A 55,350-nucleotide genomic window follows, 5' to 3' on the forward strand; every position below is an offset into this window, starting at 1 on the left:
CTTGAGCTTGAGCGAATCGATGATGTAGTCGTAGCGGGCGTCGTTGTACTCGCGTACGGCCCGGTACAGCTGGCGTTCGGCGTTGAGTACATCGGCGGTGTTGCGCGAGCCGATAGCCCGGCCCACCTGGTTGGCCTTGAGCGATGCCTGGCTGGAGCGAATGCTCTGCTGGCGTGCCTGCACCTGCTCCACGTCGGCATTGACCGCGCGGTGCAGGTTGCGGGTTTGCAGTACCACTTCGCGGCGGCGGTCTTCGCGCTCGTCCTCGCTCTGGGCCAGGCGCTCGCGCGTTTCGCGGACCTGCGAGCTGGTCAGCCCGCCGGCATAGAGCGGGATGTTCAATTCAAGGCCCAGGGTGCCTTGGGCGATGTCGTCGCGGTAACCATTGCGCCCGAAATCGGTGGGGTTGCTGTAGCCGAAGCGATCGTTGTCGCCCTTGCGGTAGGACGCCACGGCATCGAGGGTCGGGGCGTGCCCGGCCTTGCGCTGGCGGTTGGCCTGTTCGGCGGCATCGACCGCGTGGCCGCTGGCCAGCAACGCGAGATTGCCTTGCACCGCCTGGTTGACCCAGGTGCTGGCGTTGTTGGGCATCGGCGGCTGGACCGGTAATTGATGGGCAATGCCGGCGATTTGCGCGTAGTCCTGGCGCGTGAGGCGCTGGAGCGCCTCGAAGGCGTCCTCGACTTTGCGTTGCGCCAGCTTGCGGTTGGCGCTGGCGTTGTCGAAGGCGGCCTGCGCATCGAGTACATCGGTGATGCTCGAGGCGCCATTGTGCAATCGCCCTTGGGCCTGCTCCTGCTGGCGTGCGAGCGCTTTCTCCTCGGCCTTCGAGGCGGCCAGCGCGTCGAGTGCACGCAGGGTGTCGAAATAGGCTTCGGCGGTTTGCAGGATCAGCGCCTGTTCCTTCGACGCCAGCTCCAGGCCTGCCTGGGCCGTGCCGGCCTCGGCGGCCTTGAGTGCGTACCAGCGATCCAGGCGCAGCAAGGGCTGGTTGAGGTTGGCCTGGTAGACCATGCCACTGCGGGTGCGGGTCAGGGCGGGCTCGTCACGCTGCAGGCGGGTGCTTTCGAAGGTGGCCCCGGCATTGAGGCTGGGCAGCAAGCCTGCCCGGGCTTGCGGCACCCGCTCACTCAGCGCCTGGTACTCGTGGCGGGCGGCGCTCAGGCGGGCGTCCTGCTCGACCGCATGGCGGTAGACATCCAGCAGTTCGGCGCGGTGGGGGTCGGCATGCAGTGCAGAGGAGCAGAACAGGCAGGTCAGTAGGGTGGCGCGGGCAAAGGCGGTACTGCGGGGCATGACGATCCGTGTCTGGCATTTGTAAAAGGGGGCGCATCCTATACTGGCAAAGTGCTTTAAATAAATCGGAACAGCGACATGTTGTTTGTCTGAAAGCTCGTGGTAGAGCGGTTGAAAGCGGATTTTCCGGTCACCGCCCTGGTCAAGCGAGAGCGCCCTCGCTAGGTTCAACCCGGCTAATCAACACCATTATTTGTACTCATGCCTCTTGGCACCTGATGTAATTTTGCTATTATCGAAAGCCCGCCAAAATGTTCTGGAACGCCCGTTCTAGAGCCTCCGGAATTAAGTTTCAGTTAAGATTTCTCCGCTAGCGTAGGAATCCAGTCCACAGCGACTGTGATCATTTGCCTGTGCGCGTCATCTAAATCCCCGCATAGCCAGAATCTTTCCCCGGTAAACTGGAACTTACCTTCAAACCGTCAAGAGGATGAATCATGCCCATCAAGGACCCATCCAAGGTTGTCCCGGCCGCACCCGCCGAAAGCGCCGATGCCGCCCTGAAGCATATCGTCGACGGCTTCCTGCGGTTCCACACCGAAGTCTTCCCCGAGCAGCAGGAGCTGTTCAAGAAGCTGGCCACCGCGCAAAAGCCGCGGGCCATGTTCATCACCTGCGCCGACTCGCGCATCGTCCCCGAGCTGATCACCCAGAGCTCGCCGGGCGACCTGTTCGTCACCCGTAACGTCGGCAACGTCGTGCCGCCGTATGGCCAGATGAATGGTGGTGTCTCCAGCGCCATCGAATACGCGGTGCTGGCGCTGGGCGTGCATCACATCATCGTCTGCGGCCACTCCGACTGCGGCGCGATGCGCGCGGTGCTCAACCCGCACTCGCTGGACAAGATGCCGACCGTTTCCGCCTGGCTGCGCCATGCCGAAGTGGCGCGCACGGTGATCGAGGACAACTGCTCCTGCGGTAGCGAGCATGAAAGCATGCAGCTGCTGACCAAAGAGAACGTCATCGCCCAGCTGCACCACCTGCGCACTCACCCTTCGGTCGCCTCGCGCCTGGCGGCCGGCCAGTTGCACATCCATGGCTGGATCTACGACATCGAAACCAGCCAGATCGAAGCCTACGATGCCGCCAGCGACCGCTTCCTGCCGCTGACCGCAGGCCAGCCGATCCCCTCCGCTACTCCGAGAGGCCGCTACTAAGCGCCCCGAACACGCTGAAACGACCTTGATAGCCGGCTGCACCCGATGGGTGCGGCGCGGTCTTCGCCTGCCTTGAATTTCCCTGGACGCCTTGCCGGCAAAACCGCTGGCGGCCCGCGCCTGCGCGCGATTCAGGGATCCCCGTGCCTACGGCCAGAGGAATGGCCGTGAACTTGAGAAAGGAGCGTCATGGTGAACAAGACACAGATCAAAGCGGCATTGCCGCGTGAGTTACTGGCCTCGGTGGTGGTGTTCCTGGTGGCCCTGCCATTGTGCATGGGCATTGCCATCGCCTCCGGTATGCCCCCGGCCAAAGGCCTGATCACCGGCATCATCGGCGGCGTCGTGGTGGGCTTCCTGGCGGGTTCGCCATTGCAGGTGAGCGGCCCGGCGGCGGGCCTGGCGGTGCTGGTATTCGAGTTGGTGCGTCAGCATGGCATGGCCATGCTCGGGCCGATCCTGTTGCTGGCGGGGTTGCTGCAGTTGCTGGCCGGGCGCCTGCGGCTGGGCTGCTGGTTCCGGGTGACGGCGCCGGCGGTGGTGTACGGCATGCTCGCCGGTATCGGCGTGCTGATCGTGCTGTCCCAGGTGCATGTGATGTTCGACACGGCGCCGCAGCCGTCGGGTGTGGATAACCTGCTGGGCTTCCCGGCGACGCTGGCTTCGGCCCTGCCTCTGGAAAGCGCGGGCAATGGCTGGCAGGCCGGCGCACTGGGCTTGGGCACCATCGCCATCATGTGGGGCTGGGAGCGCTTTCGCCCGCAACGTCTGCGCTTCATCCCCGGTGCGCTGCTCGGGGTCGCGGCGATGACTGTCGTCAGCTTGTGGCTGGCACTGCCGGTCAATCGTGTGCAGGTGCCTGCCGACCTGTCCCAAGCCATCGACTGGCTGCGCCCGGACGATTTGCTCAAGCTGGCCGACCCGACGTTGTTGGTAGCGGCCTTTGCCCTGGCGTTCATCGCCAGTGCCGAAACGTTGCTGTCGGCTGCCGCAGTGGATCGCATGCACAGCGGCCAGCGGTCGGACTTCGACCGTGAACTGTCGGCGCAGGGTGTCGGTAACATGCTCTGCGGCGTGCTCGGCGCGCTGCCGATGACCGGGGTGATCGTGCGCAGCTCGGCCAACGTGCAGGCCGGCGCGCAGACCCGGGCTTCGGCGATTCTGCATGGCCTGTGGTTGCTGGCCTTCGTGGTCGCGTTGAGCAGCGTGCTGCAGCAGATCCCGGTAGCGAGCCTGGCGGGTGTGCTGGTGTACACCGGCGTGAAGCTGGTGGATTTCAAGGCGTTCCGTAGCCTGGGCCGTTATGGGCGGATGCCGATGTTCACCTATGCCGCCACGGCACTGGCGATCGTGTTCACTGACTTGTTGACCGGTGTGCTGCTGGGATTCGCCCTCACCTTGCTGAAGCTGGCGTTCAAGGCGGCGCGGTTGAAGATCAACCTGGTGGCGCTGGAAGCGCCGGGGCATATGGAGCTGCGCATGAGTGGGGCGGCGACCTTCCTCAAGGTGCCGGCGCTGACCCAGGTGCTGGAGACCGTGCCGGAAGGGACGACGCTGCATGTGCCGTTGGGCAACCTGAGTTATATCGACCACTCCTGCCTGGAACTGCTGGAGGACTGGGGGCGCAGTGGCGCGGCCAAGGGGGCGCGGTTGGTGCTGGAGGAGCGGCGGCTGAAGCGACGGGTCGAGGGTAGGTTACGGACTACGGCAGGCGTTGAGGCGTGAGTGAGACAGTTCACCGGCAAGCCGGCTCCTACCTGGAGCCGGCTTGCCGGTGAATGGCTGCAAACAGTCAGCTCAAGCCGACTGCCCCAGTTCGACCCCGAGCTGGCGCGACAGGCACGGCCAGCGTTTCCAGGCTGCGCCGGTTTCCGGGCTCGACAGCCTGTCGCGGTAGGTTTCCACCGATTCGGCGGCAAAACTCTCGTCATCGAGCATTTCATCCACCGAATGGTGCACCACCTCGTCCAGCTGGTTGGCGAAGGTCTCGCCAATCAACTGGTGGGCGATCAGGTTGGCCACCGTGGTGTCCACCGGAATCAGCGGCTGCTGGAAGTGGCGGATGTACAGGTCGTTGACCTCCTCGACCAGGCGGTGCGCCAGGTAGGCCTCGTCCAGCAGGCAGTCGAGACCGACATGGCCGGCCATCACGCTGGGCGGCTGCAGGAAGTAGGCTTCGGCGATTTTCAGCACCGGTTTGATCTGCGACTCGATGCCGGCCTCAAGCGCCACGTTATGCGCGGCCTCGAGCAGTTCCGGAACCTCGTTGATGTAGGCGCTGACGAAACGTGCCAGCGTACCCTGGGCATCCTGCTGGGGTAATTGGATCGAGGGATGCAGGTGTGGCAGTTGCAGTTCGAGGCGGGCTTTCAGTTGGCCTGTGCGGCTCTCATGTTGATGGGCGGTTTCGATCTGCTCGCGTACAGCAGCGATGTTCATGACAACTCCAGGGACAAGGCGTTACAAACGGAAGACACTAAGTTAGCTTGCTTACGAGAATGCCTAAGACGCATTTGTTATATCTCTGAGACACGTGTAGGAAATTGGCTATATCAATGTGCCATCATTGTGTCCCGCCCCAGTATTCATGCGGCTTTCAGCGCAAACGTTTGGATGGGTGAAGATCATTTAAAACCCTTCATTGCGCACCATTGGTCGGTGTCTATACTCCGCTTGAAACGTGATTCGTTGATGAGGCCCGACTGCCGTTTGCAGGGGGCTCGGTCGTCGAAGCCAGGCAGTCTTGGCCACCGTTCCCCCCTATGTCGTAAGGTCGTCCGCGCCTCCGGGACTACAAGAACGATAAGGGGAACCCGCAATGATGCGACATCCACATGTCTGGATGGGCCTGTTGCTGTGGTCGGTGTTTGGTCAGGCACAGGCGGCATGGACCGTGAACATGGCTCCCGGGGCGACGGACGTCTCCAACGCCGTGTTCGACCTGCACATGACCATCTTCTGGATCTGCGTGATCATTGGCATCGTGGTGTTCGGCGCGATGTTCTGGTCGATGGTCATCCACCGCCGCTCCACCGGCCAGCAGCCCGCGCATTTCCATGAGCACACCTGGGTGGAAATCCTCTGGACCGTCGTCCCCTTCCTTATCCTCGTGGCCATGGCCATCCCGGCCACCAAGACCCTGATCGACATCTACGACGCCAGTGAGTCGGACATCGACATCCAGGTCACTGGCTACCAGTGGAAGTGGCACTACAAGTACCTGGGCCAGGACGTGGAGTTCTTCAGTAACCTGGCCACCCCCGCCGACCAGATCCACAACAAGGCGCCCAAGGACGAGCACTACCTGCTTGAAGTCGACCAGCCGCTAGTGCTGCCGGTAGGGGCCAAGGTGCGCTTTCTGGTCACTGCCGCCGATGTCATCCATTCGTGGTGGGTGCCCGCCTTCGCGGTCAAGCGCGACGCCATTCCCGGCTTCGTCAACGAGGCCTGGACCCGCATCGAGAAGCCCGGCATCTACCGTGGCCAGTGCACCGAACTGTGTGGCAAGGACCATGGCTTCATGCCGGTGGTGGTGGAGGTGAAGTCCAAGGCCGACTACGAGACCTGGCTGGGCGAGCGCAAGGCCGAGGCGGCCAAGCTCAAGGAGCTGACCAGCAAGGACTGGACCCTGCAGGAGCTGGTCGAACGCGGCGACAAGGTCTACCACACCACCTGCGTGGCCTGCCACCAGGCCGAGGGCCAGGGCCTGCCGCCGATGTTCCCGGCACTCAAGGGCTCGAAGATCGCCACCGGGCCGAAGGAAGGCCACCTGAGCATCGTCTTCCACGGCAAACCCGGCACTGCCATGGCCGCGTTCGGCAAGCAGCTGTCGGAAGTCGACATCGCCGCCGTGGTCACCTACGAGCGCAACGCCTGGGGCAACAACAAGGGCGACATGGTCACGCCGAAGGACGTGCTGGCGCTCAAGCAGGCAGAAAGCAAATGAACCGGTGCCCTAGGGTTGCAGGAGACAGGACATGAGTGCAGTGATCGACGACCACGCCCACGGTCATGAACACGCCCACGGCCCGGCCAAGGGCCTGATGCGCTGGGTGCTGACCACCAACCACAAGGACATCGGCACGATGTACCTGTGGTTCGCCTTCACCATGTTCCTGCTCGGCGGTTCGTTCGCCATGGTGATCCGCGCCGAGCTGTTCCAGCCCGGGCTGCAGATTGTCGAGCCGGCGTTCTTCAACCAGATGACCACCATGCACGGGCTGATCATGGTGTTCGGCGCGGTGATGCCGGCCTTCGTCGGGCTGGCCAACTGGATGATCCCGCTGATGATTGGTGCCCCGGACATGGCCCTGCCGCGCATGAACAACTTCAGTTTCTGGCTGCTGCCGGCGGCGTTCCTGCTGCTGGTCTCGACCCTGTTCAGCCCTGGCGGCGGGCCCAACTTTGGTTGGACCTTCTACGCCCCGCTGTCGACCACCTACGCCCCGGCCAGCGTAACGTTCTTCATCTTCGCCATCCACTTGATGGGCATCAGCTCGATCATGGGCGCGATCAACGTGATCGCCACCATCCTCAACCTGCGCGCCCCAGGCATGACCCTGATGAAGATGCCGCTGTTCGTCTGGACCTGGCTGATCACTGCGTTCCTGCTGATCGCGGTGATGCCGGTGCTGGCCGGCGTGGTGACCATGATGCTGATGGACATCCACTTCGGCACCAGCTTCTTCAGTGCCGCCGGCGGCGGTGACCCGGTGCTGTTCCAGCACGTGTTCTGGTTCTTCGGCCACCCCGAGGTGTACATCATGATCCTGCCCGCCTTCGGCGCGGTCAGTTCGATCATCCCGGCATTCTCGCGCAAGCCGCTGTTCGGCTACACCTCGATGGTCTACGCCACCGGGGCGATCGCCTTCCTGTCGTTCATCGTCTGGGCACACCACATGTTCGTGGTGGGCATACCGGTGGTCGGCGAGCTGTTCTTCATGTACGCCACCATGCTGATCGCCGTGCCCACCGGGGTGAAGGTGTTCAACTGGGTCAGCACCATGTGGGAGGGCTCGCTGACCTTCGAGGCGCCGATGCTGTTCGCCATCGCCTTCGTCATCCTGTTCACCATCGGCGGGTTCTCCGGGCTGATGCTGGCCATCGCCCCGGCGGACTTCCAGTACCACGACACCTACTTCGTCGTGGCGCACTTCCACTACGTGCTGGTGCCCGGGGCGATCTTCGGCATCTTCGCCTCGGCGTACTACTGGCTGCCGAAGTGGACCGGCCACATGTACGACGAAACCCTGGCCAAGCTGCATTTCTGGCTATCGTTCGTGGGCATGAACATGGCCTTCTTCCCCATGCACTTCGTCGGGCTGGCCGGCATGCCGCGGCGGATCCCCGACTACAACCTGCAGTTCGCCGACTTCAACATGGTGTCGTCGATCGGTGCGTTCATCTTTGGTGCCACCCAGGTGTTCTTCCTGTTCATCGTCATCAAGTGCATCCGCGGGGGTACGCCGGCCCCGGCCAAGCCCTGGGATGGCGCCGATGGTTTGGAGTGGACGGTGCCGTCGCCGGCGCCCTACCACACTTTCCAGACCCCGCCGGACGTGAAGTAGGAGCCCTGCGATGGACGGCCTGTCGCTCAAACGCCTGGTCACCCGCCTGCTGATGCTGACGGTGGTGATGTTCGCCTTCGGCTTCGCCCTGGTGCCGATCTATGACGTGATGTGCAAGGCCTTCGGCATCAATGGCAAGACTGGCGGGCAGTACGAGGGCAGCCAGGTCAGCGACCCGTCGCGTTCGGTACGGGTGCAGTTCATGTCGACCAATGCCGGCGACATGAGCTGGGAGTTCCACTCCACCGCCGACCAGCTCGAGGTCAACCCGGGAGCGGTGAACCAGATGATCTTCATCGCCCGCAACCCCACCGACAAGCCCATGAGCGCCCAGGCCATCCCCAGCATCACCCCGGCCGAGGCCGCGGCGTACTTCCACAAGACCGAGTGCTTCTGCTTCACCCAGCAGGTGCTGCAGCCGGGGGAGCGCATCGAGATGCCGGTGCGTTTCATCGTCGACCGCGACCTGCCGGAGTCGGTGAAACACCTGACCCTGGCCTACACCCTGTTCGACATCACCGCTCGCCACCCTCCGGTCGCCCATGTCGCGACCGAGGCCGCCCGTTGAGGGAAGGAGATCAACCATGGCAAGCCACGAGCATTACTACGTCCCGGCGCAGAGCAAGTGGCCGATCATCGCCACGATCGGCATGTTCATCACCGTGTTCGGCCTGGGCACCTGGTTCAACGACCTCAAGGCCGGCCACCCGGAATCCCACGGGCCGCTGATCTTCTTCGTCGGCGGGTTGTTCCTGGCGTACATGTTGTTCGGCTGGTTCGGCGCGGTGGTCAAGGAGAGCCATGCGGGGCTTTACAGCGCGCAGATGGACCGCTCGTTCCGCTGGGGCATGAGCTGGTTCATCTTCTCGGAGGTGATGTTCTTCCTGGCGTTCTTCGGGGCGCTGTTCTATGTGCGGGTGCTGGCAGGGCCCTGGCTGGGGGGCGAGGGGCACAAGGGCGTGGCGCACATGCTCTGGCCCAACTTCGAGTTTGTCTGGCCACTGCTGCACACGCCCGATCCGAAACTGTTCCCGCCACCGAAGGAAGTCATCGACCCGTGGCACCTGCCGTTGATCAACACCATCCTGCTGGTGAGCTCCAGCGTGACCGTGACCATCGCCCACCATGCCTTGCGCAAGGGGCATCGCGGCCCGCTGAAACTCTGGCTGGGGCTGACGATCCTGCTAGGGCTGTCATTCCTGGCGTTGCAGGCCTACGAGTACCACGAGGCCTACACCAAGCTGGGGTTGACGCTGGGGTCTGGGATCTATGGCGCGACGTTCTTCATGCTCACGGGCTTTCACGGTGCGCATGTGACGTTGGGGACGGTGATCCTGTTCGTGATGTTCTGCCGGGTGTTGCGGGGGCATTTCAACCCGGAGAAGCACTTCGGCTTCGAGGCGGCGAGCTGGTACTGGCACTTCGTCGATGTGGTGTGGGTGGGGTTGTTCATCTTTGTGTATGTGCTGTAGGGGCAGCGTCAGCCGCGACGCAGGCACCCGCTTTGTGGGTGATCGCGGCTGACGCCGCTCCTACAGGGGGTGGAGGTGATTTCAGAAGGGGGCGTGCGATACCAGCTGGCCGCTGATGAAGCCCCAGGCCACCAGCCCGATGGTCAGGGCCGCCAGGGTGACACGCACGGTCAGGGCCTTGAGCAGGCGGGTCGAGTGGTCATCGTCCTTGACCAGGAATACCAGGCCACTGAACAGGCTGGCGACCGTGGCCAGCAGCATCAGGACAATCGCGGCCTTGAGCATGGCGCTACTCCGGGGGGATGCGGTGATGAGGACAAGTATAGCGGTTGCCCAGACGAGGCCCCGATGAGGCCGTTTCGTCCGGGCTGGGTCCCGACCTTGGTGGTGCTCGCGCTGCTGCCGGGGCTGATCGCGCTCGGCTGCTGGCAGCTACGCCGCGCCGACGAAAAGCGCGCCCTGCTCGATACCTACACTGAACGCCAGATCGAGGCGCCGGTGGCCGCCGCGCAGTTGCGCCAGTTGCCGGACCCAGCCTTCTACCCCGTGCACCTCTACGGCCGTTTCGACGCCGCGCACAGCCTGCTGCTGGATAACCAGCTGCGCGATGGCAAACCTGGCGTCGAGCTGCTGCAGCCCTTCCACGACCAGGCCAGCGGGCAGTGGCTGCTGGTCAATCGTGGCTGGCTGGCCTGGCCGGATCGTCGCGTGCCGGTGCGTTTCGACACCCCTGACCAGCCGCTGGCGCTGGAGGCCTCGGTGTATGTCGCGCCCGGCAAGACGTTCCAGCTCCACCCCGATTCGACCGAGGGCCGGTGGCCGCATCTGCTCACCGCCATCGACCCGGCTGCGCTCTGGCAACAATTGGGCCGTGAAGGATTTTCCCACGAACTGCGACTGCAACCGGGCCCCGCCAGCTACCGGCTGGACTGGCCGGTAGTCGCCATGGGGCCTGAAAAGCACCTGGGCTATGCCGTGCAGTGGTTCGCCCTGGCTGCGGCATTGCTGCTGCTCTACCTCTATTTCGGCTGGCATCACAACGACAAGGAGAACCGCCATGGCCGCCGCCACCCGTCCATTGCACGCACCTGAGGGCCGCAAGGCCCGCGGGCGCTTGCAGTTGCTGCTGATCCTGTTCGTCGTGCTCGGGCCGATGATCCTTGCCACCAGCATGTACAAGTTGCAGTTCTGGGTGCCGGATGGGCGCAGCTATCACGGTGTGATGATCGGCAACGGCCTGGGTCGGGCCGACATTGGCATCGATGCCCAGGATGAACGGTGGCAACTGCTGGTCAGCGCCCCCGAGGCCTGCGCCGAAGACTGTCGGCAGTTGGTGTACCTGGCCCGGCAGATCCAGATCGGGTTGGGCCGCGACGCTAGCCGCGCCAGCCATGCCCTGGCCTCGGCCCAGGCGTTGGATGGCGATTACCAGGGCGTGCTCGAGCGTGAGTACCCGCAGTTGCAGCGCTATCCGCTGGATACCGCGCGCTACCGGCAAAAAGTCAGTGAGCCTGGCCCGCAGCTGTGGATCGTCGACCCCCACGGCAACCTGGTGCTGCGCTATGACGCCAAGGTCAACGGCAAGCGGGTGCTGGACGACCTGCGCCACCTGCTCAAGCTGTCTAACATCGGCTAGGAGGCCGCCATGGCCAGACCCGGATTCCGCCTCGCTGTGTTCGCCACCCTGCTGGCGCTGCTGGTCGTGCTGCTAGGGGCCTACACCCGGCTGACCCACGCCGGCCTCGGCTGCCCGGACTGGCCGGGTTGCTACGGCTTCATCAGCGTGCCCAAGACCGATGCGCAGCTGGCCCATGCCGAGCTGCATTTCCCCGAGCACCCGGTCGAGGAAGCCAAGGGCTGGGCGGAGATGGTCCATCGCTATTTCGCCGGTACACTGGCGCTGGTGATCGCCCTGCTCGCCTTCCAGGCCGTGCGTCGGCATGCCCGCGATGGCCAACCCTATCGTTTGCCGCTGCTGTTGCTGGGGGTCGTGCTGGCCCAGGCGGCGTTCGGTATGTGGACGGTGACCTTGAAGCTCTGGCCCCAGGTGGTCACGGCACACTTGCTCGGGGGCTTCACCACGGTCAGCCTGCTTTTCCTGCTATCCCTGCGTCTATCCCGGGCCTTTGCGCCACTGCCGAAACTGCCCCTGAGCCTGCGCCGTATCGCCGCGTTGGCACTGCTGGTGGTGATCGGCCAGATCGCCCTGGGCGGCTGGGTCAGTTCCAACTATGCGGCGGTGGCCTGCATCGACCTGCCCACCTGCCATGGCCAATGGTGGCCGGCGGCGGACTTCAGCAACGGTTTCCACCTCACCCAGCACGTTGGCCCCAACTACCTGGGCGGGCAACTGGACAGCGATGCGCGTACGGCGATCCATATCAGCCATCGCCTCGGTGCCTTGCTGGTGTCGCTGGTGCTGCTGATGCTCAGCTGGAAGCTGCATCGCAACGGCCTGGCCGGCCTGGCGTGCCTGGTACTGCTGGCGCTGGCGCTGCAAGTCGGGCTGGGCGTGAGCAACGTGCTGCTACACCTGCCGCTGGCCGTGGCTGTGGCCCACAACGCTGGCGGTATCCTGCTGCTGCTGAGCATGGTGTTGGTGAACTACCGCATCCGCGTGGCCGACAAGGTACGTGTCGGCCTAGGCTGGCGCCTCACCCCGGTGAGCAACGTCGGGCTCCCCCATCACATGAGGAATGATTCGTGGCGACGCTTCTGAGCACGGAACGCCAACGCGCTGGCTGGCGCGACTACATGGAGTTGACCAAGCCCAAGGTGGTGGTGCTGATGCTGATCACCTCGCTGGTGGGCATGTTTCTCGCCACTCGCGCTGGCGTCGCCTGGAACGTGCTGCTGTTCGGCAATCTGGGGATCGGCCTGTGCGCGGGGGGCGCGGCGGTGGTCAACCACGTGGTGGACCGGCGCATCGACGCGCTGATGGCCCGCACCCACAAACGCCCGTTGGCCCAGGGCCGGGTCGCGCCGCTGCCGGCCCTGGCCTTCGCCTTGCTGTTGGCGGTGATGGGCTTGGTTTTGCTGCTGGCATTCACCAATACCCTGACCGCCTGGCTGACCCTGGCGTCGCTGTTGGGTTATGCGGTGCTCTACACCGGCTTTCTCAAGCGCGCGACGCCGCAGAACATCGTGATCGGCGGCCTGGCCGGTGCGGCCCCGCCGTTGCTGGGCTGGGTGGCGGTGAGCGGGCATGTGGGCGCCGAGCCGCTGTTGCTGGTGCTGATCATCTTCGCCTGGACCCCACCGCACTTCTGGGCCTTGGCCATCCACCGCAAGGCCGAGTACGAAAAAGCCGATATTCCCATGCTGCCGGTGACCCATGGCGAGCGCTACACTGCGCTGCATATCCTGCTCTATACCCTGATTCTGCTGGCTGTCAGCCTGTTGCCCTATGCCATCCACATGAGCGGCCCGCTCTACCTGGCCTGTGCCCTGGCCCTGGGCCTGCGCTTCCTGCACTGGGCCTGGGTGTTGTACCGTGGCACCCGGCCGCACGCGGCGATCAAGACGTTCAAGTACTCTATCGGCTACCTGTTCGCCCTGTTCATCGCGCTGCTCGTTGACCACTACCTGCTGTTGAACCTATGACCCGAACCCAGAAAACCGTCTTCATCCTCGTTGCCGTGGTCGCGCTGATCATGGGCCTGACCGTCAACAAGGTGCTCAGTGACCGCGGTCAGCTGAACCCTACCGAACTGATCGACGCCGGCATCATCCTGCTGCCCCAGAGCCGCACGGTGCCGGACGTGAAGATGACCGACCAGAACGGTCAGCCCATCGCGCTGGACCAGCTCAAGGGCAAATGGTCGCTGTTGTTCTTTGGTTACACCTACTGCCCGGACATTTGTCCGACCACCCTCGCCCAGCTGCGCCAGGTGAAGAGCGAGCTGCCCAAGGAGGCCGTCGAGCGCCTGCAGGTTGTGTTGGTCAGCGTGGACCCTAACCGTGACACGCCGAACCAGCTCAAGCAGTACCTGGGCTATTTCGACAAGGATTTCGTCGGGGTGGCGGGGTCGATCGAGGATACCCAGAAACTGGCCAATGCCTTGAGCATCCCGTTCATTCCGGCCGATACCAGCAAGCCGGGCTACACCGTGGACCACAGCGGCAACCTGGCGGTGGTCGGGCCGGATGGGCGCCAGCGCGGGTTCATTCGCGCGCCGTTCAATAACCAGAAGCTGGTGGCGCAGTTGCCGGGGCTGGTCAAGCGCGATTGAGCCGGCACTGAAAGCATCGCGGATAAACCCGCCCCTACAGGTTCAGCGCTGGCCCTGTAGGGGCGGGTTTATCCGCGAAGCGTGTAACGTTATCTGCCTGTTGGCTTAGAACGCCGGAATCACCGCGCCTTTGTACTTCTCGGTGATGAACTGCTTCACCTCAGGCGAGTGCAGGGCCGCGGCCAGCTTCTTCATGGCATCCGCGTCCTTGTTGTCCGGACGGGCCACCAGGATGTTCACGTAAGGCGAGTCGCTGCCTTCGATGACCAGCGCATCCTTCTCCGGGTTCAGCTTGGCCTCAAGCGCATAGTTGGTGTTGATCAGCGCCAAGTCCACTTGAGTCAGCACACGCGGAATGGTCGCCGCTTCCAGCTCGCGGAACTTCAGCTTCTTGTCGTTGCCGGTGATGTCTTTCACGGTCGACAGGATGTTCTTGTTGTCCTTGAGCTTGATCACCCCGGCCTTGTCCAGCAGCAGCAGGGCGCGGCCGCCGTTGGTGGCGTCGTTGGGGATGACCACGGTGGCGCCGGAAGGCAGCTCGTCGAGTTTCTTGAGCTTGGTGGAGTAGGCGCCCAGGGGCTCCAGGTGCACGCCGGTGACGCTGACCAGCTGGGTGCCCTTGGCCTTGTTGAACTCATCCAGGTACGGCTGGTGCTGGAAGAAGTTGGCGTCCAGGCGCTTTTCCGCGACCTGCACGTTCGGCTGGATGTAGTCGGTGAACTCCTTGACCTTCAGCTCCACGCCCTCTTTGGCCAGCTGTGGCTGGACGAACTTGAGGATCTCGGCGTGCGGCACCGGGGTGGCGGCGACGGTCAGGGTCTCGGCGTGGGCCGAGAAGGCCGCGACAGCGGCGACAACAGCAAGCAGCTTCTTCATTGATCACTCCTTGTGAGGGCCGCGACGGCCCCCGAACGGGTCGGCCAGGCCGACCCCATTGGGGTTACTTACGGGAAAAGTGCACGACCAGCTTGTCGCCGACGCTCTGCAGCACCTGCACCAGCACCAGCAGCAATACCACGGTGACCACCATCACGTCGGTCTGGAAACGCTGGTAACCGAAGCGGATGGCCAGGTCGCCGAGGCCGCCCGCGCCCACCACGCCGGCCATGGCGGTGTAGGAAACCAAGGTGATGGCGGTGACGGTGATCGCTGCAAAGATGCCCGGCCGGGCCTCCGGCAGCAAGGCGTTGGTGATGATCTGGCGGGTGGTGGCGCCCATCGACTGGGTGGCTTCGATGATGCCGCGGTCCACTTCACGCAGGGCGGTCTCCACCAGGCGGGCGAAGAACGGTGTGGCACCCACCACCAGCGGCGGGATGGCGCCAGCGACGCCCAGCGAGGTGCCGGTGATCAGCACGGTGATCGGGATCATCACGATCAGCAGGATGATGAACGGCAGCGAGCGCAGGATGTTCACCACCAGCGAAAGCAGCGCGTACACGCCCTTTTGCTCGAACATCTGCCGCGGTCCGCAGAGGAACAGCAGCACGCCCAGCGGCAGGCCCAGCAGCACGGTGAAGAACAGCGAGCCGAACAGCATGATCATGGTGTCGACGGTGGCCAGCCAGATTTCGGCCCAGTCGACGTTGGCGAAGAAATTCAGGGCGTCCATCAACGCAGTACCTCCATATGTACGTCAGCTGCCTTGAAGCGGGCGAACGCCGCTTCCATGTCTCCGCCGATCAGGGCGAGGGTGAGCTGGCCATAGGGGACATCCTTGATGCGGTCGATGCGCCCGGCGAGGATGCTGTAGTCCACACCGGTCTCGCGGGCCACGGTGCCCAGCAGCGGCGCGTAGGTGGCGTCGCCTTGGAAGGTCAGGCGCACGATGCGGCCCGGTACGTGGGCGAAGTCGTCACGTTGCTCGCCTTCGTCGACCTGCTCGTCTTCCTGGACGAAGCGTTTGGTGGTCGGGTGCTCAGGGTGCAGGAACACCTCGGCGACCGGCCCCTGTTCGACGATATGCCCGGCGTCCATTACCGCCACGCGGTCACAGACCCGGCGGATCACGTCCATCTCATGGGTGATCAGCACGATGGTCAGCTTCAGCTCGCGGTTGATCTCGGCCAGCAGTTGCAGCACCGAGGCGGTAGTCTGCGGGTCGAGGGCGCTGGTGGCTTCGTCGCACAGCAGGATCTTGGGGTTGGTGGACAGCGCGCGGGCAATGCCGACCCGCTGCTTCTGCCCGCCCGACAGCTGTGCCGGGTACTTCCTGGCGTGGTCCTGCAGGCCGACGCGGGCCAGCAGTTGGGTGACGCGCTTGTCGATTTCGCCACGGGACAGCTCGCCGGCCAGCACCAGCGGCAGGGCGACGTTGTCGGCGACGGTCTTCGAGGCCAGCAGGTTGAAGTGCTGGAAGATCATCCCGACCTGCTGGCGGAAGCGGCGCAGCTGGTTCGCATCGAAGGCGGTGACGTCTTCGCCATCGACGATGATCTTGCCACCGCTCGGGGCTTCGAGGCGGTTGATCAGGCGCAGCATGGTGCTCTTGCCGGCACCGGAGTGGCCAATCAGGCCGAACACCTGGCCATCTTCGATGGTCAGGCTGGTCGGGTTCAGGGCCGGGATATCCCTACCGTCGACACGGTAGGTCTTGTGGACGTTTTGAAACTCGATCACTGAGCGAACCTTGTGGGGCGCATGGAATGTGGGCCAGCGGTTAGCCGGGGTCGCGCATTTTAGCCTTTTCCAATAGCTGTACTTATCATTTATTTCTGATTCGTCCAATCAATTGGGCATAACGCGACGATTGGTGCGCCTGATCGAACGTAATCGCGGGCTTGCCCCGCGATTGATCACTGCCGATGGGGAACCAGCACTACCTGCGCGGGCAACGAGCGCTGGATCTCATGCTTCTGCTTCAGCGCGAAACCGCTGTCGAGCTTGCGCACGCGTTTCTCCAGCAGGGTCTTGAGCCACGGGGCGTCTTGCGTGCGGGGCACCTGGAACACCACCTCGCACTGGTAATTGACCACGTCCGAGGCGATGTCATCGAGTTGGCGTCGCAGGGTGCGGCTATCGGTGGTCTTGAGCGCCACCACAGTGTTTGGAGCGGTCGGGTCGATCAGCCGTGCCTGCGGTTGCTTCTCCGCAGCCTTGAGCGCCGCTTCAGCCTTTTCCAGTTCAGCCTTGCGGGCATTGGCCATGGCATCGCCACCGGTCAGGGCCGGGGCTTTTGGCATTAGCGCCCGGGCGCGGGCCAGGGCGGTGGCGGCGGCATTGACGTCGCCCTTCTGCAGGACGATCTGGCTGCGGCGCAGATAGGCTTCGGCCAACTGCCGCTGGTGGGGCACAAGGCGTGCGTCGTCGGGTGACTGCGCCTGTAGCGCGGCGAGCTGGTCCTCGGCGGTGGCCAACTCGCTGGCGGCGATACTGTGTTCCAGCTGCTGCCAGGCATCCGGCTGGACAGGCGCCATCGACTGTTCGGCCGGCTTGCTGGAACAGCCGGCCAGGAACAGGGAAAACACGGCAACAAGCAGATAACGTGAGGCGAACGGCTTCATTCCTGCGACTCTCTATTTGCGCAAAAAGCGAGCAAGTCTACACCCAGGTGCGCACGCTCGAAAACAGGCCATACAGACCTTTCGCCCACGGAAAGGTTGCGCGCGGCCCCTGAATTTTCAGCGTTTGGGCAGTGCCAGGCTCAGCAAGAATAGCACCGCCGCACAGACCACGATCGACGGCCCGGCCGGTGTGTCCTTGAACCACGACATGGCCAGGCCACCGCACACTGCGGTTACCCCCAGCAGGCTGGCGCCCAGGGCCATCTGCTCGGGGGAGCGGGCGTGACGTTGTGCCGCGGCAGCCGGAATGATCAGCAGTGACGTGATCAACAGCACGCCGACGATCTTCATCGCCACTGCGATCACCACGGCGATCAGCAGCATCAGCGCCAGGCGCAGCCCGGCCACCGGCAGGCCTTCGACCATTGCCAGTTCCTCGTGCACCGTGACCGCTAGCAAGGGGCGCCAGAGCGCGGCCAGCAGCACCAGCACCAACGCGCTGCCACCGAGGATCCAGGCAAGGTCGGTGCTGCTGATCGCCAGCAGGTCGCCGAACAGGTAGGCCATCAGGTCGATGCGCACATCGTGCATGAAGCTCAGCACCACCAAGCCCAGCGACAACGTGCTGGGGGCGAGGATGCCGAGCAAGGTGTCGGAGGCCAGTGGCTGGCGCTGCTGCAACGTCACCAGCAGAATCGCCAGCAACAGGCAGCCAATGGTCACCGCCAGCGCTGGGCTGACGTCCAGGGCGAAGCCCAGGGCCACGCCGAGCAGCGCGGCATGCGACAGTGTGTCGCCGAAATAGGCCATGCGCCGCCAGACCACGAACGAGCCCAGCGGGCCGGCGACAAGTGCCAGCGACAGGCCGGCAAGCAGGGCGTAGAGAAGAAAATCAGCCATGCTTGCAGTGCTCTCCGTGGACATGGGCGCCGGGGGCGATCACCGAACCGTGCAGGTCGTGGCTGTGATCATGATGGTGGTGGTAGACGGCCAGGCTCTTGGCGTTCTGGCCGAACAGCTCGACGAAGGCCGGGTCGTTGCTGACCTGCTCCGGGTGGCCCGAACAGCAGACGTGGCGGTTGAGGCAGACCACCTGGTCGGTGGCGCTCATGACCAGGTGCAGGTCGTGGGAGACCATCAGTACGCCGCAACCATGGCGGTCGCGCAGGCGAGTGATGAGGTTGTACAGCTCGGTCTGGCCGACCACGTCGACACCTTGCACCGGCTCGTCGAGCACCAACAGTTCAGGCTCGCGCAACAGCGCGCGGGCCAGCAGCACCCGCTGCATCTCACCACCGGAAATGGTCTGGATCGGGCTGTCGATCACCTGCTCGGCGCCGACCTCCTGCAGTGCCGACAAGGCTGCCGCGCGGTCCACCCCAGGTACCAGGCGCAGGAAGCGCAGCACCGACAACGGCAACGTGGCGTCCACCTGGATCTTCTGCGGCATGTAGCCGATGCGCAGCTTCGGCTTGCGCCATACCTTGCCCCGATGCGGCTTGAGCAGGCCGAGCACGGCGCGCACCAGGGTGGTCTTGCCGGCGCCGTTGGGGCCGATCAGGGTGACGATCTGGCCAGGCGCGACCGCCAGGTCGATGCTGTCGAGCACCGCTTCACCGGCAAAGCTGACCCCGACCTGCTCAAGGCGGATCAGTGCGTCGTTCATGCCTTGCCCCGGCAGTTACCGCACAGGCCGACCACTTCCACGGTCTGCGTTTCGACGGCGAAGCCTACGGCCTTGGCACTGTCGATGATGGCGCCGCTGATGCTGTCCTGCTCCAGCTCGATGGCCACGTGGCACTCACGGCAGATCAGGAACTGGCCCTGGTGCGCGTGCTCGGGGTGGCTACAGCCGATGAAGGCGTTGAGCGATGCGATGCGATGCACCAGGCCGTTTTCCAGCAGGAAGTCCAGGGCGCGATAAACGGTGGGTGGCGCGGCGCGGCGGCCGTCCTGCTCGCTGAGCACGGCGAGGATATCGTAGGCGCCCAGCGGCTTGTGGCTCTGCCACACCAGTTCCAGCACGCGGCGGCGCAGGGCGGTCAGGCGCAGGCCCTGACGGTTGCACAGCGCATCGGCCTCGGCCAGCGCGCTGTGGACGCAATGGGAATGATCGTGGGGGCGGTGGGCCAGCGGCGTGATGGACATGGGCAGCGACGGTTCAGGATGGAGACGTTATTATGTTACCTGTTTCTGACGACCCGAGTATCCACCGTGTCCCGATTCCTTGTCCTCTTTGTCGCTTTTATCGCCTGTTCGGCCCAGGCCGATGTGCGCGTACTGACCAGTATCAAGCCCCTGCAACAGATCGCCGCTGCCGTCCAGGACGGTGCAGGCAGCCCGGACGTGCTGCTGCCGCCGGGCGCGTCCCCGCACAACTACGCGCTGCGTCCGTCCGATGTGCGTAAGGTGGGCGATGCCGACCTGCTGTACTGGATCGGCCCGGACATGGAGGGCTTCCTGCCCCGCGTGCTGGCCAGCCGCAGCAAACCCAGTGTGGCGGTGCAGTCGCTTTCAGGCCTGCAACTGCGCCACTTCGGCGAGGACAGCCACTCTCATGAAGAGGACCACGACGATCATGACCATGATCACCGCCCAGGCAGCCTTGATGCACACCTGTGGTTGTCGTCGGCCAATGCCCGGGTGATCGCGGCGAAGATGGCCGCCGACCTGGCGGCCGTCGACCCGGCCAATGCCACGCGTTATCAGGGCAACCTGAAGCTGTTCATCGAACGGATGGACGCCCTGGATGGGCGGATCAAGCAGCGAGTGGCGGGGATCGTCGGCAAGCCGTATTTCGTATTCCATGAAGCCTTTGACTACTTCGAGTCGGCGTATGGCCTGAAGCACACCGGGGTCTTCAGCGTGGCATCGGAAGTGCAGCCGGGGGCGCAGCATGTGGCCGCGATGCGCAAGCGCCTGCAGGAAGTGGGCAAGACCTGTGTGTTCAGCGAGCCGCCGCTGCGGCCGCGTTTGGCCGAGACACTGACGGTGGGGTTGCCGGTGCGTTTGGCGGAGCTGGATGCGCTGGGAGGGACCGATCCGGTGGATGCCAGGGGTTACGAGCGATTGCTGGAGAAACTGGGTAGCGACCTGACGGGTTGCCTGGAGCAGTTGTAGGTGCGGCTTCAACTGCGAAGCGGGCACCACGGTGTGTGGCACCCGCTTCGCGGGTGATCGCGGCTAAAGCCGCGCCTGTAGGTCCTACAGGTTGCGTCATCGCCCGTTAGAGCGCGAACGGCAGCTTCAACGCCACCTGCTGGCGCTGCACCAGCCGCACCTCGAACTCGCTCGGGTCGTGGATCATTACATCCATCCCGGCAAACGCCTGCGCCGCGATAAGCCGCGACAGCCAGAAGCGCACGCAAGCCACCCGCAGCATCACCGGCCACAGCTCGGCTTCGGCCGCAGTGAATGGCCGCAACGCCGCATAGGCGCCCAGCAGCGCCTGGGCCCGTGGCAGATCGATGCCACTCTGCTCGTCCAGGCACCAGTCGTTCACGGTGATGGCCACGTCATACAGCATCGGCCCGGAGCAGGCGTTGTAGAAATCGATCACGCCGGTCAGGTGGGTGCCTTCGAACATCACGTTGTCACGGAACAGGTCGGCGTGCAGGTTGGCCTTGGGCAGGGCCAGGATCTGCGCCTTGTGCGCGGTGATTTCATCCAGTGCCGGTTTCAACAGTTCGGTTTGTGCGCTGTTCAGGCCGGACAACAGCTCGGCGCCAGATGCCAGCATCCAGTCCAGGCCGCGGTCGGTACGGCGCTCGATGATGCGCTCGCGAGTGGCCTGGTGGATGTGCGCCAGCAGCTCGCCGACCTGGGCGCAGTGCTGGTTGTTCGGGGCCTTGATGTGCTTGCCGGACAGCCGTGGCTGCAACAGCGCAGGCTTGCCGCACAGCTCGCGCAGGCCATTGCCGTCACGGTCACGCACGGCGTAGGGCACCGGCATGTCGGCATCATGCAGCACATCGAGCAGCTCGATGAAGAACGGCATGTCTTCCGCCGGCCCGCGCTCGATCAATGTGAGGACGAATTCCCCTTGCTCCAGGCTGACGAAGAAATTGCTGTTCTCGGTACCGGCGGCGATGCCCTGGAAGTCGAGCAGACGGCCCAGCGCGTACGGTGCCAGAAAGGTTTCCAGCTCAGGCCGGGACACAGGGGTGAAGACTGACATGTTGAAAAATTGCCCATGCGGGCACTTCCGCCGGGAAGTGCCTGGTTGATGTGAATGGTACGCGCTACTTCCACTCGAAGATTTTCCAGGAGGGGATCAGCATGTCTGGCTGGTCTGAGCGAATGAAGTTGGCGTCAGTGCCATCGGCGCGTACCAGGAAATAAGGCTTACCACCTTTTGGTGTGACCTTGATCGCATACAGGAAGCCATTCTGCCGGTATTCCTGGATGGTTTTGTCGCCTTCCGTGCGAATGGTCACATCGGGATCTGCCGATGGGGCGTCGTCCGCCGCCAGGGTGACGGCTGGCAGGGTGGCCAGCAGACCGAGCAGTAACAGGCGATTGGGGGTACGCATGATAACCTAGTCCTTTTGTCGTCATTGATCCGGCTATTCTAGCTCCGGACCCGCCGAAAAGGTTGATTCTCCTCATGAGCCAAGCGCCTCTCGTCCTGGTGGACGGTTCCTCCTACCTCTACCGCGCCTTTCACGCGCTGCCGCCGCTGACCACCTCCAAAGGTATGCCGACGGGCGCGGTCAAGGGCGTGCTGAACATGCTCAAGAGCCTGCGCAAGCAATACCCGGACAGCCTGTTCGCGGTGGTCTTCGATGCCAAGGGCGGCACTTTCCGCGATGCCATGTTCGCCGAGTACAAGGCCAACCGCCCAAGCATGCCCGACGACCTGCGGGTGCAGGTCGAGCCGCTGCACGCCAGCGTCCGCGCCTTGGGCTACCCGCTGCTGTGCGTCGAGGGCGTGGAGGCCGACGACGTGATCGGTACCCTGGCACGCAGCAGTGCGGCGGCTGGCCGCCCAGTGATCATCTCGACCGGCGACAAGGACATGGCCCAGTTGGTGGACGGCCACGTCACGCTGGTCAACACCATGACCGGTAGCGTGCTGGATGTGGCTGGCGTGCACGAGAAGTTTGGTGTCGGCCCGGAACACATCATCGATTTCCTCGCCCTGATGGGTGACAAGGTCGACAACATTCCCGGCGTGCCGGGTGTTGGCGAGAAAACCGCCGTGGGCCTGCTGACTGGCATCGGTGGCGGTCTGAGCGACCTGTACCAGAACCTCGATAAGGTCCCGCACCTGGCCATTCGTGGCGCCAAGACCTTGCCGGCCAAGCTTGAGGAACACCGTGACGCGGCCTTCCTCTCCTACGAGCTGGCCACCATCAAGTGCGATGTGGAGCTGGATGTCGAGGTCGACGCCCTGGTCTGCGGCGAGCCGGACCGCGAAGCACTGCTGGCGCTGTATACCGAGATGGAGTTCAAGAGCTGGGTCGCCGACGTGCAGCGCAGCGCGCCCCGCATGGGTGATGGCGACGCCACCGTTGCGACCGAGGAAGCGTCCACGGCCAAAGTCGAACCCAAGTACGAGACCATACTCGACCAGGCACGTTTCGATGCCTGGCTGGAAAAGCTGCGCAAGGCGCCACTGTTCGCGTTCGACACCGAGACCACTGGCCTTGATGCCCAGAAGGCCAGCATCGTCGGCCTGTCGTTCGCCGTCGAGCCCAACGAAGCCGCCTATGTACCGCTGGCCCACGACTACGAGGGCGCTCCGGCCCAGCTGGACCGCGAGGCGGTGCTGCTGGCACTCAAACCCCTGCTGGAAGACCCGGCCAAGGGCAAGATCGGTCAGAACGCCAAGTACGACATCAATATCCTGGCCAACGGCAGCCCGGCCATCCTGATGCGTGGCGTTGCCTACGACACGATGCTCGAGTCCTATGTGCTCGACTCCACCGCCACCCGCCACGACATGGACAGCCTGGCGCAGAAGTACCTGGATCACACCACCATCGGGTTCGAGGACATCGCTGGCAAGGGCGCCAAGCAACTGACCTTCAACCAGATCCCGCTGGAGAAGGCCGGTCCCTACGCCGCCGAGGATGCCGACGTCACGCTGCGCCTGCACCATACGCTGCAGGCGCGCCTGGCGAAGACCCCCAGCGTGCTGCCGGTGCTGATGGACATCGAGATGCCGCTGGTGCCGGTACTGGCGAAGATCGAGCGCCAGGGCGCGCTGGTCGATGCCGCGCTGCTCGGCGTGCAGAGCGGCGAGCTGGGCGCGAAGCTGGTCGAGCTGGAGCGCGAGGCTTACGAGCTGGCCGGTGAAGAATTCAACCTGGGCTCGCCGAAGCAGCTGGGTGCGATCCTCTACGACAAGCTGGGCATGCCGGTGCTGAGCAAGACCGCCAAGGGCCAGCCCTCTACCGCCGAGGCGGTGCTCGACGACCTGGCCGAGCAGGGCTACCCGCTGCCCAAGGTGCTGATGCAATACCGCAGCTTGAGCAAGCTCAAGAGCACCTACACCGACAAGCTGCCGGGACAGATCAACCCGCGCACCGGGCGTATCCACACCTCCTACCAGCAAGCAGTCGCCGCCACCGGGCGGCTGTCCTCCAGCGACCCGAACCTGCAGAACATCCCGGTGCGCACCGCCGAAGGCCGGCGTATCCGCCAGGCCTTCGTCGCCAGCCCCGGCTACAAGCTGCTGGCGGCGGACTACTCGCAGATCGAGCTGCGCATCATGGCCCACCTGGCCAAGGACGAAGGTCTGCTGCATGCCTTCCGCAACGACCTGGATGTGCACCGCGCCACGGCCGCCGAAGTGTTCGGCGTGGCCCTGGCGGACGTCACCACCGACCAGCGTCGCAGTGCCAAGGCCATCAACTTCGGCCTGATCTATGGCATGAGCGCGTTCGGCCTGGCCAAGCAGATCGGCGTCGACCGCAAGCAGTCCCAGGATTACATCGACCGTTATTTCGCCCGCTATCCCGGCGTATTGGCCTACATGGAGCGAACTCGCGCCCAAGCCGCCGAGCAGGGCTTCGTCGAGACCTTGTTCGGCCGCCGCTTGTACCTGCCGGACATCAATGCCAAGAACCCGGCCCTGCGCAAAGGCGCCGAGCGCACCGCGATCAACGCCCCGATGCAGGGCACCGCGGCGGACATCATCAAGCGCGCCATGGTCGCGGTAGACAACTGGCTGGTCGACAGCAAGCTGGATGCCCGGGTGATCCTGCAGGTGCACGACGAACTGGTGCTGGAAGTGCGTGAGGACTTAGTCGAGCAGGTGAAAGATGAAATTCGTGGCTACATGAGCGGTGCCGCAGAACTCGATGTGCCGCTGCTGGTGGAAGTGGGGGTTGGCTCGAATTGGGACGAAGCTCACTAAACGCGGCGTGAAAGCTGTGTAGGATCTGCGGCGTAGTGTCGCGGATCCGTAGCGGCCTCAGGCCATTAGATCCAGGGTTTCATGAAACTATCGCAAATAGTTTCGAGGGGCTCGGAACTAAATCGGTGAAGCGCTACTCAGAGGTACTGAATGGCTGGTGAAGCCTTTCGATGCTCCTATGTTGTGTTAAGTGTTGGCAGATATTCGGACCCCGCCCTAGCGGTCCGAACTTGAACCCCGAACTTCCCCCTCCCCATATGAAGTCCGGGGTTTTTTTTGCCCGGAATTCGGCGGCGGGTGGTTTGCCTCTGTAGGCGCCAGCCTTGCTGGCGAACCAGACACCGCGATGGGTGGCACCGGCTGTGCCGGTGTTCGCCGGCAAAGCCTGCTCCTACAGGGCGCGCGCTATCAGGCCAGCGGCTTGTCTTCCAGCTCCATCCAGTCCGCCAGCACGCGGTAGGCCTCTTCCAGCCCCAGGCGCTTGGGCGCCGAGAACAGCTGGATAGTCACACCATCACCCCAACCTTTGCGAATTTCCGACTGCACTTTGAGCAAGGTGTTCTTGCCCGCGCCGTGGGTCAGTTTGTCGGCCTTGGTCAACAGGATGTGCATGGGCATGCCGCTGGCCTTGGCCCAGTCGAGCATCATCTTGTCGAAGTCGGTCATCGGGTGGCGCACATCCATCATCAGGATCACCCCGCGCAGGCACTCGCGGCTGCCGAGGTAGGCTTCCAGGTGCTTCTGCCAGTGTTGCTTGAGCGGGATCGGCACTTTTGCATAACCGTAGCCCGGCAGGTCGACCAAACGCCGTTCATCGTCCAGACTGAAGAAATTCAGCAACTGGGTGCGGCCGGGGGTCTTCGAGGTGCGCGCCAGGCTGGCGTGGGTCAGGGTGTTGAGGGCGCTGGACTTGCCGGCGTTGGAGCGGCCGGCGAAAGCCACCTCGTAACCCTGGTCTTCCGGGCATTGTTCGACCTTGGCGGCGCTGAGGGCGAATTTGGCTTTCTGGCAGAGGCCGAGGATGGGGTTCTTGACTTGCATGGGATATCCGATGTGGGTGTTGCCCAGCTCTGGAACGGTTGGCCCAGGCTCGGCAAGCAGTGTCGTTTCCGTTTGGATGGCGGAAGTATATAATGCCCCAGTTTTTGTGTGCTCATTCTCCCAACGAAGGCGTATGAGCATGGGGTGTCGAACAATAGCTCGCGCAACAGAACGCAGCGCGGCCCCCAACCCTGTCAGGTCGTTCCGCATGGCGAAATGGCTGCTTGCTGTCGGTTTGTTCCTACCGTTTTTCAGCGCACAGGCTACACAGGATCCCGAGGCGTTGTACAACCGCAGCTGTGCGGCCTGTCACGCCGGACAATTGCCACAGGCACCCAGGCAGGGTGACCGGGCAGTCTGGGAGCCACGGCTGGCGCAAGGCATGGAGCAACTGGTGGTACATGTTACACAGGGTTTCAAGGCTATGCCGCCGCGTGGATTGTGCATGGACTGCAGTGCCGAGGACTACCGATTGGTCATTCTCTGGATGAGCGGCAGTCCCGATACATAACATTTCACCCTTAGCCGTGTTGGATTAGCTGATGAACAAACTATTCGTGAGTCTGCTGTTGACCATGGGGGTCGCAGGTGCGGCAAGTGCTGCGGAACCCATCAAAGGCGATGCTGCTGCCGGTCAGGCCAAAACCGCTGTCTGCGGGGCCTGCCACAACCCTGACGGCAACAGCCTGGCACCGAACTTCCCCAAACTCGCCGGCCAAGGCGAGCGGTATCTGGAAAAGCAGCTGCACGACATCAAGTCCGGCAAGCGCACTGTGCTGGAGATGACCGGCATGCTGGCGAACCTCAGTGACCAGGACCTGGCCGACATCGCCGCCTACTTCTCCAGCCAGAAGGGCAGCGTCGGTGCCGCCGACCCGAAACTGGTCGAGCGTGGCCGCGCCCTGTTCAATGGCGGCGACCTCGAGAAGGGCATGCCGGCCTGCACCGGTTGCCACTCCCCCAACGGCGCAGGTCTGGCCCTGGCCGGCTTCCCGCACCTGGGCGGCCAGCACGCGCAGTATGTCGGCAAGCAGCTGACCGACTTCCGCGAAGGCAACCGCACCAACGACGGCGACGCCATGACCATGCGCACCATCGCCGGCAAGCTGAGCAACAAGGATATCGAAGCCCTGTCCAGCTACATCCAAGGCCTGCACTGACCCTGTCGGTCTGGGCGTTAACACTCGGTTAATGCTTCAGCGCTAAAGATGAAAAGGGCAGCCCAGGCTGCCCTTTTTTCTGTCCATAGCCGTTACACTACAGAACTCGAGCCCTTCCCGACCTGTCTCACCAAGGTCGCGTCGAGGCGACCAAAGACTGCTCAGGAGTAAAGCATGCGTAAACTGATTCTCAGCGCTGCGCTGGTCGCCGCCAGCGTATTCGGTATGGCCGCCGTGCAGGCCGCGGAGCCTGTAGCGGGCAAGGAATATATCGAGCTGAGCAACCCCGTCCCGGTATCAGTGCCAGGCAAGATCGAAGTCGTCGAGCTGTTCTGGTACGGCTGCCCGCACTGCTACCACTTCGAACCGACCATCAACCCTTGGGCTGATAAGTTGCCGAAGGACGTCAACTTCAAGCGCATCCCAGCTATGTTCGGCGGCCCGTGGGACGCCCACGGTCAGATGTTCCTGACGCTGGAAGCCATGGGCGTCGAGCACAACGTCCACGCCGCTGTCTTTGACGCTATCCAGAACAAGCGCATGCGCCTGACCAAGCCTGAAGAGATGGCCGACTTCCTGGCCACCCAGGGCGTGGACAAGGAAAAGTTCCTGGCCACCTTCAACTCCTTCGCCATCAAAGGCCAGGTCAACCAGGCCAAAGAGTTGGCGAAGAAGTACGAAATCACTGGTGTTCCAAGCTTGGTGGTCAACGGCAAGTACCGCTTCGACCTGGGTACCGCTGGCGGTCCTGAAGGCGTGCTGAACGTTGCCGACCAGCTGATCGCCAAGGAGCGCGCCGCTAAGTAAGCGGCGACCGCCATGGGCCGGATCCGCACGACACGTGGTATCGGCCTGCACCAGCCGCAGGTCAACGAGCGTCACCTGCAGGCCCCGGGCCTGCCGGAGGATGGTCGCCTGCGGCTGCTGAGCTTCAACATCCAGGTCGGCATCAGCACCGAGCGTTATCGCCATTACCTGACCCGCAGCTGGCAGCACCTGCTGCCGCACGCTGGCCGGTCCGGCAACCTGCAGAAAATCGGTGAACTGCTGGGCGACTTTGACCTGGTGGCCCTGCAGGAAGCCGACGGTGGCAGCCTGCGTTCGGGCTACGTCAACCAGGTCGAGCACCTGGCGCAACTGGGGGCCTTCCCCTACTGGTATCAGCAGCTCAATCGCAACCTCGGGCGTTTCGCCCAGCACAGCAATGGCGTGCTCAGCCGCCTCAAGCCCCAGCAACTGGAAGACCACCCCTTGCCCGGCCCGGCCGGCCGCGGTGCGATCCTGGTGCGCTTCGGCGAGGGCGAGGATGCGCTGATCGTGGTGATGATGCACCTGGCACTGGGCGCAAAGACCCGCGCCCGGCAGCTGGCCTATATCCGTGAGCTGATCGGCGGCTACCGCCACCAGGTGCTCATGGGGGACATGAACACCCACGCCACCGACCTGCTCGATCACTCGCCTTTGCGTGATCTGGGCCTGGTAGCCCCCCAGGTCGAAGCCACCTTCCCCAGCTGGCGGCCGCAGCGTTGCCTGGATCACATCCTGCTCAGCCCGAGCCTGACGTTGGAGCGCGTCGAGGTGCTGGCGCAGCCAATTTCCGATCACCTGCCCGTCGCTGTCGAGATCCGATTGCCTGAAGCCCTGACTGTGGATACGCTGCCGGTCCTGAGCTAGCGCCTGCAGCACTCAAGTCTTCGGTCTGTTCGCCGAAATCGAGTCATTACAGGACTAGATGCGATCACCGGATGCGGATCCTGGCATGACCGAAGAAGCCGAGCGCTGGAAAGAAAAATACCTTAAAAGCATCGAGCAGCAGGAAAAGCTCGAGCGGCGCTGGGCCGCCCGTCTCGACTTGCTGCGTCGTGGCCTGGTGCGCAGCACCCTGGCGGCCGAAGGTAGCGACAAGATCGTTGACCAGTGCATGAAGGAAATGCGCGAAGTCATCCGCAGCGACAACATGGACGCCGGCTTGGCCGGGCTGATTCCACGCCTGGAAAAGGCTGTGCTCGACTCCGAGCAGCGCCGTGAAACACGCATGACCCAAGTCAGCGATGCGTTGACCGCGCTGGTCACCCAGTTGCAGACCCTGCCCCTGCCCGGGGAAGTGGCGCGCCCTCTGAAGAAGCTGGCGAAGAAACTGGATGGCGGCGTCAGCCAGTCCCGTGAATTGCCCCCACTGCTGGGTGAGCTCAGCGGCCTGCAGGGGCGCGCCCTTAACGCGGTGCAAAAGCCTGACGAAGAAGCCAAGCCGGGGTTTCTCCAGCGCCTGTTCGGTGGGCGTGACGAGCCTCAGGGGGAAATGGCCACGGCGGCCGTTGCCACGTCCCCGCTGCTCGTTCCGGCCCAGGCCGAGGCGCCCGCGATGCAACCTTCCCTGCCCCAGGATGCGGACGAACTGCATGCTCTGAATGCTGTGCCTGCGCCTGCGATGGAGGAAGAGCCCGAACTTGAGCCGGACATCGAGGTACCGGGCCCCGCGTTGGTCGAAACCGTCGCGGTGATTGCTGCCGAGCCTGCGCCTGTGCCCGAATCCACCCCGGAGGTCGAGGAGGCGTCAGCGCCCGAACTTGCCCGTGTCGAGCCCGAGGCGCAACCCGCCGAAGAAGTTGAGCCGGCACAACTCCCCGCGCTCGCGGACATCGTCGGAGGCGAGGACGGTCCCTACGCGCTCCCTGATGCAGTAGAGCCCCCATACAGCCAGGTAGCTGCCCATATCGAGCAGACCCTGATCGGCCTGCTCGACGACCTCAGCCTGCCCGAACGGCACAAGGCCCAGGCTCTGGAGATGCGCGAACGCGTCGCCCGCGGCCTCAATTGGTACGAGCTGATCCCGGTGCTGGACGACCTGGCCGTGCTCATGCTGGCCATCACCGACAGCGGCCAGCATGAGTTCGAAGCCTATCTGCAGCAGCTCAACGAGCGCCTGGAAACCTTCCAGAGCCACCTGCACGAAGCCAGTGCCGGCCACGCGGACAACAGCTCCGCCGCCCGTGAACTGGACAACCAGTTGCGCGAGCAGGTCGATGGCCTGCAGAGCAGCGTCCAGGGCGCCGCCGATGTGGACAGTCTCAAGCACATCCTGGAGAACCGCCTCGAGGGGTTGCTGGTGACCATGGATGAGCATCAGCATGAGCGTGACCGTCGCGAGCAGGAGCTGGCTGGCCGTCTGCAAGGGTTGGCCGAACGTGTGGCGAGCATGGAGCAGGAAGCCCTCGGCTACCGCGAGCACCTCGAGGAGCAGCGGCAGAAGGCGATGATCGACCCGCTTACAGGCCTGCCCAACCGTGCCGCCTGGTCGGAGCGGGTCGAGCATGAAGTGCTCGACTGGCAGGAGAACGGCGGTCACCTGGCCATGGCGATTCTCGACCTCGACCATTTCAAGCGTATCAACGATGGCTATGGCCACTTGGCGGGTGACAAGGTGTTGAAAATTGTTGCCGAGCAGTTGCGCAAGCGCATGCGTGGCCGCGATTTCATCGCCCGCTTCGGTGGCGAGGAGTTCGTCCTGCTGCTGCCGCAGACTTCGCCACCTGCAGCGGTGCAGGTCGCCGAGACACTGCGCGCGGCAATCGAGGCCTGCCCGTTCCACTTCAAGGGCGAGCGGGTAGTGATCACCACGTCGATCGGCCTGAGCGCCTTCCGCTCGGGCGAGCGCGGCGACCAGGTACTCAAGCGTGCGGATGAGGCGCTGTACCGGGCCAAGGACCAGGGCCGCAATCGGGTCGAACAGGCATAGATAGTTACCGCATCGACGACGCCATTGTCCTCGACACTGCAGGCCCGCGCTGGAACCCCAGCGTCTTGCCTGTAATCGATCGACACAAGGAGTCGAACATGAATATGACCCGTTGGAGCCTGCCGCTGCTCCTGGCCCTGGTTTTCCAGGGGGCCGCCATGGCCCACGAAGTGGCCCTTACCGCCCATATCGCCGCCGATGGCCGTATCCTGAGCCAGTCACCGCAGTGGATCGACCAGGTGCAGGTGCAACCCCAGGCCAACTACTTCACCCAGTACAAGCTGAGTTTGGACAAGAGCCAGCTCCGCCAGGCTCCGGGCTTCTGTTCTGTCTCCGCCCTTGATGCCAGCAGCTACGACCGCCAACTGCATGGCGCGGCCAAGGTGATCGGCAAGCCGCTGGTCGACAAGCTGACCGTGCAGACCCAACTGGTGGATGTACAAGGCCCCAGCGGCGACAACTCGCTGGAGTTCCAGGTGCTGTGCGTGCGCTGAGGCGTGACGAACTTGGTAACCTGGTGCGCGGAGCACGTTATACTGTAGCGCTATTGCCGCCTACTTCATGACGTGTTCCCTGCAATGAAAAAACTCTTCACCGCCCTGCTCCTGCTGGCCTTGGCTGGTTGTTCAAGCGGCTTGCGTATCGATCGCAGCCACCCTTCGGCCAACCAGGACAGCCGTATCCAGTTCGTCGTCCTGCACTACACCAATGCGTCGCTGGAGCGTTCCCTTGCCTTGCTCACCCATGGTGAGGTGAGCAGCCATTACCTGATCGGCGACGGGCCTGCCACGGTCTATCAACTGGTGGATGAAAACCGCCGTGCCTGGCATGCCGGCGACAGCCAGTGGCAGGGGCGTACCTGGCTCAATTCCAGCTCCATCGGCATCGAGATCGTCAACCAGGGCTACACCGACACGCCGAACGGTCGGGTCTGGCATCCCTACAGCGAGGCGCAGGTCCAGTCGTTGATCGCCTTGCTCAAAGACATCGTCAAGCGCAACAACATCGACCCTCGGCACATCATCGGGCACAGCGACATCGCCCCGTTGCGCAAGCTCGACCCGGGCCCGCTCTTCCCTTGGAAGCGCCTGGCCGACGCCGGCCTGGGCATCTGGCCCGAGGCTGGTGCGGTGGCGCGGCAGCAGGCGTATTTCGAGGTAAACCCACCTAGCATTGGCTGGTATCAGCAGCAACTGGCACGTTTTGGCTACGCCATCGACCAGACCGGTACGCTGGATGTGGCGACCCGCCACGTGATCGCAGCGTTCCAGATGCGTTTCCGCCCGCAGCGCTTCGATGGTATGCCGGACGCCCAGACCGCCGCGATGTTGCAGGTGCTCAACCGCAAGCGCTAATCCTGCCTCGAGGGGTTGCCCCCTCGAGCGTTGCGCCAAACGGCCAGGCTCATCGTCCATTCCGTTGCTATACCTTTGGTAATCAACCGGATGCCGCGCATGTCTGCCCTGATCGCTTCGATGCGCCAATTTTTTTACCATCCGTGGCTGCTTGCCGTCATCGCGGCACTGGCCAGCGCCGCCCTGTTGCTGGCCGCCAGCGTCGGCCTGACCCTGCAACAGATGAAGCAAAGCGAAATCGAACAGATGAACGCGCGGGGTGAGCGTTTTCTGGATCGCCTGGAGCAAGTGTTCGGCCAGTTGCGTGAGGGGGTCGACCAACTCGAGGGGCAGAACCTGCGCGGCTGCGGCCCGGCGATGCTGGAACAACTGCAGCAAGTGGCGCTGAAGTCGCGCTTTATCTATGAGGCAGCTTATGTGGATGGCCGGGAAAGCTGTTCCAGCCGGGGGGTGGATCGACAGGTCGATTCGTTGCGCAGGCCGGATATCCGCGGGCCCACCTACAGCTACTGGCTGAACACCACCACCGAACCCAATGACAACCTTGCCGCGCTGATGCTCGGGCGCGGCAGGTTCCTGGTGTCCACTTCCCGTGGCCATCTCTCCGATGTGGTCGACTTGCCCCCCGGCGGCAGCCTGCTGGTGGTGCTCGACCGTGGCAACCGCGCGATCCCGGTGTTGGGCCCGGAACAGCGCTGGCCGCCGACCGCCGACTGGCCACCGCCTTCGCACAAGTCGTTGCTCGAACTGCCCGACCGCCTGGTCTATCTCATGTCGACCAAGTCGCCGGATTATCAGCTGGTGCTGATCGCCCCTCGGGCCAGCCTGCCGCTGAGGCTCAATGGCCTGCTCTGGCTGCTGTTCCCGGGCAGCGTGGTACTGGCCGGTTGCATCGGCTGGCTGGTGCTGCAACTGATCCAGCAGCGCCGTTCGATGAGTTCGGAGCTGCAACAGGCCCTGCGTCGGGGCGAGCTGCAGGTGCTCTACCAGCCGATCTTCGAACTGGACAGCCGCCGCTGCGTCGGTGCCGAGGCGCTGGTGCGCTGGCGGCGCCCGGACGGTAGCCTGACCAGCCCGGAGTTGTTCATCCCATTGGCGGAAAACACCGGGCAGATCCGCGAGATCACCGATTTCGTGTTGCAACGGGTGTTGGAGCAACTGGGCCAGCTGTTGCGCGCCAATCCGCGGCTGTATATCTCAGTGAACCTGGCGGCCTGCGATGTCATGGAGCCGCGTATCGGCCGCGTGGCCCAGCGACTGTTGGCCCAGCACCGGGTGGCCGCCAGCCAGATCGCCTTCGAGGTTACCGAGCGTGGCCTGATCGATGTGGTGGTGGCGCGGGACAACCTGCAGACCTTGCGCGCCGTGGGGCACCAGGTGCTGATCGATGATTTTGGCACCGGTTACTGCAGCCTCGCCTACCTGCAGACCTTGCCGGTGGACTGCCTGAAAATCGACAAGGCCTTCATCGACGCCCTGGGGCACGATGCCGCCAGCAGCGGCGTGGCGCCGCACATCATCCGAATGGCCCACGACCTGCACCTGCGGGTGATCGCCGAGGGGATCGAGTCGGAGGACCAGGCGCAATTGCTCAACAGTGAAGGGGTCAATTACGGGCAGGGGTGGCTGTTCGCCCACCCGCTCAACGCCCGCCAGTTCGTCGAGCTGATCACCCGTGGGCGCCGAGTGGCGGGGCGGCGGATCGATGACGAGCCCTGAATAGAGGCGTCAGGGGCGCTCGCCCGTAGGAGCGGCTTCAGCCACGATCACCCGCGAAGCGGGTGCCATACAGGGTAATGCCTGCATCGCGGATAAACCCGCTCCTACAGAGGGATTGGTTCAGACAGGCAGCGCCATGTAGAACTGCGTCCCCTGCCCTGGCCGCGAGAACACGCCCATGCGGCCACCATGCAGCTGCACGATCTCCTTGCACAGCGCCAGCCCCAACCCGGCCCCGCCCTTCTTGCGGCCAACTTGCACGAACGGCTCGAAGATCCGTCCCTGCTGCCCGTAGGCGATGCCCTCGCCGTTGTCCTCGATGCTGATGATCACCCGCTCGGCATGGCGCCGCGCGTGCAGGCGGATACGCCCGCCGCTGGCGGTATGGCGGATGGCATTGTGCAGCAGGTTGTCCAGCACCCGGTCGAGCTGCGCTGCGTCGGCCTGGATGCGTGGCAGGGGCGGCTCCAACTCGCGGAGCAGTTCGATCTGTTTGTTCGCCGCCTGTTCGGCGAAGCGCGCCTGCGCCCGTTCGAACAGATCGTCCAGGGCGCAAGGGGCCAGTTCCAGCTTTTGCAGGCCGCTCTGGTATCGAGAGAAGTTCAGCAGGTCGTTGATCAGTTGGGTGAGACGCTGCATTTCCTCGGCGATGGTCTCGAGCAAGTCGTTCTCCCGGGCGCCGGCCGGGAAGCTGACGCGCTCGCGCAGCAGGCCGAAGGCCATGTGCATGCCCGTGACCGGTGTGCGCAACTCATGGGACGCACGCAGGACGAACTCGCTGCGCACACGCTCGAAGGCGCGTTGCTCGGTGACATCGTGCAGCACCATCACGGCACCCAGGATAGGCCCCTGTGGGTGGCTGACCGGCGTCAGGCTGTAGGTCAGCAGTCGGCTTTCTTCGTCGACCTCCAGTTTCAGGTCATCCGGTGGCCGATCCAGGCTGCCACCACGCAGCACCTGGCGCAGCTGCTGTTCCAGCTCAGGGCGTTGCAGGGCTTCGACCAGGCCCACGCCCAGGCGACCAGGGTCCCAGCCGAGCTGGCGCTGGGCCACGGGGTTGAGGTGTTCCAGGCGGCCCTGGCGGTCGATGATCAGCAGGCCGTCGTCGATGCTGTCGAGTACCGCCTGCAGGCGCTGCTGGCCGGCGAGCAGTTCGTCGATGTTGGTAGCCTGGTGCTTGCGCAAGGCGTCGGCCATCAGGCCGAAGCGGCGGGTCAGCTGGTTCAGCTCGGTGGCCTGGGTCACCGGCAGGGTGACATCGAAGTTTCCCTGGCCAACCTGGTCGGCGGCCTTTGCCAGTGCTTCGATCGGCTGGCCGAAGCGGCGCGCGATGTTGTGCGCGGTGATGAAGCCCAGCACCAGCACCGTCAGGCCCATCAAGCCCAGCAGGCCACTGACCAGCAGGGCGTGGTCGCGGGATTTTTCTTCGCTGCGGACGATGTGTTCCAGTGCCTGGCGGTGGGAGTCGAGAAGGTCGGCGCGGACCTGATTGAACGCCGCGCCTAGGGGCTGTTCGACCCCCATGCTGCGCGCAGGGGCCGGGCTTTCACGGTAGGCCTGTACGAAAGCCTGGTAGTTGCTGGCGGCCTTGCTGAAGCCGGTACGCTCGCCGCCTTGCTCCAGGCCTTGGTTTAGCAACGCCTGGAACTGGTCCTGCAGGGTGACCAGGTTGTTCGGGTTGGTGTCCTCGTCGAGCATCAGGTTCAACTGCTCGCCCAGGTTCTGCCGCAGCCTCAGGCCCAGGTCCAGCGAGTGGGTGGTGTCCTGGACCAGTCGCTGTTGCTGGGTGGCCATCTGCATCACGCTGACCAGGCCCAGCAGCAGGCCGAGCAAGGCCACGGTGATCAGCGCCGAGATGCTCAGGAACAGCCGCGTGCGCAGCTTCATCGGCCATCTCATAGGTTGTACTGCTTGCGCTTGCGATACAGGGTGGAAGCGTCGATACCCAGGGTCTTGGCTGCCTGGTCGAGGGTGTCGCTGGTGGCCAGCACCGCACCGATGTGGGCGCGTTCGAGTTCTTCCAGGCTCAGCGCGGCGCCGACCCGTGGCGTGTTGCCGGTAGGCTGTTCACCCATGCCCAGGTGGCTGATTTCCACCCGCTCCTGAGGGCATATGATGCTGGCGCGCTCAACCACGTTACGCAGTTCGCGAATGTTGCCCGGCCAGCGGTAGTTGAGCAGCGCAGCGCGGGCCTCGTCGCTGAAACCCTTGGCCGGTCGTGAGTACTCTTTGACGAAACGGGCCAGGAAACGGTCGGCCAGGGTCAGGATGTCCTCGCTGCGCTCGCGCAGGGGCGGCAGGTGCAGGGTGATGACGTTCAGGCGGTACAGCAGGTCTTCGCGGAAGCGGTTTTCGCGGACCATTTCTTCGAGGTTGAGGTTGGTCGCCGCAAGGATGCGCACATCGGCGCGGCGGGTGACCGGGTCACCGACCCGCTCGTATTCCTTATCCTGGATGAAGCGCAATAACTTGGGTTGTAACGTTAGGGGAAAGTCGCCGATCTCGTCGAGAAACAGCGTGCCGCCATCGGCCTGGCTGACTCGCCCCAAGGTGCTTTCGCTGGCACCGGTGAATGCGCCGCGAGTATGGCCGAACAGCTCGCTTTCCATCAGCTCGGCGTTGAGTGACGGGCAGTTGATGGTCACGCAGGCCTTGCGGGCGCGCTTGCTCCAGCCATGGATGGCGCGGGCCAGCTCCCCCTTGCCTGTCCCGGACTCGCCGAGGATGAGGATGTTGGCGTCGGTGGTCGCCACCTGCCGGGCGGTTTCCAGCACGGCCATCATGGCCGGGCTGTGGGAGTCCAGGCCGTCCTTGGGTTTGCGCACTTCGCCTTCGAGGGCTTCCAGGCGTGCCGACAACTGCCGCACTTCCAGTTGCTTGGCCGTGGCCAGGCGTAGCTGGTCGGGGCTGCAGGGCTTTACCAGATAGTCGGCGGCGCCGGCCTGGATGGCGTCGACTGCAGTGTCGATGGCCGAATGCGCGGTGACGATCACCACCCGCATCCAGGGGGCCTGGATGCGCATCTGCGCCAGAACGTCGAGGCCATTGTCCTCACCCAGGCGCAGGTCGAGGAAGCACAGGTCGAACACCTGGCGCTGCAGCAGGGTTTCGGCCTGGGCGGCGCTGTTGGCGGTGGCCACGCTGTAGCCTGCGTCTTCGAGGCAGTAGCGGAACGTGCGCAGGATCGCGGACTCGTCGTCCACCAGCAGGATGCGGCCTTGGTTGTCCTGGGCTGGTTCCATTTCCTACGCTCCTTTGGGTGATGGTCTCAGTTAGTGTCGGAAAAATCGGGCAAGTTGCATGGTTGATTCTGATTGATTCGTCTCCCTGCATGCTAGCCGCTTGCTGGGATGATGACCAAGTGCTTGAAAATCATGGGTTTGTGCGCCTGTGTGGGCTGTAGTGTCTTTGAGAATTGGCGCTGCTGCGCAGCGCATCGCGGATGAATCCGCTCCTACAGGCACGGTCACGTTGCAATAGAGGTAGGAGCGGATTTATCCGCGATGCGCCGCATGAGCGGCGCTCGATCTCACAGGCACTGCAACTCCTGAAGACAGGAACGTGAATCGTGCAAAGTGCACGGTGTACAGAAGCGCATCGTGCAGGATACGTCCCAGGTGGTTACCTAACGAATACATAAGTCATTGATTTAAAAAAGTTTTTATTTGTGTGAAAGACTGGCACGCCGGCTGCACCTCTCTGCTCAAGACAGACAACAGGTCCAGCAGGAGGAGCCGGCATGAATCGCCAACCCGTCAACCGCACGCAGAGTTTCACCCTGCCCCTGCCCCTGCGCCAGCTGCTGTTCCTTGCCTTGGCCGTGTTGCTCACCCTGGCGGCCGGGCAGTTCTACTACAGCCTGCAGACCGCCCGCCTGGCCGAACAGGTGGCGATGCAGACCGCGCTGTTGACCCAGTTGAAGGCCAGTCATGCCAGCACCTTGGTGAAGGCGGCCGAGCCACTGCCCGCCTCCGACGCCACGCCTGCTGCCGTCGAGCACATCGTGCCCCAGGACCGCTGGGTGTTCTGAACCCCGGCCAACGATCGATTTCGCACAAGAAAGGAGAGACATCATGCTGAGTTGGGCTATCACCTTCCTGATCATCGCCATTGTCGCCGCGGTACTGGGCTTCGGTGGTATCGCCGGCGCAGCGACCGGCATCGCGAAGATCCTGTTCATCATCTTCCTGGTGCTGTTCGTGGCTTCCTTCTTCTTCGGACGCGGCAGGGGTTGAACCATGAGCCGGATGCTTTGCACTGCCCTGGCCGGCGCCCTGCTTCTGGGCGCTGGAACGGCGGCGATGGCGGCCAATGACGGCCAGGTCCGTGCCGACCAGTTGTTAGGCACGGACCCTGAATACCGGGAAACCTGGCAGGACACGATCAAGGGCGAGGAGCGCCTGCCCGAGTGGGTGGTCAACCTCAGTGGCAGCGCACCGTTGCAGATGTCCGCAGTGACCGAGGACGGCGACAAGTACCTGGTCGGCCCGCTCTGCGAGTTCCAGGGTAACTGCACCTACAAGCGGCTGATCGTAGCCTTCAGCTGGGACAAGGAACACGCCTACGGGATGCTCGTGGAAGTGCCCGAAGGCCTGCCTGCCGACAAGTCACCGACCCGTCACGCCGAGTACCGCTGGCTCGGCAAGCCGGACGACGGCATGCAAGCGCTGCTACGAGAGCAGCTCAAGCGCGACCCGAACTGGTACTGACCAGCGGTCACGCTCTGTAACGCAACGGAAGCTGAACCTTTTTATCGTTCTGGCTTCTATGTTGCGCGGCCCCGAGGACGGGCCGCGCATGACCAGGGGGCCGGGCCGTTCTGACTGATGCAGGGTCGGAGTGGCCTAGGGGTACAGGGAGTGCCTCCGTGATGGGCCGGGTCAGGAGAAGGTGGCATCGGGAGCTGCAGATCGGCCGTGTCGAGCACGATGCGCTGACCGGTCTGGCTTCCGAAGCACCTGATGTAGGAATTCTTCCTTCTATATGCACGACTTTTTACCAAGACACATTTTGTCTCGACCGTACATCGAAATTTTTTAGGCTGTCCGATAGGTCAGGTCAGATGGCATTTCAGCCATTCGGATTGTCGAACAGGCCATCATAACCCCCGCATGCATACCTCTAAATCTGCCGAAAAATGGCGCTTTGGTCTTGTTCGGAAATCCGAACGTTGAAAATCAAGGCTTTGGCGATGCCCGATTTACAGGTTGAGTCTCATGCCGATTCGGCATGGGGTAGTCGTTTCCGGCATTAGACTGCCCCCCTTCCCGTCGCAATAGTTGCCGCCTTTTTCCCTGGCCCGAGCACCTGAACCATTCGCTCGCGGTGTCCTTACATGGGGTCACCGGACGGCAAGCAATGCAGCCCTTCATGCTTTTAGAAGCTCTGGGACGCGGCTTTCCGCTTGGTGCCCGTGACCACTACAACAAAGGGTAATGACATGAAGAAGGCAAAACTGAGCCTCGCCTGGCAGATCGTGATCGGTCTGTTGCTGGGCGTTGCAGTCGGCGCGCTACTGAATCATTTCAGTGCGGAAAAGGCATGGTGGATCAGTAACGTCCTCCAGCCCGCTGGCGACATCTTCATTCGCCTGATCAAGATGATCGTCGTCCCGATCGTGATTTCGTCGCTGATCGTGGGCATCGCCGGGGTTGGCGACGCGAAGAAACTGGGCAGCATTGGCCTGAAGACCATCATTTACTTCGAGGTGGTGACCACCATCGCCATCGTCGTCGGCCTGGTCCTCGCCAACGTATTCCACCCGGGTGCCGGCATCGATATGAGCACCCTGGGCACCGTCGACATCTCCAAGTACCAGGCCACCGCGGCCGAGGTGCAGCATGAGCACGCGTTCATCGAGACGCTGCTCAACCTGATCCCGTCGAACATCTTCGCGGCGCTGATGCGTGGCGAGATGCTGCCGATCATCTTCTTCTCGGTCATGTTCGGCATGGGCTTGTCGAGCCTCAATGCCGACCTGCGCGAGCCGCTGGTGAAGACGTTCCAGGGTGTGTCGGAGACCATGTTCAAGGTCACCCACATGATCATGAACTACGCCCCGATCGGCGTGTTCGCCCTGATCGCCGCCACCGTCGCCAACTTCGGCTTTGCCTCGCTGCTGCCACTGGCCAAGCTGGTGCTGCTGGTGTACTTCGCCATCGCCTTCTTCGCCTTCATGGTGCTGGGCCTGGTGGCGCGCGTGTTCGGCTTCTCGGTCATCAAGATCATGCGCATCATGAAGGACGAGCTGATCCTCGCCTACTCCACCTCCAGCTCCGAGACCGTGCTGCCGCGCGTGATCGAGAAGATGGAGAAGTACGGCGCGCCGAAGTCGATCTGCTCGTTCGTGGTACCGACCGGCTACTCGTTCAACCTCGACGGCTCGACCTTGTACCAGAGCATCGCGGCGATCTTCATCGCCCAGCTGTACGGCATCGACCTGTCCTGGAGCCAGCAGCTGCTGCTGGTACTGACCCTGATGGTCACCTCCAAGGGTATCGCCGGCGTGCCGGGCGTGTCCTTCGTGGTACTGCTGGCTACCCTGGGCAGCGTGGGCATCCCGCTGGAAGGCCTGGCCTTCATCGCCGGTGTCGACCGCATCATGGACATGGCGCGTACCGCGCTGAACGTGGTGGGTAACGCCCTGGCCGCCGTGGTCATCGCCAAGTGGCAGGGTATGTACGACGCTGAGAAAGGCGAGGCGTACTACAACTCGCTGGTGCTGAACAAAGGCAAGAGCGACGCCGTGGTGGCGGGCAAGACCGTCAACCAGTAAGCCTTTGCGCTGAACGAAAAGCCCCGACCTGTCGGGGCTTTTTGCATTCCACTGGCCCGTGGCAGCCGGCTTGCCGGCGAACACCGGCATAGCCGGTGCCAGATACTGCGTCGCCTCCTTCGCTGGCAAGCCGGCTCCTACAGGGGGGTGAGCGTTTGCGCTATCATTCGGGCATTTTTCACGGGAGAACACACGGATGCTCAACGGCCTGTGGCTCGGCTTTTTCCTGGTGGCGGCCATCTCCGCCCTGGCCCAGTGGCTGGTGGGTGGCAACGCCGGTATCTTCGCCGCCATGGTCGAGAGCATCTTCGCCATGGCCAAGCTGTCGGTGGAAGTCATGGTCCTGCTGTTCGGCACCCTGACGCTGTGGCTGGGCTTCCTCAAGATCGCCGAGAAGGCCGGTATCGTCGAATGGCTGGCCAAGGTGCTCGGCCCCTTGTTCGCCCGGCTGATGCCGGAGGTGCCGCCCGGCCACCCCGCCCTGGGGCTGATCACCATGAACTTCGCCGCCAACGGCCTGGGCCTGGACAACGCCGCCACGCCTATTGGGCTGAAGGCCATGCGTTCGCTGCAGGAACTCAACCCCAGCAGCACCACGGCGAGCAACGCGCAGATCCTGTTCCTGGTGCTCAACGCCTCGTCGCTGACCCTGCTGCCGGTGACCATCTTCATGTACCGCGCCCAGCAGGGTGCGGCCGACCCGACCATGGTGTTCCTGCCGATCCTGCTGGCCACCAGTTGCTCGACACTGGTCGGGCTGCTGTCGGTGGCAGTGATGCAGCGCCTGCGCCTGTGGGATCCGGTGGTGCTCGCCTACCTGATCCCCGGCGCTTTGCTGCTGGGCGGTTTCATGGCCTTTCTCGGCACCCTGTCGGCGGCCGCCCTGGCCAGCCTGTCGTCGATCCTTGGTAACCTGACGCTGTTCGGCGTGATCATCCTGTTCCTGGTCATCGGCGCGTTGCGACGGGTGCAGGTGTACGAAGCATTCGTCGAGGGCGCCAAGGAAGGCTTCGACGTGGCCAAGAGCCTGCTGCCGTACCTGGTGGCGATGTTGGTGGCGGTTGGTGTGCTGCGCGCCTCAGGTGCCCTCGAGCTGGCCCTGGACGGTATCCGGCACGCGGTGAACGGGATGGGCCTGGACACCCGTTTCGTGGAGGGCTTGCCCACTGCGTTGGTCAAACCGTTCTCCGGCAGCGCGGCGCGGGCCATGCTGATCGAGACCATGCAGTCCCAAGGCGTGGACAGTTTCCCGGCCCTGGTGGCGGCGACAGTCCAGGGCAGCACGGAAACCACCTTCTATGTGCTGGCGGTGTACTTCGGCGCGGTGGGTATCCAGCGGGTGCGCCACGCAGTGGGTTGCGCCCTGCTGGCCGAGCTGGCCGGGGTAATCGCGGCGGTCTTCGTCTGCTACTGGTTCTTCGGCTGAGCCTGGCCGACGGTCCAGTCGATCACCTGCCGCGCCAGCTGGTCGCTGGCCGTGCCGAAGCCAGCGACCACTGCCGGCACTTGCAACTGGCCTAGCGGCTGGCGCACCTCGAAGCGTTTGCTGGCGAGAATGCGCTGGCTGCGCCCCTGCACCAGCCGCGCGTCATAGCGGATCACCACTTCCACGTTTCCTCCAGGCCGATATTCGGCCTGGAAGGCCTGCAATTCGCCCCCCAGCTCATAGTCGGCCTGCAGGTTGCTGTCGTCGGCGCTCAGGCGCTGTACCCGGCCGTCGCGCTGGAAGCCATCGAGCAGGCGGTTGCGCAGCAGCATCGGCACTGGGTCGCTCCAGCGGGCGCCCTTGTAGCTGCTGATCACGTCACCCTGGGGGACCACCGCGATGCGCGGCCCGGCCAGGGCTTCGCTGGCCAGGGGCTTGTTCAGGCGCAGCGACCAGTCCAGCGGCGCGGCGCCACGAGCCGGCTGGGCGACCGGCAGGCGATAGATATCCACAGGCTCGCCCTGGGGCAGGATCGAGCAGGCCGAAGCCAGGCTCAGGGTGGCGGCGAGCGCGACCAGGCGCAGGGACGGCTTCATGGCTGGAACTCCTTGTTGTTGTCGCGGCCCAGCAGGTAGCCGCTGGGGTCTGCCTCCAGGCGCCGGGAGATGCCCTTGAGCGCGTTGAGGGTCTCGCGCAGTTCGCGGATCGCCGGGGACAATTGGTTCAGGCCCTGGGCGCCGTCGTCGATGGATTGGCGGTTGTCCTGGAGCAGGCTATTGAGGGTGGCGGCGCTTTCGGCCAGCGCCTGCATGGCCTGTTCGGCGCTACCAATCGCCTGCTTGCCCTGGTTGCCGAGCAGGCCGTTGGCGTTGCGCATCAGGGCCTGGGTTTCGGCGAGCGTGGCATTGGCCTGCTTGCCGACCTGGGCCAGCTGTTCGATGGCCGAAGAAATCCCGCCCTTCTGGTTGGCGAAGGCGCCGGTGGTCTGCTCCAGGTTCGCCAGGGTGTTGCTCAGCCGCTCGATGTTGCCCTCGGAGAACATCTGGTTGGCGTTGTGCAGCAGCAGGTTGATGTTGGTCACCAGGTCGCTGCTGTCGTTGAGCAGGCGCGAAATCGGCGAGGGCGAGGCGACGATCACCGGCAGCTTGCCACCCTTGCCCTTGAGCTCAGGACTCTGTGGGGTGCCACCGCTGAGCTGGATGAACGAGTTGCCGGTGACGCCGGCCAGCGTGAGCTTGGCCTGGGTGTCCTCTTTGACTGGCGTGTCACCGCTCAGGCGCACGCGGGCCAGGACCCGTCGCGGGTCCTTCGGGTCCAGGCGCAGGCTGCTGACATCGCCGACCTTGATGCCGTTGTATTGCACCGGGCTGCCACGGGACAGCCCCGAGACCGCCTCATTGAACACCACTTCGTAGTCCTTGAAAGCTGTGTCGACGCTGGACTTGGTCAGCCACAGGCCGAAGAGCATGGCGCCGGCCACCACCAGCACGGTGACCAGGCCGATCAGAACATGATGAGCTCGGGTTTCCATCGTTCAGCGCTCCTGGCGGGCGCGCAGGGCGGCGTCTTCGGCCGCCCGGCCACGCGGGCCGTGAAAGTATTCGTGGATCCACGGGTCGTCGGCCTGCTCGACTTCGCTGAGCGGCCCGGCCACCAGCACCTTCTTCTGCGCCAGCACCGCCACCCGGTCGGTGATGGTGTAGAGCGTGTCCAGGTCATGGGTGATCAGGAACACCGACAGGCCCAGGGCGTCGCGCAGGGTCAGGATCAGTTGGTCGAAGGCGGCGGCGCCGATCGGGTCGAGGCCGGCGGTAGGCTCGTCGAGGAACAGGATGTCGGGGTCCAGGGCCAGGGCGCGGGCCAGGGCGGCGCGCTTGATCATGCCGCCGGACAGCGACGCGGGGTATTTGTCGGCGGCGCTGATGGGTAGGCCGGCCAGGGCCAGCTTCACCCCGGCCAGGTGCTCGGCGTCGGCGCGCGACAGCCCGGCGTGTTCGATCAACGGCAGGGCGACGTTCTCGGTGACGGTCAGCGAAGAGAACAGCGCGCCCTTCTGGAACAGCACGCCGAAGCGCCGCTCCACCAACGAGCGCTGCGTTTCATCCAGCGTGGCCAGGTCCTGGCCGAATACCCGGACTTGCCCCTCATTGGGCCGCCGCAAGCCGATGATGCTGCGCAGCAGCACAGATTTACCGCTGCCCGAGCCTCCGACCACGGCGAGAATTTCACCGCGGTACAGGTCCAGATCGAGGTTTTCGTGCACGCTCTGGCTACCGAAGCGGTTGCAGATGCCCCGTGCCTCGATCACTGCTTCCCGGCCCGTCACCAGCCCATCTCCATGAAGAACAGCGCGGCCACCGCGTCCAGCACGATGACCACGAAAATCGACTGCACCACGGCGGAGGTGGTGTGGGCGCCCACCGACTCGGCACTGCCACTGACCTTGAAGCCTTCCAGGCAGCCGATGGCGGCGATCAGGAAGGCGAAGAACGGTGCCTTGGCCAGGCCCACCAGGAAGTGTTGAACGCCGATGTCGCTCTGCAACAGCGAGAGGAACATGGCTGGCGAGATATCCAGGGTCAGCGCGCAGACCACCGCGCCGCCGACCATGCCGCAGAGCATCGCGACGAAGGTCAGCAGCGGCAGCGCGATCAGCAGTGCCAGCACCCGTGGCACCACCAGCAGTTCGATGGGGTTCAGGCCCAGGGTGCGGATGGCGTCGATCTCTTCGTTGGCCTTCATCGAGCCGATCTGCGCGGTGAAGGCACTGGCAGTGCGGCCGGCCATGAGGATGGCAGTCAGCAGCACGGCAAATTCACGCAGGAAGGAGAAGGCCACCAGGTCGACGGTGAAGATCGTCGCGCCGAACGCGGCCAGCACGGTGGCGCCGAGGAAGGCCACCACGGCGCCGACCAGGAAGGTCAGCAGGGCCACGATCGGCGCGGCGTCGAGGCCAGTCTGTTCGAGGTGCGCCACCACTGGGGTGACCCGCCAGCGGTGGGGTTGGAACAGGCACAACAGCAAGGTTTCGAGGATCAGGCCGATGAAGCCCAGCACCTGCCGGGTGTCCTGCCACAGCTGGTCGACCGCCCGGCCGATGCGCGCCAGCAGCAGGAGCAGCACCGGTTGCTCGGGCTGCTTGACCGGGATGCAGTAGTCCTGCACCGAGCAGTACACGTTCTTGAGCAAGGCGCGGCTGGCATCGGGGAGGTCGTCGGTGCAGCGCGACAGGCGCTCGGAACCCAGCAGCTCTGCCAACAGCGAGGCGCCGGCAGTGTCCAGGCGGCCCAGTTGGCTGAGGTCTACTTGGGTATCATCGCCGTACTGGCTGCCCAGGCGCTCGCATTCGCGCTTGAGGCTAGCGTAGTGCGCCAGGGTCCAGTCGCCGACGATATGCAGGCGGGTGGGCTGCTGCTGGGTGTCCAGGGTAGCGCTCGGGGCGGTCATAGGCTCCATGCATCTGACTGGGGGCATAGAGGCTGATCATAGCGCACTCTCATGAAGCGAAATCCAACACCTTGACCTGATACGACCACTGTAGGAGCGGCTTCAGCCGCGATCACCCGCGAAGCGGGTGCCAGAGGCCGCGTCGCCTGCATCGCGGCTAAAGTTGCTCCTACCAGCGAACTGGGCCCTGTTTAGGTGCTGCGTCGTCGACCACCTTGAACCGCAACACCCCGATCACCTGCCCATCCTCGGTCAGCACCCTCACCTGCCACTTGCCCACCGGGTTGGGCGGGAAGTTCTGCTTGTGGGTCCAGGCGCGGTAGCCCTCCTTGCGCCCGCCGTGGATGTCCAGGGCGATGCGGTCGACCTCTTTGCCGTTGAGTTGCCACACATGGTAGATACGCTCGTTCAACCCGCGCGGCGCATTGATCGCGGTATAGGCGTACAACCCGCCGCTGCGGATGCGGCTGGCGGCGACTTCGTCCAGCGATGCACCTGGCTGGCGGTTGAGCACTTCGGTGCTGATCGCCACGTCGGTCATCCACAGGGTGGCTGGCGGTACCCAGGAGCGTAGCAGCCAGCCACCGCCCCCCACCGCCAGGGTGACCAGCACCAGCCCCACGCCACGGCGCCAGTTGTTGATCGGGAAGCTGCTGGCCAGGCTCGGGAACGACAGCACCATGGCGGCGATCAGCGCCAGCTTGAAGCTTTGCGCGGTGGTCAGGTTGAGGATGATCGGCAGCGCCGTGAGCAGGGCGGCGAACAGCGTCAGGGTGTGCAGCGCCAGGAACAGCCAGCGCCGTGGCGCCAGCCACTTGTGGTACAGCGGGTCGATGATCGAGATCACCCCGGCGGCGCCGAGCAGGCCGGTGAACACCAGCTGGCCGCTGTTCCAGGTGGTGGTGATGAAGAAGAACGGCAAGACGAAAAACAGGCTTTCCTGGTGGATCATCTGCGTCGCGAAGCGCAGCAGCGGCTGCGGGATCTCGCGCTTGAAGGTGCGGGCGAACAGCTCGGTGAGGGTGTTTTCCAGCATCAGCCAGACCCAGCTGATCAACATGACGATGGCGATCCAGCTGGCCAGGCCGGCCTGGCGGTCGACCAGGATGAAGCTGCAGATCCCCGAGACGAAACCGTAGAGCGCGATGACGCCGGGGTAGCGCTTGAGCAGTTCGATCACGCGCAGGACGAAGTTGGGTAGTGGAGGCATGGGTCTACAACAGGATGAATGGGTAACAGCGCCGGCCTCTTCGCGGATAAATCCGCTCCTACAGGATTCGCGGTGAAGGAATTCTGTAGGAGCGGATTTATCCGCGAAGAGGTCGACACAGGATACCGCCGAATCACTATGCCCGAGTAGCACCACTGGGGCGATTCGCCATCACGCGGCGTCGGCGGATCAGGCCGATAGCCAGGAGTACACCCAGTGTCAACGCGACCAGCCCATACAGCTCGTCATACCCCAGCAGTGGTTTCTCGACCCGCAAGTACCCCGGCTCCTTCAGCAGCTCGCGCAATGCCGCGTCGGCATCTTTCAGGGTTACCTGGCGCAGCTTGCGCATCGGGTCGCTGAAGCGCCCGTTCTCGTAGTCGTTGAGCGCCCCCCAGTAATAGTCGGCCAGTGCCGTGTTGCCCTGGGTGCTCCAGCTTTCGCGGGCGATCGCCGCTTCCTTGATCCTGGCGAAGGTGTCTGGATCAAGGCCATGCTTGCGCAGATGGTCGAACAACTGCGTGAGTACTTTCACTGTGGTGTCGATGTCCTGGCGTTCGAGGTCGGCGTTGAGGCTGAGCATGCCACTGTCGCCGAAGCTCTCGCGCTGCGCCGAGGGGCCGTAGGACAGGCCATGGCGCAGGCGCAGCTGGTCGTACAGGGCCCAGTCCAGGTAGCGAGAGAGCAATTCCAGGGTCTGCTCGTGGCCGGTGTCCAGGGTAGGTTCTATGAACAGCCAGTGCAGCTTGACGCTGTCGCCCAGCCAGCCGCGGGTCAGGTCGCGGCGCTGTTCGGCCTGCTGGCTGATGCTCTCGAGATTGCGCCGTTCCTCTGGCTCCGTTGCCGGCAGTTCGCCGAAGGTTCGCTCAAGATACGCCGGCAGCAGGCGGTCGAGGCCGCCGACGACGATCAGGGTCATGTTGTTGGCGACATACCAGTGCTCACGCAGGTGCTGGACCTGCTCGAGGGTCATGTCGTCGACATCGGAGCGCTCCTTGCACTTGAGGCCGAGCTCCGTCGCCAGTTGTTCGCTGGCCGGGTGGCCGACCTCCTGGCGATCCAGCCAGCGCTGCAGGTGGCCGTAGTGGCCGCCGTCCTCGCGCTCGATGATCTTCTTCGCCGTGGCCAGGGCCTTGGCGTCGATACGCGTGTCGCGCAGCAGCGAGAGCAGCAGGTCGAGCACCTTGCGCTGGTTGCGCGCGGGGGCCTCGATGACGAAGGTGGTGTCGGCGCTGCTGGTGAAGGCGTTCCACTCCCCGCCCAGCGCCTGGATACGCTCCTCCAGGCCACCCTCCCCGGTCTCATCGATGCCACTGAACAACAGGTGCTCCAGCAGGTGCGGCAGCTCCCGCTGGTCGCAGTCGAAGTCGTCGAGGCCGACCCCCACCACCAGGCGGATCGAGACATGGTCGCGTTCGTAGCCGGACTTGAGGATCACCTGCAGGCCGTTGGGCAACAGGTAGCCTTCTACCCGCGAGCGATCGAGGGCAAGGCTGGGCAGGCTGCAGATCAGCAGGCAAACGAACATCAGGCAACGCATGGGCGAGCTTCGGTCTCCGGGGCGCGTGAATTCAGGGTTGGCGGGCTTCGTCCGGCACACTGTCGAGCATCAGCCCGCCGGTATCGGTGCCGCCCAGTACCACATAGGCACTGCTGCAGAATAAAGAGTTCAACCGTTTCATGTCGGCGATGAGCTCCAAGTGTAGCGAACTGGTCTCGATACTCTGCACCACTTTACGTTGCAGGCGGCTGACATGGGCATGGGCGAGGCGCCGCTCCTGGGCGCGGAAGCGTCGCTTTTCCCGCAGCAACTGATGCGCGCTTTGCGGGTCGGCCGTGAGGAACACCGACAAGCCCAGGCGCAAGTTGGCCAGCAGTTGTTCTTGCAGGCCGGTCAACTCCTCCAGGCCGACCTGCGAGAACTCGCGGCGCTGCGAGGTCTTCTGTTGCTGCACCTTGCGCAGCATGCGTTCGATCAAGTCGCTGGCCAGCTTGAGGTTGATCGCCAGCTCGATGATCTCGGCCCAGCGCCGGTTGTCCTGGTCGCCGAGGTCTTCGCGCGGCATCTGCGCCAGGTAGAGTTTGATGGCGTTGTACAGGGCTTCGGCATCCTCGCTCAAGGCACGCACCTGTTGCGGCATGGCGGCCTGGGTGCCACGTAGCGCCCCGAGCATGGCGGCAAGCAGGCTGTCGACGATGTCGCCCAGGCGCAGGGTTTCGCGCACGGCGTTGGCCAGGGCCAGCGTGGGGGTGGTCAGGGCGGTGGGGTCGAGGTGGCGGGGCTGGTGGTGACCGTTGCCACTCTCCCGATCTGGCAGCAGGCTGTCGCACACGCGGCCCATGAGCGTGGTCGTGGGCAGCATGAGCAGGCAGCGCAGGGTGTTGTAGAGCAGGTGGAAGCCGATCACCAGCTCCTGGGGGCTGAAACTCAGGCTGTCCATCCACTCCACCAGCGGATGCAGCACCGGAATGATCAGCACCAGGCCGATCATCTTGTACAGCAGGCTGCCCAGCGCCACTCGCCGCCCAGCGCTGTTCTGCAGGCTGGTGGTGAGGAAGGCGAGCAGGCCGCTGCCGATGTTGGCGCCGATCACCAGGCCGATGGCCACCGGCAGGCTGATCACCTCTGCCCCGGCCAGGGTGGCGGTGAGCAGCACGGCGGCGAGGCTGGAGTAGGAGATCATCGCGAACAGCGCGCCGACCAGGGCGTCGAGGAGGATGTCGCCGGTCAGCGAGGCGAACAGCACCTTCACCCCCTGGGCGTGGGTGATGGGGGCAGCGGCATGCACGATCAACTGCAGCGCCAGGATGATCAGGCCCAGGCCGATGCCCACCCTGCCCAGTTGGCCGGCGCGGGTCTGCTTGCGCGAAAGAAAGAAGATGACCCCGAGGAAGATCAGCAGCGGCGACAGCCAGGACAGGTCGAAGGTCAGCACCCGGGCCATCAGCGCGGTACCGACGTCGGCCCCAAGCATGATCGCCAGGGCCGGGGTCATGGCCATCAGCCCCTGGCCGACGAAGGAGGTGACCAGCATGGCGGTGGCGTTGCTGCTCTGCACCATGGCGGTCACGAGAATGCCGGCGATGAACGCCAGCGGGCGCTTGTTCATGTTCTGGCTCAGCACCCGGCGCAGGTTCGCACCGAATACCCGCAGGATGCCGGTGCGCACGATGTGCGTGCCCCAGACCAGCAGGGCGACGGCTGAGAGCAGGTTGAGCAGGGTCAGCATGTTCGGGGCCCCCTTTTCTGTGCCCCAGCGCGGGGCCAATGGGTGAAGCGGCGAGCCTGGCCCGGGGGTGGGCGGTTTTCTCAGTGCTCACTGAAGCTTTAGTTGTTTTGCGCGTCAGGTGCCAGCTTGGCATGGCTGAAACATATTTGAAACCTGTAGGGGCCTGCCTTGCTGGCGACGATCTCGAGTGGTGCTGTTCGCCAGCAAGGCTGGTTCCTACAGACGGCGGCGCAAATGACAGAGGGCCCCGAAGGGCCCTCTGTCTTGCTGCGCTACCTGGTCTTACTGACCCGGAATGTCCTTGCGCAGTTTCACCGGGTCATGCTCCTTGCCCTTTTTACGCGCCATCGCCGTGCGCATGCGGATATTGACCGCCTCCACCGCCAGCGAGAAGGCCATGGCGAAGTACACATAGCCTTTCGGTACGTGCACGTCGAACGATTCGGCGATCAGCACGGTACCGACGACGATCAGGAACGAAAGCGCAAGCATCTTCAACGAAGGGTGCTTGTCGATGAAGTCGCTGATGGTGCCGGCGCAGAGCATCATCACCAGCACCGCGACGATGATCGCGGCGATCATCACCGGCACGTGGGAAACCATGCCCACGGCCGTGATCACCGAGTCCAGGGAGAACACGATGTCGATGATGGCGATCTGGATGATGGTGTAGAAGAACTGGCCACCCGCGCCTTTCGGCTCTTCTGCGCTCTCATCCTCGCCTTCCAGGCCGTGGTAGATCTCCTGGGAGCTCTTCCACAGCAGGAACAAGCCGCCGAAGAACAGAATCAGGTCGCGTCCAGAGATGCCCTGGCCCAGTACATGGAACAGGTCGTCGGTCAGGCGCATGACCCAGGTGATCGACAGCAGCAGCATGATCCGCGTGACCATGGCCAGGGCCAGGCCGAAGATCCGCGTGCGCGGTTGCATGTGCTTGGGCATGCGGCTGACCAGGATCGAAATCATGATGATGTTGTCGATCCCGAGCACGATCTCAAGGGCTGTGAGGGTGAAAAAGGCAACCCAGATTTCCGGGCTGGTCAGCCATTCCATGTGTATTCCTTCGAGCAGTAAAGGCAAAGCGCCCAAATGGCGGGCGCTTTGCGGTTGGATGATGCGCTTGTATTACAGACTGCTGAACAGCGGGAAAGTCCCCAGGGCCAGCGCGCCGAACATTATGCACAGGCACACCAGCACTGCCCACTTGAGGGTGAAGCGCTGGTGGTCGCCGAACTCGATGCCGGCCAGGGCCACCAGCAGGTAGGTGGAGGGTACCAGCGGGCTGAGCAGGTGTACCGGCTGCCCGACGATCGACGCACGGGCCATTTCCACCGGGGTGACGCCATAGTGGCTGGCGAACTCCGACAGCACCGGCAGCACGCCGTAGTAGAAGGCGTCATTGGACATGAAGAAAGTGAACGGCATGCTGACGATGGCGGTGATCACCGCCATGTACGGGCCGAACGCCTCCGGAATCACCGCCAGCAGGCTCTTGGACATGGCGTCGACCATGCCGGTGCCCGACAGGATGCCGGTGAAGATGCCCGCGGCGAAGATCAGCCCGCTCACGGCCAGCACGCTGGAGGCGTGGGCGGCAATACGATCCTTCTGCTGTTGCAGGCACGGGTAGTTGACGATCATGGCGATACTGAAGGCGATCATGAACAGCACCGGCAGCGGCAACAGGCCGGCGATCAGCGCAACCATCAGTGCCGCGGTCAGGGCACCGTTGAACCAGATCAGTTTCGGGCGACGGGCTTCCGGGAACTGCGAAACGCTGATCTCGCTGTGGTCGATGTCGTCGGTCGGCAGGTGCAGCTCGCCCAGGCGGGCACGTTCGCGCTTGCCATACCAGTAGGCGATGGCCAGGATCGCCGCCACACCAAAGGCCATGGCCGGGATCATCGGCACGAAGATGTCCGACGGGTCCACGTGCAGGGCGCTGGCGGCGCGGGCGGTGGGGCCGCCCCACGGGGTCATGTTCATCACCCCGCCGGCGAGGATGATCAGGCCGGCCATGATCCGCGGGCTCATCCCCAGGCGGCTGTAAAGTGGCAGCATGGCGGCGCAGCAGATCATGTAGGTGGTGGCGCCGTCACCGTCGAGGGAGACCACCAGGGCCAGCACCGCGGTGCCGACCGACACTTTCAGCGGGTCGCCCTTGACCAGCTTGAGGATCTTGCGCACGGCCGGGTCGAACAGGCCGGAGTCGATCATCAGGGCGAAATAGAGAATGGCGAACATCAGCATCACACCGGTGGGCGCGAGTTTGCTGATGCCTTCGAGCATCATCGGACCGATCTTTGTGGAAAAACCACCGAACAGGGCGAACAGGATCGGTACCAGGATCAGGGCGATCAAGGCCGACAGGCGCTTGGTCATGATCAGGTACATGAAGGTGATGACCATGGCGAAGCCGAGGAAGGTCAGCATGGCGGTACTCCAGGCGTGGCGCGGCGAAAGGAAAGACGATTCGGGCGGATCAGCGCGTCAGGCGCTGCGCGAGGAGCAAACGGAGAGGGACTGCGAAAAGGCGGGCACAGGAAAACATCAGAATCACCATTGTTGTTGTTGATTGGGCCGGGCGCGGAAGTTTCCGGGTGCCCTGGCTGACCGGTCTGCTGCCGGTGGTGGCGCTATCCTATGTGGGCAAGCTTTCAGCCAGCTTTCGCCAGGTACGAGGCGACGGGAGGTCGATTCGATGTCGAATGTCGAAGAAGGCGGCTGCCATTGCGGCGCGCTGCGGTACCGATTGGAGGGTCCGCTGGGCGATGTCGCCCATTGCCATTGCTCGATCTGCCGGCGGGTCAGTGGCGGCGCCCTGGTGACGTGGGTCACCCTGCCGCTTGAGGGTTTCCAGTGGTTGTCGGGGTCACCCCAGCGTTATGTGGCGCCGGCCAGTTGCAGCCGGTATTTCTGTGGCCGGTGTGGCGCGCATGTGGCCTTGATGACCGCCCTCAGCCCGCAAACTATCGATGTGACAGTGGCGACGCTGGATCATCCGGAGCGGGTGCGGCCGAACAGGCATATCTGGGTGGGTAGCCGGTTGCCGTGGTTGAAGGTGGATGACGGGTTGCCTACTGAGGATGAAGAGCACCTGTGACGTCGCTGTCTGTGCCAAACACTTACCTGTATGAGCGGCTAAAGCCGCTCAACCTACAGGAATCTGGTGCGATTCAACATCAGGGTAGCTGCAGGCCCCCGGCGGCCTTGTGCAGCGTCCGCAGGTGCTCACCCACCTGCTTGATATTGGCTTCCACCGCCTTGATTTCCCGGCCCCGCTCCGGCCCCAGCAGCGCCCTCACCTGCTGGTCCAGGTCGGTGCTCAGGCGCAGCAGCTGCGCCTGGCGCTCGCTGCTCACCTGCTCCAACTGCTTGCGCTCTTCAGGTTGTGGCAAACCATAGCCCCCTGCCCCCAGCAATTCAGCCGGGCGGCTGAGGAAGCCGCTGTTGGCCAGCATCGCCTGCAGGGTTTGGTTGGCCTTGTCGAAGCTGCCATCCTTGAGCGCTCGGCCGTTCAGGTAGCGTTGCTTGACCTCGTCCTGTGCCAGCAACAGCTGGCGCCGCAGGCTGGCTTGTTCGAGCAGCAGCAAGGCGGCGCTGGTGCGCAGGTCGGCGCGGTCGAACCACTGTCGGCGTTGTTCGGCATCCAGCGCCAGCCAGTCCTCCACAGCGGCCTGCTTGATCGGCAAGTGCTTGCGCAACACGTCGAACATGGCTTGATAGCGGTCGCGGTAGGAGTCGAAGCGATAACCCAGGCGCAATGCCTCCCGGGGGTCGTCCAGCACGCTGGTGTCGGCCAGGCCCCTGCCCTTCATGACCTCGAGCAGGCCGTTGGGCATGATGCTGTCCAGGTCGTTGAAGCGGGGGTTGCCAGTGCCGCTGCGCAGCAGCTTCAGCGACTCCACCGCGCAGTTGTTGGACAGGAAGTAGTAGTTGCCGTCGTAGCTCCAGTGCATTTCGGCGGCCTGGCGCACCAGGTTCTCGATTTCATCACGGCTGAGCGTGATGGGCACCGAGGCCAGGCTGCGCAGTTCGGTCTTGGTGTACTCGTCGATCACCTGCCCCAGTGGCAGCACGAACAGGCGCGACGGGTAGGCACCGACCAGGCCGTCCCAGCTGGATAGCTGCACATCGTTGACGAAGGCGCGGTACGACAGCACCAGGTGCTGGTCGAGGTCGAGCCGGCATGCCGGGCCGCGTGGGCGACCAGGTGCGCAGATCACCAGGCGCAACATGCTGTGGCCCCAGCGGCTGACCCAGTTCTGGTTGGCCTCGGCCAGCAGGTAGTCGACTTCGTAGACCCGCTCGGGGTCGATCTCGCCGAGCGGTTGGCGCGCGAAGTCGTTGCCGGCGTTGAGGAACGGCAGGCCCTTGGCGCAGGTGTCCTGTTGCGGCGCCCAACCGAAGTGGTCGCGCAGGTACTGGTTGAGTGCCGGGCGGCGGCAGCCATAGCTGGGGTCGAGGAGGAAGTACTCCATGTTGACCGCTATGAACTCTTTTGGGCTGCTCAGCTCGTAGCTGTCCGGGCTGCGCACGAGTTGGCCGTTGTGCTGCTCGCGCTCGCCGCGGCGGCCGACGTATTGCGGCCAACCGGCCAGGTCGAGCAGGCGCGGGTCGTCGCTCAGGGTGAAGCGGCGTTCGGCCTGGCCACGGCAGTCTTCCGGCAGGCCGATCTTGCCAAGCGTGCCCTGCTGGCGCTTGCAGCGCGAGATCATCTGGCGCTCCGTCGCCGGCCACAGGCGGGCGCGGTCGTAGATATGGGTCAGTTCATGCAGGACCGTGGCCAACAGCTCTTCGCGAACCGTGCCATGGGGGCGGTTGGTCTTCTTGTGGGCAGCGCTGCCGTCAGCGAGGCTGGGCAGCAGGCGCCGGTTGAGGTCCAGGGTGGCGACCGGCGACGCCTGGCCATAGGCGTCCTCGGGCATGCGCTCGCTCCAGCTGACCAGGATGCGCCGGTCCAGTTGCTGCTTGAAGCGCGGCGGCAGCTTGGTCATGGCCTCGTCGAGCAGGGCCTGGCTGGCTTGCTGTTGTTGCGGATCGAGACCGTCGGCCTGCAACACCAACTGCAGGTCGGCCAGGGCGGGCGTGCCGAGCAGCGTCAGGGCGCAGCCGAGCAGCCAGGCACGCGCGCGCTTCACAGGGCGAGGATGGCTTCGGCCAGGACCTGGTCGCTGGCGTCGCGGGCTTCAGGCACGCGGGCACGCAGGGTGTCGAAGGCGGCTTCGAGCTGAGCGCCGCGGATATCGCCGTTGCTGGCGACGAAGCTGGCGGCGTCGTCATGGGCTTCGCGCACGACCTTCGAATCGCGGATCGAGGTAGTGGTATCAGAGGTGAAGTCGATCGAACGGCCGAAGGCCCGGACGATGATATTGCTGGTGGCCACCAGGGTGTGGGCCTGGGCAAGGTCGGCCAGTAGCAGCATGCCGAGGGTGGCGGCGATCAGCGGTTTACGCATGGAGCATCTCCGGGAATACGAGGAGTTGTGTGGTTATTGGACGAGAATCGCTTCGGCCAGTTCAAGGTCGCCGACGGAGTGCCGCGAACAGCCCTGGCGCAGTGTGTTGAGTGCCGCCTGCAGGCGTGCACCGCGGATCAGGCCGTCGCTGGCGACGAAGGCTGCGGCATCGTCTCGAGCGCCCGCGACCAGCTTGCGGTCGA

Annotated in this window: 54 protein-coding genes (2 of these 54 cut by a window edge); 27 read left to right on the forward strand and 27 right to left on the reverse strand. The window is 64.1% G+C overall.

Going from position 1 to position 55,350, the window contains the following annotated elements; all coding sequences use genetic code 11:
- Positions 1-1,296 carry the 5' portion of a TolC family outer membrane protein gene (locus IM733_RS19740; RefSeq protein WP_248918125.1) on the reverse strand. 126 nt of this gene lie to the left of the window's left edge, so only the first 1,296 of its 1,422 coding nucleotides appear in the window; the start codon lies at positions 1,294-1,296; its stop codon lies off the left edge, out of view.
- Between the two features lie 437 nt (positions 1,297-1,733).
- Between IM733_RS19740 and IM733_RS19745 the strand changes: the two genes are divergently transcribed.
- A complete protein-coding gene (locus IM733_RS19745) occupies positions 1,734-2,453 on the forward strand; it encodes a carbonic anhydrase (RefSeq protein ID WP_248918126.1) in 720 nt (239 codons plus the stop codon).
- Positions 2,454-2,642: 189 nt separating this feature from the next.
- On the forward strand, positions 2,643-4,178 hold the full coding sequence (locus IM733_RS19750) for a SulP family inorganic anion transporter (RefSeq protein ID WP_248918127.1): 1,536 nt from the start codon (positions 2,643-2,645) through the stop codon (positions 4,176-4,178).
- A gap of 72 nt (positions 4,179-4,250) precedes the next feature.
- Here the strand turns inward: IM733_RS19750 and IM733_RS19755 are convergent, their stop codons facing one another.
- Positions 4,251-4,892, reverse strand: coding sequence for a hypothetical protein (locus IM733_RS19755; protein ID WP_248918128.1), 642 nt, complete (start codon positions 4,890-4,892; stop codon positions 4,251-4,253).
- 379 nt (positions 4,893-5,271) lie between these two features.
- Between IM733_RS19755 and coxB the strand changes: the two genes are divergently transcribed.
- Genes coxB through IM733_RS19775 form a run of 4 tightly spaced genes read left to right on the forward strand, consistent with a single transcriptional unit; the run spans position 5,272 to position 9,492 of the window.
- The gene (gene coxB, locus IM733_RS19760) at positions 5,272-6,399 is read left to right on the forward strand and encodes a cytochrome c oxidase subunit II (protein ID WP_248918129.1); all 1,128 of its coding nucleotides are present in this window, start codon (positions 5,272-5,274) and stop codon (positions 6,397-6,399) included.
- 31 nt (positions 6,400-6,430) lie between these two features.
- Positions 6,431-8,020, forward strand: a complete 1,590-nt coding sequence (gene ctaD / locus IM733_RS19765) for a cytochrome c oxidase subunit I (protein ID WP_213659030.1) — start codon at positions 6,431-6,433, stop codon at positions 8,018-8,020.
- Positions 8,021-8,030: 10 nt separating this feature from the next.
- Entirely contained in the window at positions 8,031-8,588 is a 558-nt protein-coding gene (locus IM733_RS19770) for a cytochrome c oxidase assembly protein (protein WP_248918130.1), read from the forward strand.
- A gap of 16 nt (positions 8,589-8,604) precedes the next feature.
- Positions 8,605-9,492: a cytochrome c oxidase subunit 3 gene (locus IM733_RS19775; RefSeq protein WP_248918131.1), complete on the forward strand. Its 888-nt coding sequence runs from the start codon at positions 8,605-8,607 to the stop codon at positions 9,490-9,492.
- 81 nt (positions 9,493-9,573) lie between these two features.
- Here IM733_RS19775 and IM733_RS19780 read toward each other — a convergent pair whose 3' ends face one another.
- Entirely contained in the window at positions 9,574-9,777 is a 204-nt protein-coding gene (locus tag IM733_RS19780) for a twin transmembrane helix small protein (RefSeq protein ID WP_011531515.1), read from the reverse strand.
- Between the two features lie 63 nt (positions 9,778-9,840).
- Between IM733_RS19780 and IM733_RS19785 the strand changes: the two genes are divergently transcribed.
- Genes IM733_RS19785 through IM733_RS19805 form a run of 5 tightly spaced genes read left to right on the forward strand, consistent with a single transcriptional unit; the run spans position 9,841 to position 13,724 of the window.
- Entirely contained in the window at positions 9,841-10,584 is a 744-nt protein-coding gene (locus IM733_RS19785) for an SURF1 family protein (protein ID WP_248918132.1), read from the forward strand.
- Complete coding sequence (locus IM733_RS19790) at positions 10,550-11,128, forward strand: hypothetical protein (protein WP_248918133.1); 579 nt, start codon at positions 10,550-10,552, stop codon at positions 11,126-11,128. Before IM733_RS19785 ends, IM733_RS19790 begins: the two co-directional genes overlap by 35 nt.
- A 9-nt stretch (positions 11,129-11,137) precedes the next feature.
- Entirely contained in the window at positions 11,138-12,211 is a 1,074-nt protein-coding gene (locus IM733_RS19795) for a COX15/CtaA family protein (protein WP_248918134.1), read from the forward strand.
- Positions 12,196-13,095: a heme o synthase gene (gene cyoE / locus IM733_RS19800; protein ID WP_248918135.1), complete on the forward strand. Its 900-nt coding sequence runs from the start codon at positions 12,196-12,198 to the stop codon at positions 13,093-13,095. The genes IM733_RS19795 and cyoE overlap by 16 nt, the downstream gene beginning before the upstream one ends.
- Positions 13,092-13,724 carry an SCO family protein gene (locus IM733_RS19805; RefSeq protein ID WP_248918136.1) on the forward strand — a complete coding sequence of 211 codons (633 nt, stop codon included), beginning with the start codon at positions 13,092-13,094 and terminating at the stop codon, positions 13,722-13,724. Before cyoE ends, IM733_RS19805 begins: the two co-directional genes overlap by 4 nt.
- A gap of 105 nt (positions 13,725-13,829) precedes the next feature.
- Here IM733_RS19805 and IM733_RS19810 read toward each other — a convergent pair whose 3' ends face one another.
- From IM733_RS19810 to zur, 7 genes are all read right to left on the reverse strand, one after another.
- A complete protein-coding gene (locus tag IM733_RS19810; RefSeq protein ID WP_248918137.1) occupies positions 13,830-14,600 on the reverse strand; it encodes a MetQ/NlpA family ABC transporter substrate-binding protein in 771 nt (256 codons plus the stop codon).
- 64 nt (positions 14,601-14,664) lie between these two features.
- Positions 14,665-15,336, reverse strand: a complete 672-nt coding sequence (locus IM733_RS19815) for a methionine ABC transporter permease (protein ID WP_011531522.1) — start codon at positions 15,334-15,336, stop codon at positions 14,665-14,667.
- Positions 15,336-16,343, reverse strand: a complete 1,008-nt coding sequence (locus IM733_RS19820; protein ID WP_248918138.1) for a methionine ABC transporter ATP-binding protein — start codon at positions 16,341-16,343, stop codon at positions 15,336-15,338. The genes IM733_RS19815 and IM733_RS19820 overlap by 1 nt, the downstream gene beginning before the upstream one ends.
- A gap of 176 nt (positions 16,344-16,519) precedes the next feature.
- On the reverse strand, positions 16,520-17,227 hold the full coding sequence (locus IM733_RS19825; RefSeq protein ID WP_248918139.1) for a PA5502 family lipoprotein: 708 nt from the start codon (positions 17,225-17,227) through the stop codon (positions 16,520-16,522).
- Between the two features lie 117 nt (positions 17,228-17,344).
- Positions 17,345-18,127, reverse strand: coding sequence for a zinc ABC transporter permease subunit ZnuB (gene znuB, locus IM733_RS19830; protein WP_248918140.1), 783 nt, complete (start codon positions 18,125-18,127; stop codon positions 17,345-17,347).
- Positions 18,120-18,893: a zinc ABC transporter ATP-binding protein ZnuC gene (gene znuC, locus IM733_RS19835; protein WP_248918141.1), complete on the reverse strand. Its 774-nt coding sequence runs from the start codon at positions 18,891-18,893 to the stop codon at positions 18,120-18,122. The genes znuB and znuC overlap by 8 nt, the downstream gene beginning before the upstream one ends.
- Positions 18,890-19,375, reverse strand: coding sequence for a zinc uptake transcriptional repressor Zur (gene zur / locus IM733_RS19840; RefSeq protein ID WP_248918142.1), 486 nt, complete (start codon positions 19,373-19,375; stop codon positions 18,890-18,892). Before zur ends, znuC begins: the two co-directional genes overlap by 4 nt.
- 18 nt (positions 19,376-19,393) lie before the next feature.
- Here zur and IM733_RS19845 point away from each other — a divergent pair, with 18 nt between their 5' ends.
- On the forward strand, positions 19,394-20,347 hold the full coding sequence (locus IM733_RS19845; RefSeq protein WP_432760377.1) for a zinc ABC transporter substrate-binding protein: 954 nt from the start codon (positions 19,394-19,396) through the stop codon (positions 20,345-20,347).
- A gap of 106 nt (positions 20,348-20,453) precedes the next feature.
- Here IM733_RS19845 and IM733_RS19850 read toward each other — a convergent pair whose 3' ends face one another.
- Positions 20,454-21,404: a homoserine kinase gene (locus IM733_RS19850; RefSeq protein WP_248918144.1), complete on the reverse strand. Its 951-nt coding sequence runs from the start codon at positions 21,402-21,404 to the stop codon at positions 20,454-20,456.
- A gap of 64 nt (positions 21,405-21,468) precedes the next feature.
- Complete coding sequence (locus IM733_RS19855; protein ID WP_011531530.1) at positions 21,469-21,759, reverse strand: DUF2782 domain-containing protein; 291 nt, start codon at positions 21,757-21,759, stop codon at positions 21,469-21,471.
- Positions 21,760-21,833: 74 nt separating this feature from the next.
- On the opposite strand from IM733_RS19855, the gene polA reads away from it, so the two are divergent.
- Positions 21,834-24,590, forward strand: a complete 2,757-nt coding sequence (gene polA, locus IM733_RS19860; RefSeq protein WP_248918145.1) for a DNA polymerase I — start codon at positions 21,834-21,836, stop codon at positions 24,588-24,590.
- Positions 24,591-24,998: 408 nt separating this feature from the next.
- On the opposite strand, the gene yihA is transcribed toward polA, so the two are convergent.
- On the reverse strand, positions 24,999-25,631 hold the full coding sequence (gene yihA / locus IM733_RS19865; RefSeq protein WP_248918146.1) for a ribosome biogenesis GTP-binding protein YihA/YsxC: 633 nt from the start codon (positions 25,629-25,631) through the stop codon (positions 24,999-25,001).
- A gap of 208 nt (positions 25,632-25,839) precedes the next feature.
- On the opposite strand from yihA, the gene IM733_RS19870 reads away from it, so the two are divergent.
- The 8 genes from IM733_RS19870 to IM733_RS19905 all read left to right on the forward strand — a co-directional run bounded on the left by IM733_RS19870 (position 25,840) and on the right by IM733_RS19905 (position 33,601).
- A complete protein-coding gene (locus IM733_RS19870) occupies positions 25,840-26,142 on the forward strand; it encodes a c-type cytochrome (RefSeq protein ID WP_248918147.1) in 303 nt (100 codons plus the stop codon).
- A 31-nt stretch (positions 26,143-26,173) separates the two neighbouring features.
- On the forward strand, positions 26,174-26,791 hold the full coding sequence (locus IM733_RS19875; RefSeq protein ID WP_248918148.1) for a c-type cytochrome: 618 nt from the start codon (positions 26,174-26,176) through the stop codon (positions 26,789-26,791).
- Between the two features lie 174 nt (positions 26,792-26,965).
- Positions 26,966-27,598, forward strand: a complete 633-nt coding sequence (dsbA, locus tag IM733_RS19880) for a thiol:disulfide interchange protein DsbA (protein WP_248918149.1) — start codon at positions 26,966-26,968, stop codon at positions 27,596-27,598.
- Positions 27,599-27,610: 12 nt separating this feature from the next.
- Positions 27,611-28,465, forward strand: a complete 855-nt coding sequence (locus tag IM733_RS19885; RefSeq protein ID WP_248918150.1) for an endonuclease/exonuclease/phosphatase family protein — start codon at positions 27,611-27,613, stop codon at positions 28,463-28,465.
- Between the two features lie 85 nt (positions 28,466-28,550).
- Entirely contained in the window at positions 28,551-30,527 is a 1,977-nt protein-coding gene (locus IM733_RS19890) for a GGDEF domain-containing protein (RefSeq protein WP_248918151.1), read from the forward strand.
- Positions 30,528-30,625: 98 nt separating this feature from the next.
- A complete protein-coding gene (locus tag IM733_RS19895; RefSeq protein ID WP_248918152.1) occupies positions 30,626-31,021 on the forward strand; it encodes a hypothetical protein in 396 nt (131 codons plus the stop codon).
- 84 nt (positions 31,022-31,105) lie between these two features.
- Positions 31,106-31,882 carry an N-acetylmuramoyl-L-alanine amidase gene (locus IM733_RS19900; RefSeq protein WP_248918153.1) on the forward strand — a complete coding sequence of 259 codons (777 nt, stop codon included), beginning with the start codon at positions 31,106-31,108 and terminating at the stop codon, positions 31,880-31,882.
- Positions 31,883-31,981: 99 nt separating this feature from the next.
- Positions 31,982-33,601: an EAL domain-containing protein gene (locus IM733_RS19905; protein ID WP_248918154.1), complete on the forward strand. Its 1,620-nt coding sequence runs from the start codon at positions 31,982-31,984 to the stop codon at positions 33,599-33,601.
- Positions 33,602-33,721: 120 nt separating this feature from the next.
- Here IM733_RS19905 and IM733_RS19910 read toward each other — a convergent pair whose 3' ends face one another.
- A complete protein-coding gene (locus IM733_RS19910; protein WP_248918155.1) occupies positions 33,722-35,500 on the reverse strand; it encodes a KinB sensor domain-containing domain in 1,779 nt (592 codons plus the stop codon).
- A complete protein-coding gene (algB, locus tag IM733_RS19915; protein WP_248918156.1) occupies positions 35,497-36,843 on the reverse strand; it encodes a sigma-54-dependent response regulator transcription factor AlgB in 1,347 nt (448 codons plus the stop codon). Before algB ends, IM733_RS19910 begins: the two co-directional genes overlap by 4 nt.
- Positions 36,844-37,340: 497 nt before the next feature.
- Here algB and IM733_RS19920 point away from each other — a divergent pair, with 497 nt between their 5' ends.
- The 5 genes from IM733_RS19920 to IM733_RS19940 all read left to right on the forward strand — a co-directional run bounded on the left by IM733_RS19920 (position 37,341) and on the right by IM733_RS19940 (position 41,802).
- Entirely contained in the window at positions 37,341-37,631 is a 291-nt protein-coding gene (locus IM733_RS19920; RefSeq protein ID WP_248918157.1) for a hypothetical protein, read from the forward strand.
- 43 nt (positions 37,632-37,674) lie between these two features.
- Complete coding sequence (locus IM733_RS19925; RefSeq protein ID WP_011531543.1) at positions 37,675-37,836, forward strand: DUF1328 domain-containing protein; 162 nt, start codon at positions 37,675-37,677, stop codon at positions 37,834-37,836.
- A 3-nt stretch (positions 37,837-37,839) separates the two neighbouring features.
- Positions 37,840-38,310, forward strand: a complete 471-nt coding sequence (locus IM733_RS19930; protein ID WP_248918158.1) for an inhibitor of vertebrate lysozyme family protein — start codon at positions 37,840-37,842, stop codon at positions 38,308-38,310.
- A gap of 731 nt (positions 38,311-39,041) precedes the next feature.
- On the forward strand, positions 39,042-40,376 hold the full coding sequence (gltP, locus tag IM733_RS19935) for a glutamate/aspartate:proton symporter GltP (RefSeq protein ID WP_248918159.1): 1,335 nt from the start codon (positions 39,042-39,044) through the stop codon (positions 40,374-40,376).
- 196 nt (positions 40,377-40,572) lie between these two features.
- Positions 40,573-41,802: a nucleoside recognition domain-containing protein gene (locus tag IM733_RS19940; protein ID WP_248918160.1), complete on the forward strand. Its 1,230-nt coding sequence runs from the start codon at positions 40,573-40,575 to the stop codon at positions 41,800-41,802.
- Here the strand turns inward: IM733_RS19940 and IM733_RS19945 are convergent.
- The 9 genes from IM733_RS19945 to IM733_RS19985 all read right to left on the reverse strand — a co-directional run bounded on the left by IM733_RS19945 (position 41,784) and on the right by IM733_RS19985 (position 52,122).
- Positions 41,784-42,398: an ABC-type transport auxiliary lipoprotein family protein gene (locus tag IM733_RS19945; protein WP_248918161.1), complete on the reverse strand. Its 615-nt coding sequence runs from the start codon at positions 42,396-42,398 to the stop codon at positions 41,784-41,786. The two genes, IM733_RS19940 and IM733_RS19945, sit on opposite strands and share 19 nt — an antisense overlap.
- The gene (locus IM733_RS19950) at positions 42,395-43,333 is read right to left on the reverse strand and encodes an MlaD family protein (protein ID WP_248918162.1); all 939 of its coding nucleotides are present in this window, start codon (positions 43,331-43,333) and stop codon (positions 42,395-42,397) included. Before IM733_RS19950 ends, IM733_RS19945 begins: the two co-directional genes overlap by 4 nt.
- A 3-nt stretch (positions 43,334-43,336) precedes the next feature.
- Complete coding sequence (locus tag IM733_RS19955) at positions 43,337-44,128, reverse strand: ABC transporter ATP-binding protein (RefSeq protein WP_240064105.1); 792 nt, start codon at positions 44,126-44,128, stop codon at positions 43,337-43,339.
- The gene (locus IM733_RS19960) at positions 44,125-45,258 is read right to left on the reverse strand and encodes an ABC transporter permease (RefSeq protein ID WP_248918163.1); all 1,134 of its coding nucleotides are present in this window, start codon (positions 45,256-45,258) and stop codon (positions 44,125-44,127) included. Before IM733_RS19960 ends, IM733_RS19955 begins: the two co-directional genes overlap by 4 nt.
- A 160-nt stretch (positions 45,259-45,418) precedes the next feature.
- A complete protein-coding gene (locus IM733_RS19965; RefSeq protein WP_248918164.1) occupies positions 45,419-46,459 on the reverse strand; it encodes a DUF5924 family protein in 1,041 nt (346 codons plus the stop codon).
- 136 nt (positions 46,460-46,595) lie between these two features.
- Positions 46,596-47,999: a M16 family metallopeptidase gene (locus tag IM733_RS19970; RefSeq protein WP_248918165.1), complete on the reverse strand. Its 1,404-nt coding sequence runs from the start codon at positions 47,997-47,999 to the stop codon at positions 46,596-46,598.
- Between the two features lie 31 nt (positions 48,000-48,030).
- A complete protein-coding gene (locus tag IM733_RS19975) occupies positions 48,031-49,689 on the reverse strand; it encodes a Na/Pi cotransporter family protein (RefSeq protein ID WP_248918166.1) in 1,659 nt (552 codons plus the stop codon).
- Between the two features lie 282 nt (positions 49,690-49,971).
- Positions 49,972-50,742 carry a TerC family protein gene (locus IM733_RS19980; RefSeq protein ID WP_248918167.1) on the reverse strand — a complete coding sequence of 257 codons (771 nt, stop codon included), beginning with the start codon at positions 50,740-50,742 and terminating at the stop codon, positions 49,972-49,974.
- A 72-nt stretch (positions 50,743-50,814) separates the two neighbouring features.
- Positions 50,815-52,122, reverse strand: coding sequence for a CitMHS family transporter (locus tag IM733_RS19985; RefSeq protein ID WP_248918168.1), 1,308 nt, complete (start codon positions 52,120-52,122; stop codon positions 50,815-50,817).
- 268 nt (positions 52,123-52,390) lie between these two features.
- Here IM733_RS19985 and IM733_RS19990 point away from each other — a divergent pair, with 268 nt between their 5' ends.
- Entirely contained in the window at positions 52,391-52,792 is a 402-nt protein-coding gene (locus tag IM733_RS19990) for a GFA family protein (protein WP_248918169.1), read from the forward strand.
- Positions 52,793-52,871: 79 nt separating this feature from the next.
- Here the strand turns inward: IM733_RS19990 and IM733_RS19995 are convergent, their stop codons facing one another.
- The 3 genes in view from IM733_RS19995 to IM733_RS20005 are tightly spaced (at most 33 nt apart) and all read right to left on the reverse strand, a layout consistent with a single transcriptional unit that may run on beyond the window.
- Positions 52,872-54,830, reverse strand: a complete 1,959-nt coding sequence (locus tag IM733_RS19995; protein WP_248918170.1) for a DUF4105 domain-containing protein — start codon at positions 54,828-54,830, stop codon at positions 52,872-52,874.
- Entirely contained in the window at positions 54,827-55,147 is a 321-nt protein-coding gene (locus tag IM733_RS20000) for a DUF2388 domain-containing protein (protein WP_011531558.1), read from the reverse strand. Before IM733_RS20000 ends, IM733_RS19995 begins: the two co-directional genes overlap by 4 nt.
- Before the next feature lie 33 nt (positions 55,148-55,180).
- A protein-coding gene (locus tag IM733_RS20005) for a DUF2388 domain-containing protein (protein ID WP_213659066.1) crosses the window boundary here: on the reverse strand, positions 55,181-55,350 show its 3' portion. Its footprint extends 124 nt past the window's final position; the window shows 170 of its 294 coding nt (coding positions 125-294); its start codon lies off the right edge, out of view — the gene reads right to left on this strand; it ends in the stop codon at positions 55,181-55,183.

Origin of the sequence: Pseudomonas entomophila, from assembly GCF_023277925.1 — a bacterium.
Classification (GTDB): domain Bacteria; phylum Pseudomonadota; class Gammaproteobacteria; order Pseudomonadales; family Pseudomonadaceae; genus Aquipseudomonas; species Aquipseudomonas entomophila_D.

Excerpts from the sequence above, each read along its gene's own strand:
- IM733_RS19745 (WP_248918126.1), top strand. The coding sequence starts at position 1,734 with ATGCCCATCAAGGACCCATCCAAGGTTGTCCCGGCCGCACCCGCCGAA.
- IM733_RS19750 (WP_248918127.1), top strand. The coding sequence starts at position 2,643 with ATGGTGAACAAGACACAGATCAAAGCGGCATTGCCGCGTGAGTTACTG.
- IM733_RS19755 (WP_248918128.1), bottom strand. The coding sequence starts at position 4,892 with ATGAACATCGCTGCTGTACGCGAGCAGATCGAAACCGCCCATCAACAT.
- coxB (WP_248918129.1), top strand. The coding sequence starts at position 5,272 with ATGATGCGACATCCACATGTCTGGATGGGCCTGTTGCTGTGGTCGGTG.
- ctaD (WP_213659030.1), top strand. The coding sequence starts at position 6,431 with ATGAGTGCAGTGATCGACGACCACGCCCACGGTCATGAACACGCCCAC.
- IM733_RS19770 (WP_248918130.1), top strand. The coding sequence starts at position 8,031 with ATGGACGGCCTGTCGCTCAAACGCCTGGTCACCCGCCTGCTGATGCTG.
- IM733_RS19775 (WP_248918131.1), top strand. The coding sequence starts at position 8,605 with ATGGCAAGCCACGAGCATTACTACGTCCCGGCGCAGAGCAAGTGGCCG.
- IM733_RS19780 (WP_011531515.1), bottom strand. The coding sequence starts at position 9,777 with ATGCTCAAGGCCGCGATTGTCCTGATGCTGCTGGCCACGGTCGCCAGC.
- IM733_RS19785 (WP_248918132.1), top strand. The coding sequence starts at position 9,841 with ATGAGGCCGTTTCGTCCGGGCTGGGTCCCGACCTTGGTGGTGCTCGCG.
- IM733_RS19790 (WP_248918133.1), top strand. The coding sequence starts at position 10,550 with ATGGCCGCCGCCACCCGTCCATTGCACGCACCTGAGGGCCGCAAGGCC.
- IM733_RS19795 (WP_248918134.1), top strand. The coding sequence starts at position 11,138 with ATGGCCAGACCCGGATTCCGCCTCGCTGTGTTCGCCACCCTGCTGGCG.
- IM733_RS19805 (WP_248918136.1), top strand. The coding sequence starts at position 13,092 with ATGACCCGAACCCAGAAAACCGTCTTCATCCTCGTTGCCGTGGTCGCG.
- IM733_RS19810 (WP_248918137.1), bottom strand. The coding sequence starts at position 14,600 with ATGAAGAAGCTGCTTGCTGTTGTCGCCGCTGTCGCGGCCTTCTCGGCC.
- IM733_RS19815 (WP_011531522.1), bottom strand. The coding sequence starts at position 15,336 with ATGGACGCCCTGAATTTCTTCGCCAACGTCGACTGGGCCGAAATCTGG.
- IM733_RS19825 (WP_248918139.1), bottom strand. The coding sequence starts at position 17,227 with ATGAAGCCGTTCGCCTCACGTTATCTGCTTGTTGCCGTGTTTTCCCTG.
- znuB (WP_248918140.1), bottom strand. The coding sequence starts at position 18,127 with ATGGCTGATTTTCTTCTCTACGCCCTGCTTGCCGGCCTGTCGCTGGCA.
- znuC (WP_248918141.1), bottom strand. The coding sequence starts at position 18,893 with ATGAACGACGCACTGATCCGCCTTGAGCAGGTCGGGGTCAGCTTTGCC.
- zur (WP_248918142.1), bottom strand. The coding sequence starts at position 19,375 with ATGTCCATCACGCCGCTGGCCCACCGCCCCCACGATCATTCCCATTGC.
- IM733_RS19845 (WP_432760377.1), top strand. The coding sequence starts at position 19,394 with ATGGAGACGTTATTATGTTACCTGTTTCTGACGACCCGAGTATCCACC.
- IM733_RS19850 (WP_248918144.1), bottom strand. The coding sequence starts at position 21,404 with ATGTCAGTCTTCACCCCTGTGTCCCGGCCTGAGCTGGAAACCTTTCTG.
- IM733_RS19855 (WP_011531530.1), bottom strand. The coding sequence starts at position 21,759 with ATGCGTACCCCCAATCGCCTGTTACTGCTCGGTCTGCTGGCCACCCTG.
- polA (WP_248918145.1), top strand. The coding sequence starts at position 21,834 with ATGAGCCAAGCGCCTCTCGTCCTGGTGGACGGTTCCTCCTACCTCTAC.
- yihA (WP_248918146.1), bottom strand. The coding sequence starts at position 25,631 with ATGCAAGTCAAGAACCCCATCCTCGGCCTCTGCCAGAAAGCCAAATTC.
- IM733_RS19870 (WP_248918147.1), top strand. The coding sequence starts at position 25,840 with ATGGCGAAATGGCTGCTTGCTGTCGGTTTGTTCCTACCGTTTTTCAGC.
- IM733_RS19875 (WP_248918148.1), top strand. The coding sequence starts at position 26,174 with ATGAACAAACTATTCGTGAGTCTGCTGTTGACCATGGGGGTCGCAGGT.
- dsbA (WP_248918149.1), top strand. The coding sequence starts at position 26,966 with ATGCGTAAACTGATTCTCAGCGCTGCGCTGGTCGCCGCCAGCGTATTC.
- IM733_RS19885 (WP_248918150.1), top strand. The coding sequence starts at position 27,611 with ATGGGCCGGATCCGCACGACACGTGGTATCGGCCTGCACCAGCCGCAG.
- IM733_RS19890 (WP_248918151.1), top strand. The coding sequence starts at position 28,551 with ATGACCGAAGAAGCCGAGCGCTGGAAAGAAAAATACCTTAAAAGCATC.
- IM733_RS19895 (WP_248918152.1), top strand. The coding sequence starts at position 30,626 with ATGAATATGACCCGTTGGAGCCTGCCGCTGCTCCTGGCCCTGGTTTTC.
- IM733_RS19900 (WP_248918153.1), top strand. The coding sequence starts at position 31,106 with ATGAAAAAACTCTTCACCGCCCTGCTCCTGCTGGCCTTGGCTGGTTGT.
- IM733_RS19905 (WP_248918154.1), top strand. The coding sequence starts at position 31,982 with ATGTCTGCCCTGATCGCTTCGATGCGCCAATTTTTTTACCATCCGTGG.
- IM733_RS19910 (WP_248918155.1), bottom strand. The coding sequence starts at position 35,500 with ATGAGATGGCCGATGAAGCTGCGCACGCGGCTGTTCCTGAGCATCTCG.
- algB (WP_248918156.1), bottom strand. The coding sequence starts at position 36,843 with ATGGAACCAGCCCAGGACAACCAAGGCCGCATCCTGCTGGTGGACGAC.
- IM733_RS19920 (WP_248918157.1), top strand. The coding sequence starts at position 37,341 with ATGAATCGCCAACCCGTCAACCGCACGCAGAGTTTCACCCTGCCCCTG.
- IM733_RS19925 (WP_011531543.1), top strand. The coding sequence starts at position 37,675 with ATGCTGAGTTGGGCTATCACCTTCCTGATCATCGCCATTGTCGCCGCG.
- IM733_RS19930 (WP_248918158.1), top strand. The coding sequence starts at position 37,840 with ATGAGCCGGATGCTTTGCACTGCCCTGGCCGGCGCCCTGCTTCTGGGC.
- gltP (WP_248918159.1), top strand. The coding sequence starts at position 39,042 with ATGAAGAAGGCAAAACTGAGCCTCGCCTGGCAGATCGTGATCGGTCTG.
- IM733_RS19940 (WP_248918160.1), top strand. The coding sequence starts at position 40,573 with ATGCTCAACGGCCTGTGGCTCGGCTTTTTCCTGGTGGCGGCCATCTCC.
- IM733_RS19945 (WP_248918161.1), bottom strand. The coding sequence starts at position 42,398 with ATGAAGCCGTCCCTGCGCCTGGTCGCGCTCGCCGCCACCCTGAGCCTG.
- IM733_RS19950 (WP_248918162.1), bottom strand. The coding sequence starts at position 43,333 with ATGGAAACCCGAGCTCATCATGTTCTGATCGGCCTGGTCACCGTGCTG.
- IM733_RS19960 (WP_248918163.1), bottom strand. The coding sequence starts at position 45,258 with ATGGAGCCTATGACCGCCCCGAGCGCTACCCTGGACACCCAGCAGCAG.
- IM733_RS19965 (WP_248918164.1), bottom strand. The coding sequence starts at position 46,459 with ATGCCTCCACTACCCAACTTCGTCCTGCGCGTGATCGAACTGCTCAAG.
- IM733_RS19970 (WP_248918165.1), bottom strand. The coding sequence starts at position 47,999 with ATGCGTTGCCTGATGTTCGTTTGCCTGCTGATCTGCAGCCTGCCCAGC.
- IM733_RS19975 (WP_248918166.1), bottom strand. The coding sequence starts at position 49,689 with ATGCTGACCCTGCTCAACCTGCTCTCAGCCGTCGCCCTGCTGGTCTGG.
- IM733_RS19980 (WP_248918167.1), bottom strand. The coding sequence starts at position 50,742 with ATGGAATGGCTGACCAGCCCGGAAATCTGGGTTGCCTTTTTCACCCTC.
- IM733_RS19985 (WP_248918168.1), bottom strand. The coding sequence starts at position 52,122 with ATGCTGACCTTCCTCGGCTTCGCCATGGTCATCACCTTCATGTACCTG.
- IM733_RS19990 (WP_248918169.1), top strand. The coding sequence starts at position 52,391 with ATGTCGAATGTCGAAGAAGGCGGCTGCCATTGCGGCGCGCTGCGGTAC.
- IM733_RS20000 (WP_011531558.1), bottom strand. The coding sequence starts at position 55,147 with ATGCGTAAACCGCTGATCGCCGCCACCCTCGGCATGCTGCTACTGGCC.